We start from the raw sequence: 55,113 nt of genomic DNA on the forward strand, positions 1-55,113 counted from the left end.
ATGATGAGCGTATTCGGTTGTTGTTTGCAGAAGCCGTCGATCTTAAATTAGAAATCTTGCATAACAGCGACATGACGATCGAAGTCGCCTATATCGCTCCTCTATGCGAAGAAAATAAAATAAACGATTTCATTATCGTCCCGTTTACGAAAGATTTCTACCCTTTTGAAAGCCAGCTGAAAACGAATCCTGAATATCGCGTAATCGATGATGTCGCCAAATGGCAGGAGTTAATGCTAAGAGGCTATGTGCTGATTGAATCAAATGGAATCATTTACTCATTCAATGCCTCCCGCATCATAAGCATTGAGAATCCGCAAACGCAGGTGGAGAGCGCCATTCAGGGACCTCAGCTTGCTTTAAGCGAAGATCTAAACATTTCTCTTAACTTGATTCGCAGCATGTATCCCTCTCCGGACCTGTCCGTTGAAGAGCATACCATCGGTTCATTATCCAAAACGCCTGTATTCGCTTTGTATGATCAGCGCCGTGTTGATCCTACCGTACTCGATAACGTCCGTACGAAATTAACGAACATCAATGTAGAAATGCTGCATGCCGCAGGCGAGCTTGAGAAGCTGCTCGTCGGGAAACGCAAGCATTTGTTTCCGACGGTCTTGATTACAGAGCGGCCCGATCGAATAACCAAAGCGATTTCCCAAGGGAAAATTATCGTTCTCTTGAAAGGCAATATGTTTGCTATTATTTTGCCTGCTACCTTCTTCGATTTCATGCATGCGGTGGAGGATGATTATGAAGCGTATTGGATGACCCGTTTTCTCATCTTTCTCCGGTACACATCCATCGTGCTTACGATTACCCTGCCTGCACTCTATATTTCAGTCGTCTCCTATAACCCAGAGCTGTTCCGCGTGCAGCTGGCCTTCTCAATTGCGGGAAGCCGCTCCGCTGTTCCTTACCCGTCGTTCATCGAAGTGTTTATTATGCTCTTTATGATCGAGACGCTAATTGAAGCGAGTATTCGCTTGCCCCGTTACATTGGATCTACAGCAACAACCGTAGGGGGTCTTATCCTCGGACAAGCTGCCCAGCAAGCAGGGCTTGTGAGCAGCATTATGATCATCGTTACTTCCGTTGTGGCGATATCGAATTTTGTTATTCCGGTTAACTCGCTTTCCTTTGCGGTCCGTTTTTTGAAATATCCGCTTATCGGCATTTCGATTTTCTTCGGTATCTCCGGAGTCGCGGTTGGCTTGTTTATTTACATCACCTATCTTTGCAACCTTAGAAGCTTTGGTAAACCGTATATGCGAATTTTCGGAAAATTAAGGCCGTTAGAAGGCGATGTAGGGCAGGTGAAAATCAAGTGAACCGCTATGTTTTCTATAACTTCATACTCGTCAGCTTCATCAACCTCATGCTCTATGTTCCGCATATTTTAATCAAATTCCGATATAAGGGTGCTGTATCGTCCATGCTTATCGGCATTGTCATAGGCACGGTACTTGTGTACATGTATACAAGCGCAATGGCCCGTTTTCCCGGCAAGGGGCTGCCTGAAATTTTAAAGCTCTATTGTCCGAAGTGGCTTGTATCGATCAACATGATTTTATTTGCAATTATGTGGTGGTTCGCGACGACGGTTGTTGTGGTTGCCTATGCCGTGCTCATCAATCGTTTCTTTAATCCCGATGCGAACTCGATCATCATCTTATTGATGCTTGTCCTCGCCTGCGGATACGCAGCCACACGCTCCACGCTGTCAGTCATGTTCGTCGTAGAGATCGGCCTGATCGTCAATGCGCCGATTATTTTATTTGTATTGTTCAAAGCGGTGCGAAGCACGCAGCTCAATTGGGATGCCATTCATGTCGTAGCCAATTATGTAACAGCGATGCCTACGCTAACCTGCATTGCGGCAGCATCCTTTGTTTTCACAGGTTATATCAATCTCTCGTTATTCAACCGGCTGTTTCCGCCGAACTTTCGTTTCAAATTCCGTTTTTTTTATCCTGTATTCGGTGCAATTATTATGCTGATTACATTTTTTGTTCCCATCGGTTTCCATGGGACAGAGGGCGTCAATCAATACATATACATATGGAGTTTAACCGCTGATTCCCTGCTCATGCAGTATGGGTTCATTGAACGCGTATTGTTTCTTTTTCTAATCGTTTATTTGAATTTAACACTCGTCTATACAATGTCCGGATGGCATCAGGCGATGGAGTTTATCAAGAGCTGTTTTCCCAGCAGCAAGCCAGAAATCGACAGCCCAAAAACACCGGTATCCAACTATGTCATTGTCGGCATTTTTGCATTGCTGACGATAATCTACCTCGTCATGACCAATGAGAAATTGAACATGCTCTTTACTTCTTATTGGCTTGTTGTTCGGTTATTCGTTGAGTTATATGTTGTCATATGGGTTTTTGTGTTAAGCAGGAGGAGGTCGAAAGCCGCATGAGACTCATCATCCGAATCTTTCTGACGATCACGGCCATTTGCATGCTGGGCGGGTGCGGCTTCAAGGATATCGATAAGCGATTCTTTGTCGTTGCATTAGGGATAGACTTGTCGGATAACGAGAAAAAACCTTATCGGCTTACGCTCCAGCTTGCCGTGCCTTCTCCAAAGATCGAGCCGGGCGCATCCAAAGTGCAAATTGAAACGATTGATACCGCAAGCGTTGCTGAGGGTGTCCGCATGCTGAAGGCCTATGTCGACAAAGAGCTTGATTTCGGGCATTGCAAGGTTTTTTTAATCGGAGAGAAGCTGGCGCGCCAAGACTATCAAAATTTACTGCAATGGATGTCAAGAAGAAGAGATATTCAAAGCGTAGCCGATATTGCGATTGGCAAGCCTGATGCCGAGACCCTGCTTCAGGTTATGCCCGTCTCTGAGCGTTACCCAGGTAATACTTTGTTTCTAAGCTTTGGAGCAGATGGTACAGAATCGTCCTATACCTATGTGGAATCAGTGTCCGACTTTGCAAGGCGAGCTTCAGAACAAGGACTTGATCCCTTGATGCCCGTTATTCAAAAGGACAGCAAGGAGAGCTACATCATCAATCGAACGGCTCTTCTCAATAAAAAACGAGTGAAGCTCGTTTTATCCCCTTCGGAATCCCAGCTGTACAACCAGCTTGCCAAAAAATTCACCAAATCCTCCATGCATGGAATGTTCGAAGGAATGGATCTTGTCGTCGCGATTACTGAATTGCATTCTAAATATCAAATTGGCAAGGTCGACGGAGAAGATACGATTACTATGCATGTCAAGATGAAGGTTGTATTTGAGGAAGCGCCAAGAGGGCTGTACGAGACAAACTGGGCTTCCATTGAACGAGCTTTAAATCAGGAATATGCTAAAACCTGCGTTGCACTGCTAAAGAAAATTCAGAAGGCTAAAGTTGATCCAATCGGTTTTGGACTGCGTTACCGCGCTACCCATCCGGGAAATGGCGCTTGGAAGCAGTGGCAGTCTATTTATCCCACGATTAAATTTAAAGTCCTTGCCGACATCAAAATTGAAGGTACCGGGCTTATCAAATAAACCGTGGAGCAAAAAGAGGTGCATCAGATTTATTGCTTCTGATACACCTCTTTTTTTTCTTTGCCAACTCTTATTTAAGCAGCAGCCGATTCGTTTGTCTTAGTTCGCTTACGGAGCCCGCTCCAATGCCGAACATCGCTGTGCGCAGCTCGAACTCAATCCGTTCGAACTGCTGCAGCAATTGCTCCTGCGATGCGACATTGCTGCCTTTCGCTGCCTGCGGAAGCAGAACGCGTCCGAAGCCAGCCAAGTTCGCGCCGAGCGCAATGGCTTTCGCAGCATCGACGCCTGTACGCAAGCCGCCGCTCGCAATAATATTCGCTTGCGGAAGCCGCTCCCGAATCTCCACTACGCTCTCTGCAGTCGGTATTCCCCAATCGGCGAATGCTTCAGCTGCCTGTCTCCGCATTTCGTCACTGGATCTGAATTTCTCTACTTGGCTCCAAGAGGTTCCGCCTGCACCAGCCGCATCAATAAAGGACACGCCAACACCGGCAAGCGCTGCAGCCGTATCCGCATCGATACCCCAGCCCACCTCTTTTACGCCAACGGGTACGTTTAATGCCTTGCAAACTTGTTCAATCGCGGAAAGCAGGTGACGGAAATCTGTGTCCCCCTCTGGCTGGAATACCTCCTGCATGCTGTTCAAATGCAGGACGAGCGCATCCGCTTCCGCAATTTCCACCGCTCTGCGGCAGGATTCTATCCCAAAGCCGTAGTTAAATTGAACCGCACCGATATTAGCAATGACAGGAACTGTCGGCGCATCGCTGCGGATGGAGAAAGAGCTGGCCAGGTCTTCGTTCTCTATCGCGGCCCGCATCGAGCCGAGCCCAATCGCCCAGCCCCGCTCCTGCGCGACAACGGCCAAGCGGCGATTGATAGCGCCCGCTTCATCCGTTCCTCCAGTCATGGAGCTCACGAGCAGCGGAGCGCCAAGCTTTTTGTCAAACCATTCTGTACCCAGTCTAACCTCGCTAAAGGAAAGCTCAGGAAGCGCATTATGCTTAAAGCGATACCTCTCCAGCCCCGTTTCGATGCCCACGCTGTTCACTTGCTCCTGCAGGCAAATGCGAATATGCTCTCCCTTGCGCTTCGCGGTTGCTGCTTGCTGATCTACTGACATGCTCGTACCTCCCAAGCCAAAACGGGCAGCGTCTTCTATGGCGGCGCAGCTCACGTTTCGCTTCTCTATCAATTTATATCTTATACTGTTTGATAAGCTCCTCAGCTACAAGCTGACCACAAAGCGCAACGATTGGCGTTCCGCCTGTAAACCACAGTCCCTGAATATCGATTGAACGATTGCCAGGGCGAAAAAAAGTTTGCCTAGCTCCATTCGATGATATGCCGTAAATAGAACCGCGATGCGCTGACATGTCCCGCTCCAGCTGCTCCGGCGTTTATGTAATGGTTACGTCCGCTTGTTCCAAGTAATCTATACCAAATCCGGCAAGACGACTACATACTAGCATAGCATAATTTTCTGTTTCTCGCTCCCAGCTCCATGACTTTGACAAACAAGGCGCATTCACGAGTAGAAATAGACTGCTTGCTCCCTCGGGCGCAGCGATTTTATCCGAAATCGCTGCGTTGCAAATAGAAATGGCCTCCTATTAAGGTCAGCACAGAAGGCTCCCGCACCGCACCGTTTATCGCCTTTTAATTTGGACATAACTTAGAATGGAAAACAACTAAATAAATGATAAAGTGGGTTATCGTATTGCGTTTATCCAACTCGCAGTTCTTCTGGCTGTTAGCAACGATTGAAGTTTCGATGACGATCTGGCTTACGATTATGCCTACCATCACCCAAGCGGGGCAAGATGCATGGATTGCCATTTTCATTGGCGGATTAATCGGGATTGCGGCTACCTTTTTATACTACCGTATCAGCTGCATGTATCCCGGCCTCACTCTGATTGCAATAAACAACCGAATTTTTGGAAAAGGGCTAGGAAAACTTGTTTCGCTGTGTTATTTGCTAGGCTGGTTTAGCGTTACGGTCGTTATCCTGCGGACGATGGCAGAATTTATCCAGCTTGTCCTCTTTTTCCATACCTCCATCCTGATCATTTCACTTATTATGGTTCTCATCATAATGTATATTGTTTACTATGGGGGGATTACGGCCATTGCCCGGTTCAGCCAAATTGTAGGCCCAGTCTTTTTTCTCGTTCTGCTGATTACGTTCCTGCTAAATCTCACCAATATCAAGTTAGCTCTAATAGCGCCCGTTTATGTGGATCATGGGTTCGCTACGATTGCGAAAGCTTCCGTCATACACGGCTCGTTTTTATCCGAATCCGTGCTTATCATGATGATCCTTCCCTTTCTCCACAAGCCGCAGAAAGCCGGCGGCAGCGCATTAAGCGCGGTTGCGGTATCATCCCTTATAGTCGTCATTGCTACCGCGCTGGTTATTATGACATTCGGACCGGTTTTGTCCGGCAAATTCATCAATCCCTATTTTAATATGGTACGGTTCATCTCCGCCCTCGATTTCATTCAAAATATGGATGTGTGGGTCATATTCGTTTGGTTGTTTTGCGTTTTCGTCAAATTGTCGCTCTATCTTTCCATAACAAGCCAAGGGATTGCCGAGTGGCTCCATCTCAAGGATGCGAAAAAGGTTATTATTGTGTTGGGGGTCCTTTATTTGGGTATATCCTTGTTGCCGCCGAATATCACATATATCTTAACCAACTACAACGAAAAAATATGGCTCATTTATATTTTCGGATTGAATATGATTCTATTACCAATCATCATGTTTATGATCGCTCTGTTCAAAACCCGAAAATACAAAGGCGGATAATCTTTTTTAAGTCCGCTTCCCTGTTGCTCCGATCCTTTTGATTTTCAAGTTAACATCTACCGTAACCTTGATTTCCGGAAAAATACGGAGCCAATCACGCTTCATTATTTTCCATTGGCGGGGATGCTGCCGATGAACGGCATCCCCGAAACCGAAAATGTCCGTACCGTACTTTTGTTGAACGTCTTGTATCGTCTTTCGCGTTTCATCCTCCAGATGCCTCTCCAAAGCTTTCTGAGCAAAGCTAACGTCATCAGGCTGCATCATATCAAGATTGGTCCGGTTTTCTTTAACGTTTCCTTTACCGGACAACACGATGTGAACGGAAACTTGGTTCTTTTCGACACGGGTAATCAGCTTTCTGCTTAAGTTCGTTTCAATTAACGATAAATACCCTTTCCCTTCCGGCACGTACCCCGTTATGTAATACTGTCTTAAGTTGCCTAAAATCCATAGCGTCGCAAACGATTCGCTTTCATTTAGAGTGCCTACCATTTTAGTTTCCCGATTGAACACGGCTAAATGCTTAATATCGAAAATTTGGTCTTTTTCTTCATCATCCTTGGTGTTGAGTTTAATCGCCGAGAGGACTGGACAGGTGGTTTCGCTTTCCTTCGCAACAATAAAATCTCTGAACGCTTTGTCTCCTATCTTGCTGTTTTTGTCTTGGTCAACCGCCGCATTTGCGGAAAAAGGATCAAATGGGCTGTTGATCTTCAATATTTTTTCCGGATCATCGCCGAGGATGACGAAAGCGCTCGTTCGCAGTGTCGTATCCATATTCCGCGTATACATGTCAAACGAATCCCACACGCCTGATCTGGCCAGTTTCTCCCCGATAAACATAGCTCTCCGATGACCGATGAACAGCCTTCTAGGCAGCTTATCCTGGATCCTCTGACAGGTGTCGATCAACGTTTTCCCGATGGCGCTAATGACAATATTCCCTCTCTCGCCTGGGGATTGTTTGTTGCCGGAAAATCCGATTCTTGAAGGAATCGCAATCTGCGCGCTTACCTTCACGTTACCGTTGTCTGCTTGATCCAGCAGTGTTCCCATCCAAAACGCATACTGATTGATTTCCGTCCGGTCCCAGCAGCCCGAGAGGAAGAGCACGAGACAAAACCAAACGGCTGCCGTGATCGATAGGTTGCGCATAGGTTCACCTCTTAAGATTTATTGGGACGTGGTCTGCGATAAAGCGTATCTCCAATGCCTTTCAGCTTGAAAGGAGAAATTGGCGACAAATAAGGTACTCCAAATGATTCCAGCATGCACATATGCGCAAGAATGACGATTGTGCCTGTTGCAATGCCGTAAAAGCCTAAAGATCCGGCAAGACCGAGCAGCGGGAAGCGAAGTACGCGAAACGGCAAACTTAGGCTGTATCTGGGAACCGCGAACGATGCGATTCCCGTGCTTGCTACGATGATTACGATAGGCGCGGATATAAAACCGGCTTGTACCGCCGCCTCGCCGATAACGAGTGCTCCGACGATGCTGACAGCCGAGCCTACCGCCCGGGGCATGCGGAGACCGGCCTCCCGGAGCCCTTCGAACATGACCTCCAGGAGAAACGTCTCCATCACAGTCGGAAAAGGAATCCCTTCTCTGGCAGCTGCAATACTGATCAATAAACTGGCAGGAATCATTTGCGGATGAAAGGTCGTTAAGGCTACGAACACGGACGGAAGCAGGAGCGACATGACAAACAATGAGATCCGGATGGAGCGCACCGCCGACACATATAAAAACCTTTCGTAATGGTCCTCGGCCGCCTGGAAGCCTGACCAGAACGTCATGGGAACGATCAGGGCGTTAGGCGAGCCGTCAACGAGTATGCCGACCTTCCCCTCCATCAAACTGGCTGCGACCGTGTCCGGCCGTTCGGTGTTCTGGACTTGGGGAAACAGCGAATAAGGCGTATCTTCAATTTGTTCTTCGACATAACTGGAATCGAAAATGCTTTTGCTTTTGATGCGCCCTATTCGTTCTTGGACAAGCCGAAGCACGCCAGCGTCTACTTGATCCTCCAAATAGGTGATCACAACCCGCGTGCGTGTCGTAATCCCAAGCTCCACGGCTTCGAATTTAAGCATCGGGCTATTTATTTTCCGCCTAATCATGCTCGTATTTGTTCTTAATACTTCAGTAAAGCCTTCCCGCGGCCCACGGACGGAAGTTTCGATTGTCGGCTCCTCTATGGACCGCTGGTGAAAGTCAATGAGACCGACGATAATCGCCTCATGCTCATTTTGGACGAATATCGCCGTGCTTCCGTATAAAATATGCTGAACTGCAGCATCCATGTCGGTCAGCTTTTCCAGACTGGCCACTGCTATAAGCCGGCTCTCCAAAATGTCATGAACAGGCTGATCAGCCCTTTGGAGCAATGGCCGGATGACCATCTTCTCCAGCTCTTTCGTATCCGCCAGGCCGTCCAAATACACGAGTAAAATATCATTTTCTCCCGGGGATTGAAGCTTCCGGAAAACAATATCCGAGCATTTATGAAAGGTTTCCCTTAGCCGGGTCTCATTAAGCTGCAGGTCTTGGCTAATATTCTGATCCGGCAATTGAATCACCTCTTCGTTGCATTTGGATGAAAGTATTATTATTGGGAGTCATGGCTATTTTATTCGTCTTGCTTCCTGCAGTCCAATTCCGTAAAAAAACGGCGGGATACCCCTTACAGGGGTATCCCGCCGTTTTCCATTTATCATTTAGCAAAGAAAGATTTCGCTGCATCCTGGGACTGTTTCAGTAGAACTTCATTTAGATCCTCATTGAGCCGAATCAATGTTTTGCCGTGAAAACAACAGCATCCTTACGAATAAAGTAATGATCAATCATTAATAATAGTGTAATTAAATTCTTTGTCCAACCCCTCAATCCTCTGGTTTTATTAAAATAAAATAGGAAAATATTCATTTGACAAGCGATAAGATAAAACGTATATTCTTGATATGTTATATCGTCGATTTATATTATCGACATTATAATCATAACCATACACTTAAAGGAGATAAAAAACATGGAACGTATTCTTATCATTAACGCTCATCCAAAAGTTGATTCGCCCACCTCATATAGCCTGCAAGTTTTAAAACATTTTTTGGAGGCATATAAGGAGCAAAATCCGTCAGCTGCCATCGAACAAATCAATCTTTATGAAGACCATGTTCCGGCAATCGATCAAACCGTCCTGACTGCCTGGGAGAAGCTAGCTCAAGAGAAAGAACTAACCGATGAAGAGAATAAGGTTACAAATCGCATGTCTGAGATCCTCCAGCAATTCAAAAAAGCGACCAAATATGTCATCGCTCTGCCCCTGCATAACTTCAACGTACCGTCGAAGCTGAAGGATTACGTGGATAATGTTTTAATTGCCAAGGAAACTTTTAAATATACGGAGAACGGCTCAGTCGGATTATTAAAAGATGGGCGAAGCTTGCTGGTCATACAAGGAAGCGGCGGCGTATATACAAATAACGATTGGTATACGGAGGTCGAATATTCTCATAAGTACTTGAAATCCATATTTAATTTTATCGGCATCGAAGACTACCAGATTATTAGAGCCCAAGGGACTGCTTTCTTAGATCGGGATGACGTGCTGGGCGATGCCTACAAACAAGCGGAAAAAGCCGCTGCTCATTTTGCAAAGGGCAATGAAATAGCTGGTGCTAGCAGAACGTAAAGTATACGGAATAACGCATAAGCATAACTAAGAGGGGGCCGAAGACCCCCTCTTAGTTATGCTTATGCTCCTTTTAGGCAAGAAATCAGCAGCTCAATTCCCGCTACCTTCAAATGGGCTAGCCTATAGCAAGCTCATTAAATTGAGCTTCCATATATTCGGTTCGTCATATGAAATAACTCCAACACCACTATCTGATGTGCTTACATGTCATGAAGCGAGCGTCCTGCCGCATGGAATAGTTCCTCCAGTAAATGAGGCATCATAAGGAAGGTCGTTCCTCGATCAAATGTATAATAGCCCAGTTTCAAAGCAGAAGTTCTTCCGCCGACATAAGACTGCTTCTTTTTCTCTAGTCCAAAACTTCATCTCATAATATACAAATGTTATTCATACACGAATAAAAACTGTAAATAGAAAGACAAGCCTATTCATTAAATGTTCTAATCTTTTATCCTATTAGCGATATGGCAGGAAGTTGTCCAATGAATAAATGATTGTAAAAATCATATATTTGATTTTTACAATCATTTTATATTGTTAATCCGTCGAAACTCATATAAAATAAAGCTAACGAATTCATCAAGGGGGCATACGCATGGAAATGATCATGTTTGATACGCAGCAGGAATTGGACGCATATGCAGCACAACTTTTTATAAATATCGTAAACGAAAAACCAAACGCCGTGCTTGGTCTTGCAACAGGATCGACACCTATTGGGATTTATGACAAAATAGTAGAGTCGTACAAGGAAAAAAAGGTTAGCTTCAAAGAAGTTACGACGTTTAATCTCGATGAGTATGTCGGCATCACGCCTGAAAATGACCAAAGCTACGCTTATTATATGAACAAGCATTTGTTTTCACATATTGATATCACGGCAAAGCAAACGCATCTGCCTAACGGAATGGCTCCCGACATGGAAGAGGAGTCCGCCCGCTATGATGCCATGCTTGAGGCTCAGCCCGTCGATATCCAGCTGCTTGGTCTAGGCCACAACGGTCATATCGGCTTTAATGAACCGGATGTCAACCTATCCGGCGGTACTCATGCCGTTAAGCTAAAAGAGGAAACACGTGAAGCCAATGCACGATTCTTCGCTTCTATGGATGAGGTTCCTGAATATGCGATTACAATGGGCGTCGGGTCGATTTTGAAAGCAAACACAATCTTATTAGTCGTCCGCGGTTCAGACAAAGCGGAGATTGTAAAGGAAGCATTGACGGGTCCGATCACGACAAGCGTGCCTGCTTCATTGCTTCAAACACATGCCCGCGTTATCGTTCTCCTTGATCGCGAGGCTGGAAGGATGTTAGTTTAAATGACTATAAGCTGTTCTAATTGGATCATTCATAACGTCAATATTGTCCTTGAAGACCGGGTCGAAAACGGCAGTGTCATCGTTCAAAACGGTAAAATATCGCAGATTATTACTGGAGATGCTGCTGAACTAGTTGCTTCAGCAGCAGAGGATCTTCCTCTCATTGATGGTCAAGGTGGCTACCTGCTTCCAGGCTTTATTGATGTGCATGTGCACGGCGGCTTCGGTGCTGATTTTATGGATGCCAGCAGAGAAAGCTTTAATACCATAACTAAATTTCATGCTTCGCAAGGCACGACAGGAATGCTGGCTACAACGATGACCGCCTCTAAGGAAGCTATCGAAGCTGTACTGCAAGCCGTTTCCGAGTACCGCGGCAGCGAGATGCCTTTTGCAGCTTTGTACGGCGTGCATTTGGAAGGGCCTTTCATAAGCGAGAAATGGCCCGGCGCTCAAAATCCCGCTCATATCCAAACACCGCAGCTGGAATGGATGCAGCTTTGTCATTCGAAATGGCCTGATCTCATTCGGCAGCTTACGCTTGCACCCGAGAAAAACGGCTCTATCGAAACCATTTCTTGGCTGGCTGAGCAAGGCATCAACACCGCTTGCGGGCATACGGATGCCGTTTATGATGAAATCATCGCCGCCGCTGATGCAGGTTTGTCGCAAGCGGTTCATACGTATAACGCGATGCGGGGACTCCATCACCGCGAGCCGGGAACGCTCGGCGCCGTGCTGACCGATGACCGTATTGCCGCAGAGCTTATTGCGGACGGCATCCATGTTCATCCTGCCGCGATCCAGCTGGTGCTTGCCGCGAAGCCATCGGACAAAGTCATTCTGATTACAGATGCGATGGCGGCTGCCGGCATGCCTGATGGTGAATACAGCCTCGGCGGCTTAGCCGTTATCGTTAAAGACGGCGAAGCTCGTCTGCGCGAGGGAAATGCATTGGCAGGCAGCTGCTTAACGATGATCAATGCGATTCGATTCATGCTTGAGCACACCAACCTGTCCCTGGAGCAGCTTAGCCGATTAGCAAGCGGTAATGCAGCGAAACAGCTCGGCATTAGCGACCGTACAGGGTCCATTGCAAGCGGCAAGCAAGCCGATCTGGTTTGGACCGATGCACAGCTCCGGATCAAGCAAACTTGGGTCCAAGGCCGTTCCGTTTTTGAAGCTCGCTAAGGATAAAATAAAATCGAAACAAAAAAGAAAGCACGGACGCTAATCATGCCTCCCGTGCTTTCTTTTTATGAACGGCTATGTAATTAGAAATACGTTGCTGTCTTAGCATGCCGATGAAACAAAATATTCCAACCTAACGTCTTAAAGATATAGACTCATTATTTAGGGGGATTTGATGTGCGAATAGGATCTTCTTTTACCCTCTTGCTGTTAGGCTTGCTGCTTCTGATAGGCTGCTCAAACACGCTAGCCGAGCATCAACCTTTAAACGCTGTTCGTGAAGCGGCATGGAACAGTCTTTCCTCGGATGAAAGAAGGTTAACTCTCGCGGATTGGCAAAAAGCAGAAGTAGAAAAGATCAATTTCGATGATATGATAAATCAATTCTCTATTCCTAAGGGCGTGGAACCACAAAGTAAAAAACATTTGTACAAAGTGACCTTTGATCCAAAACTTATCATCTATGTGAACGGTGATACGAATGAGGTCGTCGGAACGCTGAACTTAATTTAATCATCCCGCAAGGGCAGCGATAGCATCCGCTTCAACGCATGAAATATTCGCAGAACCGCTCATGCTTTGAGCTTTACGGTACAGAAAAAAGACGTCAAATCCATTCAGCAGGATTTGACGTCTTCCAAAACAAGGGGTTAACCCGTTACATGTACAGAAATACCTTGCTGCTTCATCACTTCCGCCAGCTCCTCTGTGAGCGGGAGATCTGTAATGACACCGCGCAGTTCCGCCAGAGCAGCGATAGAGAATAACGAGGTGCGATCTGTTTTGGTATGGTCGAACACGGCGTAGGCCGCTTGCGAACGTTTAATAAGTGCTTTGGCAATTTGCGCTTCTTGCTCTGAATATGTCGTAATACCGCCAGCAGCAGAAATACCGTCGACGCCAATAAACATTTTTCCGATATGCAGATGGGCTACCATGCCCTCCCCGAGCGGGCCGCACAGCTCAAAGCTGTTATGCCGCATGATGCCGCCGGTTACGACAACTTGAATATCGCTGCCTGCAAGCTCCATGGCGATGTTAACGGCATTCGTTACGACCGTTATTCCCTTCCGGGACTTTAAGGTCTTCGCAATAAGAAAATTGGTCGTGCCTCCCGACAAACCAATCACGTCGCCTTCCATGATTAAAGAGGCAGCAAGCTCGGCTATGTGCTCCTTCTCCAGAATCGAAAGGCCTTCCTTCTCCGCAAACGGCATATCCCTTACCGAATTCATGCCATCGTACATCGCCCCGCCAATGGTGCGGATCACGGGATATTCGGCTTCCATCTGCTCCAAATCCCGGCGAGCCGTCGCTTCCGAACAGCCAAAGCGTTCAACCATTTCCGGTATCGTAACTCTTCCTTGCTGTTTTAGCAGCTGCAGAACGGCCTCACGGCGCCGCTGCCCCTTGTTGCCGTTTGCTTCAGCCATTGTCAGCGCTCCACCCAGGCTTTGGCGGACATCCGCTGCTCAACGACGCTCCACTCCGGCAAAGCTTCCCAGTCCCCGCGCATCTGCACGACTAATGAACCGTTAATGCTTGCAAGGCGTACCGCTTCTACTGGAGACAAGCCTTTCATAATGCCTGCCAAGAAACCCGCACAGAAGCCGTCTCCCGCACCGACCGTATCAACGACCTGCTCGGCTGGATAAAACGGCAAGCTCTCCTCTTGCCCATTATTCAATACGACCGTTGTATCGCCTCTGCCTTTAATAATGGACACTGCTTTTAGCTCGGTCAGCTGACCTTTGATATGCTCATAGTCATCTGTGTCATACAATAGTTTAAGCTCGTCCCATCCAGGCAAAAAGTAATCCGCCTCTGCGGCAAGCGGCAAAAGAATCTCCCTGGCCTGCTCAATGGACCACAGCTTAAGACGCAGGTTCGGATCAAAGCTGACCAAAACGCCCGCTTCCTTCGCGATATCAACCGCACGGCGGAGGGTTCTTCGGCAATCCTCGCTCAGCGCGGCCGTGATACCGGTTACATGAAGCAGCTTAGCGCCACGAATATAATTCTCGTCCAAGTGCTCAGGCAGCATCCGACTGGCAGCCGAATGCTTTCTGAAATAGTGGACAGCCATTCTGCCGGCTACATGCTCGCGGAACATCATCCCTGTCGGTGCTTCGGTGCTGACCTGCGCGCGTGATACGTCAACGCCTTCGCCTCTCAGCGTTTTTAATATTATCTTGCCGAACGGATCATCGCCCAGCGCGCCGAACCATCCGACGGAGGTACCTAGACGTGCAAGCCCAATTGCGACATTGCTTTCCGCTCCGCCGAAGCTTTGTTCAAGCGTCGCGGCACGTTCAATCGACTTATGCTCCTGCGGCATAAATAGAGCCATGGATTCGCCAAACGTTACAATTTGCGGTGATGATTCATGCACGTTAAAATCCCCCTACCACGTTTTATAATTAAGTATAAAGAATTAAACTTCCAGCATTGGAAACTTCATAAAGTAAATGATCGCGATGTAAAGCACCAACACGATGATACTCATAACACGTGCTTTGCTAATATGCGCTGTTGCGCTCTTGCCTTCTTGAATGGAAGCTACGACCAGCTTAAGCGGCTTGGAAATGATACCGCCCAGCGCGGCTACTCCAAGGAAAAGCACGACTACGATTACCATCCAAGCTACCGTGTAATCAGCCTGGGACATCAAATAACCGCCAGTAAGCAGCTGCAAAATCAGAAAGTACTGAGCGATGCGATTCGCCGAAAGCAAACCCTCCGCTAGACCTCCTTGTCCAACGCCGGCTAGCTTGGACGCTCTGCCTATCATGATTGGCAGCACGATATAAAACCCCATTCCGACTGCACCTAATACATGCAAAAACAACATTGCCTTATCCATTTTTACTCCTCCTGTTTTGGTAAAGCGTAATCAACGACCCACTCCTGCCAAAATTGTGTATATCGAATAGTTTATCAGAAACGAGATTTTTTTCAAATGACTACGCTCCCAATCCGGGCCTTTATACATGCATTTAGGATACAAATCCTGAATCGTTCCCGAAATTTTCACACCTGGGCGCCAATGTCTTCAAATGAATAAATGATCTCCCTCTTTATCCTTTAAAACCATATTTACTCATAACCCCATGAATTGCAAAATAAGTAACTTCCTCGGGCAATGCATCCTTAATCGGCCGCAGCTTCTCCGTACCTTGCTCGCCTATGGCATCCACGATCAATTGCTCGTATTCTGCGGGAATAATCCGGCTCCAGTCTACTTCCTCGCCTTCATCCGCACAGCGGATAATATGGCCTTCTATCGTCACTTTGCTTAAACCGCGATCCTTCGCTATCTCGTCCGGTTCTTGTCCCGCTGAAAAAAGCGCAAGCGTCGTCAGATGGCTTGGCTGCTCATCGTCACTCGTACTTTTAACAAACTCTCTTGGGACTGCAGAAATTTTCACAGCTGTCCTGCCTTCGCCATCAAAAGCTTGAATAATGGCGAGCAAATCCTCACCGTATTTTTCCGCTTTCGCCGCGCCGATCCCCTTCACGCCTAACAGCTGGTCAACCGATTGCGGCTGCGCATTGGCAATTTCCCGGAGCGTTGCGTCGAAGAAAAGCATAAACGGCGGTACCCCTTCCACAGCGGCTTTTTCTTTGCGCCACTGCTTTAGCGCATCGAACAAAGGCGATGCATTAGCACTATCGGCAGATGCGGCTTGCCTTACTGTGGCTCTTACTCTTTGCATGATCGATTCGCGGCCTTCCAACACCGGAAGCGCGTTTGCGGTTAAAGAGACGACCGGGTATTGCCCATCGCTGAGCTTTAAATAGCCTTCTGAAACGAGCCAATAAAGCCAATCCGCAATTTCCTTCTCGGGCAAATGACGCATCAAGCCGTAGGTGGACAATCGATCAAGCCCGAACTCAAGCAGCCGCTTATCCCTTGATCCCTTCAGTACTTTAGCGGCCATCGTCACTCCAAAGCGACCTTTCATCCGGCCAACGCAAGAGAGCGCCATCTTTGCTTCCTCTGTCCGATTGACTGGCTCGCTTTTATCAAGGCAGCTGCTGCATTTGCCGCAAGCTTCGACACCGGTCTCACCAAAATAATCGACGATAAATTGCTGCAGGCAGCGCTGAGTACGACTGAAATTCATCATCGTATTAAGCTTGGACAATTGAATAGACTTACGGTCAGAATCTCCGGTGCCCTGTTCGATCAGGAAGCGCTGCACTTGCATGTCGGCAGGTTCGAATAAAAGAATACATTCACTCTCTTCGCCGTCACGTCCCGCACGGCCAGCTTCTTGATAATAGGATTCGATGTCACTGGTCATCTGCCAATGAAGCACGTAACGTACATTTGGCTTGTCGATCCCCATACCAAAAGCATTCGTCGCGACCATTACGCGAATATCATCAAATCGGAATTTCTCCTGCGTATCGGCCCGTTCCGCATCCGATAAGCCGCCATGGTATTTTCCAGCTTGAATGCCTCGGCGTGTCAGCTGCTCATAAACATTCTCGACTTCTTTGCGGGTTGCCGCATAGATGATGCCGGACTGTTCCTTCCGTCCGGACACAAAACTCTCAAGAAACTTCTTCTTATCCACTCCCGTAACGACGGATAGCGACAGATTGGGTCTGGCAAACCCGGTAACAAATACGCTCGGGTCACGAAGCTTCAGCATTTCCGAAATGTCTGCCGCAACCTCAGTCGTTGCCGTCGCAGTAAATGCAGCTACGAGCGGCCGATCCTTCATACGAGCAATCCAGCCTGCAAGCTGGCGGTAGCTTGGACGGAAATCATGTCCCCATTGCGATACGCAGTGCGCCTCGTCAATCGCGATGAGCGGAATGGACAGCTGCTCCGACAACGATTGGAACATCGGCGCGTCAAGTCGTTCCGGCGCAACGTACAGCAGCTTATATTCGCCCTGCATGGCATTCCGCATGACATCGCGATATTCCGCAGCTCCTAATGAGCTGTTAAGAAACGCCGCGGACACGCCTACCCGGCGCAGTGCATCCACCTGATCCTTCATTAATGAAATAAGCGGCGATATAACTAGTGACGTACCCGGCATAAGCATCGATGGAATTTGGTAGCATATCGATTTCCCGCCTCCGGTTGGCAATATTGCCAATGTATCGCGCCCCTGCAATATTCCCGAAATAATATCCTCTTGTCCCTTTCGGAAGGAATCGTAACCGTATACCCGTTTCAGCGCTTCTCTGGCTTGTTCGATCAATCTGACCCCTCCTCCTCAACCAAAACTCTTACGCTCTAAAAAATAAACAGGGAGGACCCTGGCAGCATTCTGTCAGGGTCCTCCCAAACGCATTCATTTATTTCATCTGCGAGCAGTTCGTAAATTAGCCAGTTACGACTTGAATAACATTGCGAACAGATTGAGCAGATTTATCAAGCGCAGCTTTTTCTTCAACAGTCAAATCAAGCTCAAGCACTTTCTCAATGCCGTCGCCGCCAATGATTGTCGGAACGCCCATGAACAAATTATCGTAACCGTATTCGCCTTCTAGCAAGGCGATTACCGGAATAATGCGTTTTTTATCTTTAAGAATGGCTTCTGTCATTTGCACTAGGGATGCTGCAGGTGCGTAGTACGCACTGCCGTTGCCAAGCAAGTTAACGATTTCGCCGCCGCCGACGCGAGCGCGTTGCACGATTGCTTCAATACGTTCTGCTGGAATTAATTTTTCGATTGGAATACCACCAACGTTCGAATAACGAACGAGTGGAACCATATCATCGCCGTGTCCGCCAAGCACGAAGCCGCGAACGTCTTCAACGGATACATTCAATTCTTGGGCGATAAATGTGCAGTAACGAGCAGTATCAAGTACGCCAGATTGACCGATTACGCGGTTCTTCGGAAAACCAAGGGTTTGGAATGCCGCATAAGTCATCGCATCAACCGGGTTGCTTAGGATGATCACGTAAGCGTTAGGGCTAGTAGCTTTGATGTTTTCGCATACCGATTTCACGATGCCTGCGTTTGTGCTAACAAGATCATCGCGGCTCATGCCTGGTTTGCGGGCGATACCCGCAGTAATGATGACAACATCAGAATCCTTCGTGTCGTCATAGCTTGCAGTACCAATGATGTTAGCGTCTACGCCTAGTACCGGAGTAGCTTCAAGCATATCAAGCGCTTTACCCTTAGTTGGGTTTTCAAGCGGTGCGATATCGACCAGAACAATATCGCCTAGTTCTTTTTGAGCAAGCATAAGTGCTGTAGTCGCGCCTGTGAAGCCAGCTCCTACAACTGTGATTTTTTTACGTTTTATCGCCATCTTGTGTAAATCCTCCCGTAACATAGCTTATTTTGAAGGGGAGAGGGGGGACCCCTTTGACTCCCATTTTTTCATTTACGATCCTTAATGCTTTTCGAACCCACCTAAATCCTCCCTTCCAAGGGAGGACTCCGAGGCGCTGCGCCCTCTGGACACCTGCCAATTGGACGAACGCGGGAGTTTGACCTGCGCACATTTGCAACTGTTGAGCTTGGCTCGCTTTCGTCCCTGCAGGACACGCTTTACGCTTCTGGAGGAATGTGTCCCTTACGGGACGCCATTCCTAGAGCGAAGAGCGGGAATTGTCCCTGAGGGACGCCATTCCTAAAGCGAAAAGCAGAAATGTGTCCCTTGCGGGACGCCATTCCAAGAGCGAAAAGCGGGAGTGTGTCCCTTGCGGGACGCCATTCCTAGAGAGAAGAGCGGGAATTTGTCCCCTGCGGGACGTCATTCCTAGAGCGAAGAGCGGGTATTGCCCCTCCGTCCGGGACGCCATTCTTAGAGCGAAGAGATTAGGGATGCAATTGAAAAGATATGGGAGATTCCCCTTATTATTTAAGCTAAAGAATGGACTACATGTTTTTGATGATTTCGTCTGCGAATGCAGAACATTTTACTTCTGTTGCGCCTTCCATCAAACGTGCGAAGTCGTAAGTTACTGTTTTGTTGTTGATTGATGCTTCCATACCTTTATAGATAAGGTCAGCCGCTTCCTGCCAGCCTAGGTGCTCAAGAAGCATTACGCCGGAAAGGATTACTGAACCTGGGTTTACTACGTCAAGGTCAGCATATTTAGGCGCTGTGCCGTGAGTTGCTTCGAAGATAGCGTGTCCAGTCAAGTAGTTGATATTCGCGCCTGGAGCAATACCGATACCGCCAACTTGAGCAGCAAGAGCATCGGACAGGTAATCGCCGTTAAGGTTCAATGTTGCGATAACATCGAAATCAGTTGGACGAGTTAGAACTTGTTGCAAAGCAATGTCCGCGATAGCGTCTTTAACGATTAGCTTGCCAGCAGCTTCTGCTTCTTTTTGTGCTTTGTTAGCAGCGTCAGCGCCTTCTGCTTCTTTAATGCGGTCGTATTGACCCCATGTGAAAGTTTCGTTAGCGAATTCTTGCTCAGCCACTTCGTAGCCCCAGTTTTTGAACGCGCCTTCTGTATATTTCATGATGTTGCCTTTGTGTACGAGTGTTACGGATTTTTTGCCGTGTTTGATTGCATACTCGATCGCTGCGCGAACAAGACGTTGTGAACCTTCTCTCGATACTGGCTTGATGCCGATACCGGAAGTTTCAGGGAAGCGGATTTTGTTAGCTCCCATTTCGTTTTGCAAGAACGCGATTACTTTTTTCACTTCTGCGGAACCTTCTTGGTACTCGATACCCGCGTAGATGTCCTCTGTGTTTTCACGGAAGATAACCATGTCAACAAGCTCAGGACGTTTTACTGGGGATGGTACGCCAGTGAAGTAACGAACCGGACGCAAGCAAGTGTAAAGATCAAGCTCTTGACGAAGAGCAACGTTCAAAGAACGGATACCGCCGCCGATAGGCGTTGTCAAAGGTCCTTTAATCGCTACGATATATTCGCGGATTGCAGTAAGCGTATCAGCCGGCAACCACTCGCCGTACTCGTTGAATGCTTTTTCGCCTGCAAAAACTTCGTACCAAGCGATTTTTTTCTCGCCGTTATAAGCTTTTTCTACCGCTGCATCAAGAGCCCGTTTCGAAGCCTTCCAAATGTCTCGGCCTGTGCCGTCGCCTTCGATGAAAGGAATAATCGGGTTGTTAGGAACTTGAAGAATACCGTTGTCAATTGTAATTTGCTCGCCTTCTGTTGGAAGTGCGAATTTTTCGAACTGGGCCATGAATGAAATCCTCCTTAGAATGGTACCTGCCGCTGAGGCAGGTAAATGTTAATATTATTTCATGTAGGTATATAATCTTTTATATGTATAGCCTTATAAAGGATTATATTTTGAATGAGAGAACGAACGGCTTGTTCGCCCTCCAATTCAATTATATCCTACATTTGCGATTAGCGCTTCTCGATCGGGATGTACTTAGCATTAACAGGTCCAACGTAATCTGCACGAGGACGGATCAAACGGTTATCTTGGTATTGCTCAAGAATATGAGCGCTCCAACCGGATACGCGGCTGATCGCGAAAATTGGCGTGAACAGGTCGCGCGGAATTTCAAGCGTGGTGTAAACGGAAGCGGAGTAGAAGTCAACATTCGGCTTCAAGCCCTTTTGTCCTGTTACAAGCTCTTCAATTTTAACAGACATTTCATAAAGCTCCATATTGCCTGTCAGTTTGCCAAGCTCGCGCGACATTTTTTGCAAATGCTTCGCACGCGGATCGCCGTTTTTGTATACGCGGTGACCAAAGCCCATGATTTTGTGCTTATTCGCAAGCGCGTTGTTAATAAAGCTCTCAACGTTAGCTGCAGAACCGATTTCTTCAAGCATTACCATAACAGCTTCGTTTGCGCCGCCGTGAAGAGGACCCTTCAAAGCGCCGATTGCAGATGTTACGCCCGAATAAATGTCAGACAAAGTAGCAACCGTAACGCGAGCCGCGAATGTCGAAGCGTTCAATTCGTGGTCAGCATGAAGAACGAGTGCTTGATCAAGTGCCTTAACAGCAACTTCAGCTGGCTCGTTTCCAGTTAGCATATATAGGAAGTTATATGCAATTGACACGCCTTGTTTTGGAGCTACCGGCTCTTGTCCTTGACGGATGCGAGCAAATGCAGCAATAATCGTTGGCAGCTGTGCCTGCAATTTAATTGCTTTCAGTTGGTTCGCTTCTGGGGACATGTCGTTAGCGGAAGCATCATACAATGCTAGACTGGATACCGCTGTCCGAAGAGCAGCCATCGAATTTGTATCTTTTGGATATAGCTTGATTTGATCGATAACGCCTTGCGGAACTGCTGCATATTGATCCAGTTGCTTTTGCAGCCCGTCAAGTTCAGAACGGGTAGGTAATTTTCCGTACCATAGCAAATATGCGACCTCTTCAAATGATGCATTTTCCGCGAGATCATCAATATCGATACCACGGTATGTCAGTACGCCATCAATAATCGAGCTGATGGAGGACGCCGCGGCTACAATGCCTTCCAAACCTTTAGTTGCTGTCATCGTTCTCTCTCCTTTAACATGGGTATCGTTAACAATAAAAGGGATTCATTTTTGTACCGTCGCCTTTAATCATAAATGATTTCGGCACTGAAGTGAACAAATACGGACATAAAAATGCTTTATCAGCATCATTAATATTTTTTTCGCTTATTATTTCACCACAACGTGTCGTATGCTCCAGCTGCATTTTTCCCTATTCGCACCATTTTTAGCCGCATTATAAACTATTTTTACAGAATCGAATATAGTGGTAAAATGTCAGATAGATAACATAACGAGCAAAATTCGCTGTATTGGAGGCGCTATATGACAGGACAACGTATCGGAATTATTGACATAGGCTCCAACTCAGTCCGTCTCGTCGTATATGAGAGGACAGCAAATGGTGCTCATCGCGTGGCGGATAGCAGCAAACGGCCTGCCAGATTAAGCGAACGTATTGATGATGACGGCTGTCTTCCAGGTACAGCGATCGACGAGCTTGTCGACACGCTGACTCATTTTACCATGATTTGCACACATAATCATACAAGCAATATTCGAGCTGTCGCTACGGCGGCCATTCGTAATGCCAAGAATCGATCTGAAATCCTTGGGCGGATAAAAGCCGAAACCGGCTTGACGATTGAATTGCTTTCCGGCGAGGATGAAGCCTCCTACGGTTTTCTAGGGATGATCAACTCGCTGAATATCCGGGATGGCCTTCTGATTGATATCGGAGGCGGAAGCACCGAGCTTTCTTTGTTTCGTAACCGCTCTCTCGTTCGCTCCGTGTCTTTTCCGTTTGGCTGCGTCAGCCTCAATAAACGTTTCGGAACGAAAGGCATGCTCGGCGACGACGAGCTCAAGGCGCTTGAAGCACTTGTCCAAGAAGCAGTACGTAACGAGAGTTGGATCGGTGACACACCGGGATTGCCGCTTGTAGGAGTAGGAGGCACCGTTCGTGCATTAGGTAAAATGCATCAAGCCGCATATAAATATCCCTTCCCGCAAACGCATAACTATCCGGTTACCAGCGAGCAGGTCGATGTGCTGTTCCATCAAATGCGCAAGCTCCCGCTCGACAAAAGACGCAAGCTGCCGGGCTTGTCCAAAGATCGCGCCGATGTCGTCGTGCCGGGCGTCGCCATTCTGAGAGTTTTGTTCCGGGCAACCAAAGCTTCCTATTACCGTATTTGCGGAGCTGGGCTTCGTGATGGCTTGTTCCATGCGACACGGTTTCCCAATCATCCCAAGCTGAACGACGTGCTGAAATACAGCCTAACGAATTTGAGCGCCTTGCATCCGGAAGCGCCGAAGCAGCATGTGCTTCAGGTCAATCGCATCTCGCTTGAGATTTATGATGTGCTCAATTCTAACCATCCGCTGCCGATGCAAACTCGAGTACTGCTTGATACAGCATCGCAACTGTTTCGAATAGGCGCATCTATCGATTATTATGAGTATGCGAGACATTCCTTCTACCTCATCATCAACTCTCAGTTAAATGGGCTTACCCATCGGGAGATGATCATGACAGCAGCAATCGCCTCGTACAAAAGCAAGGGCCGGGCCCGCCAGCACATTTCTGAATATAAAGAACTGCTGAACGAATCCGACCTTGATGTGATTTATAAGCTTGGCGCGCTGCTGCAGCTGTCAGCTGCTCTTGACCGCGGGGAAACGCAGGCCATTGCGCAGCTCAATGTCCACTTGTCAGGCAATCAACTGCTGCTGCGACCGATTCAGCCGCGCGGGACGCTGGCCGTTGAGCGACGCGAGGTTGAAGAGCTGGGAACCGAATTCAAAAAGCTGTGGGGGGTAACGCCGAGCCTCGACTATTCGGCTACGCACGTCCCTTCCACGACGATATAATCTTCGCTTCGAACTGACTGCGGAACGGCTGCTTATCGACATTAACAATGTGTTCATAAGTACCGTTCGACTGCAGCTCGCGAGCCTTCACATTGTCATTGATATTAAGATGAAGCATTTTGATCAAAATTTGTCTGAGCGTGGAATCGAATACCGGACACATAAGCTCGATCCGTCTAGTCAGGTTTCGCGTCATCCAATCCGCGCTCGACAAATAAACCTCTTCCTCCCCGCCATTATAGAAATACATTATTCTTGCATGCTCCAGGAAACGGTCAACGATGCTGATAACCTGAATGTTCTCGCTTCGTCCTGGCACGCCCGGCCGCAAGCAGCAAACCCCGCGGACAATGAGCACTATTTTCACACCGGCTTGAGAAGCCTCGTAAAGTTTATCGATCATTTCCTGATTGGACAGCGAGTTCATCTTCGCGATAATGCGCGCCGGTTTCCCAGCAATTGCGTTCAATCTTTCCCGATCAATTAGCCGGTATAGCTTTTCCTTCAAATCCGACGGCGCAACACCGAAGGCTTTCCACTCATATGGAGAAGAGTAGCCGGTTACCTCATTAAATAAGGCCGATGCGTCTCCGCCGATAATCGGGTGCGAAGTAAACAGCCCGATGTCAGTATACAAGGTAGCCGTACTATCATTGTAGTTGCCGGTGCCTACATGGACATAACGGCGCAGCGTGCCATGCTCCCGTCTAACGACAAGCAATATTTTCGCATGCGTCTTTAACCCAACTAGACCATATACGACGTGACAGCCCGCCTTCTCCAGTTGACGCGCCCAGGCAATGTTCCGTTCCTCGTCAAACCTCGCCTTTAGCTCTACAACAACCGTCACCTGCTTCCCAGCTTCACCAGCCTTCGCAAGCGCTTGAACGAGCGCAGACTGGCCGCTGACGCGGTATAAGGTCATTTTGATCGCCAACACGTTCGGATCATATGCGGCTTGCATAACAAAATCATTTACGGCTTCAAACGACTCGTAAGGATGGTACATGAGCACATCACGTTGACGAATGACTTCAAACATGTCGTCGGTATCATCGAATTCCCGCGGGTAGACCGGCTCCAGCTTCTCATAACGTAAATTATCATTGCCCGGAACAGCACTGGCGAACTTCATCAAGAAGCTTAAATCAAGCGGTCCGTCGATTTCGAATAAATTATCTTCGATTTCCAGCTCTTCCGTAAGCATTTCGAGTGCATAGGGATGCATGCCCTTACCCACCTCAAGCCTTACCGGAATTCCCCAGCGGCGACGGCGAAGCTCCTTCTCGATTTCCTCGAGCAGATCCTCCGCATCTTCTTCGTTCAGCGTAATGTCGGCATCCCTTGTGAGGCGGAACGGATTAACGGAGAAAGGAATGTAACCGTTGAATAACGTATCAATGAATTGTTCGATTAAATCCTCAAGCAGCACAAATTCAGTCTTCTTGCTGTTGATTCTTCCGGGAACGGGAACGAACCTTGGCAGGATAGACGGTACCTGTACAATCGCAAACAAAGGCTCCTCCTCAGAAGCATCTCCCTCTTGTCTTAAAAGCACTGCCAAATATAACTCTTTGGTATGAACGAGTGGGAACGGTCTGCTCTGATCGACAGCCATCGGCGTGAGTACAGGAAATACAATTTCATGAAAATAGTCCGAGACCGCCTTCGTCTGCGATATGTTGAGCTCCTCGAGCGAACGAATAAATATTCCTTCACGGCTGAGGCCGCGAAATACTTCTCTATATGTACGGTATTGATCGTTAACCATTTGCGTTGCGCGTTTAATGAGCCTTTTCCAGAGACCGGACGGCGTATATCCGGTAAAATCCATTTTCGACAATCCGGCTCTCATCTGCATTTGTATGCCTGCGACTCTTACGCTCATGAATTCATCCAAATTGCTTGTCACGATTGCCAAAAACTTAGCTCTCTCCAGCAGCGGATTGCTGGGATCCTGAGCCTCTTGGAGAACTCTTCGGTTGAATTCGATCCAACTTAGGTCACGATTTACATAGTTGGACAAAAGCTTGGTCATTTCTCACGCCTCCTGAGTAATTTTACGAATTTAACCTGCTTTTTAAGCATACGCTTCAAAATGCATTTCAAGAATGCTGCAGGAAACGTCATCTACCCATATCATTATGAAGGATAACTATTATTCCCATGTTAACCTTTTGTAAATGTGGCGTAAACATTAGAACCTTCCGATCTTAAAATTACCGTTTCGCATCCTATCCTCGATCCACTGCAGCATCAGCCGCCTATAGAAAGTCCGCGTCACCGGGAAAAGAAGTGTTATACCCAAGATATCGGACAAAAATCCTGGCATTAACAGAAAAATGCCTCCTACAAGCACACAAAGCCCATCCAGCATGGTTTGTCCGGGAATTTGCCCAGCTTGCATTTGACGCTGCGCCTCTCCCCAAACTTTGCGGCCCTCTGCCCGCGCTAAATAGGCTCCGGCCAATCCCATTACGATTAGAATAAAAAATGTATTCCAGCCGCCGATCCAACTGCCCATTTGTAAAATACCCCACAGCTCGATTACGGGTACGATAATAAAAACTCCCAACAGCCATTTGTACATGGTTGGACCTCCTCAAAAGTTTGCGAAGCAAACTTACTCCGTAAGCATAAGCTTGGTCTGCGAAGCAAACTTACTTCGTATGCAGAAGCTTGGTTTGCGAAGTGAACTTACTTCGAAAGCAGAAGATTGTATAAATCAGGCATTACTTTGTTTAAGCGTGCCGGCTGCCATTCGGTATTTACCCAAACATGCTTAGTTCCGCCCTCGACTAGCAGCTCACCTGGCAGCTGCTCGTCAGCCGCGATTTCTGATGCATGAAAATCTGAAGCATCAACCCTTCTGACCTGCGATTCAAAGGTAACGCGTACGGGTGTGCACGCAGCTATACGCGTGCAAACAAGAATCGTATCATCATATCGTGCAGGAAGAACGTAGCGGCATTGCAAATCAACAACAGGAAGCAGCAGGCCTTGCTCCTCGATTGCATTATAGGTATAGCCCGCATTTCTTATCCATTCTGTACGTCCAATTTCGAACCAAGTTACATAATTTCCATGAAAGACAACACCCATTTGATCGGTTTCTTGATATCGGACACGAATCGGATGCGTAAACCACCTGGCAGCTGTCAGCATAAATGATCTTCCCCCAAGAGCTTTTTTATAGAAAGCTTATTTACCATATGACGGATTAACAAAAAGCGACGGTGAGATCACCATCGCTTTCGTTTTGTGCTTATATATAGTTGTTATAAAAGTACCTCTGTAATTAAAGTACTTTCGATTGGCCGTGATAGATAACGCCTGTTTCGCCGTAAATGGTTACTTCCATACCATCTTGAAGCACTTCGGTCGCATTTGCAATGCCGAGAATAACAGGGATCCCAAGGTTAAGACCGACTACTGCAGCATGGCTCGTAATTCCACCTTGCTCCGTAATAACCGCTCCAGCTTTCTCAAACGCAGGCATATATTCTTTGTCCGTCGAGATCGTAACCAAGATAGAGCCTTGAGTCGTTTTAGCGATCGCTTCCTCCGGTGTACGGGCTACAACGATTTTACCGATTGCCGTTTGGCTTCCGATACCTTGTCCTTGTGCCAAAAGCTCACCAATGTGGTGAATTTTGATAAGGTTTGTAGTACCAGCGCGGCCAACAGGAACGCCAGCTGTAATTACTACAGTATCGCCAAGGTTAAGGAAACCTGTGCTCATACCGCCTTTTACAGCATTTTCAAACATTTCGTCTGTTGTATCAGCATCTGGACCAAGTACTGCGAATACGCCCCAAATGAGAGATAGGCGACGCAATACCTTCTCATCTGTAGTTACTGCAATGATCGGAGCCTTAGGCTTATACTTCGACACCATGCGAGCAGTAAAGCCGCTTTGCGTCGATGTAATGATCGCTTTTGCTCTTAGGTCAAGAGCAGAGTTAGCAACAGCCTGCGAAATAGCCTCAGTAACTGATGTTTGTTGTGCATTTGCTTGTTTTGTAAACATTTCACGGTATTCCAAAGCTGCTTCAGCGCGCTCGGCAATACGTGCCATTGTTTGTACGGATTCTGTCGGGTAACGTCCCGCAGCTGTTTCGCCGGACAACATAATCGCATCTGTACCGTCAAAAATCGCATTTGCAACGTCACTCGCTTCAGCGCGAGTAGGACGAGGGTTGCGCTGCATGGAATCCAGCATTTGTGTAGCTGTGATAACCGGTTTACCTACGCGGTTACCTTTTTTGATCATGTTTTTTTGCACGAGCGGCACTTCTTCTGCCGGTATTTCAACGCCGAGGTCGCCACGCGCTACCATCAAGCCGTCAGAAACCTCAAGAATTTCATCAAGATTGTCTACGCCTTCTTGGTTTTCGATTTTGGAGATGATTTGAATATGTCCTGCATTATGACGCTCAAGAAGCTCGCGGATTTCAAGCACGTCGCTTGCTTTACGCACGAAAGAAGCTGCAATGAAATCTACGCCTTGCTCGATTCCGAATACGATATCATTCGCATCCTTCTCGGTAATACCAGGCAAAGAGATCTTCACTCCAGGTACGTTAACGCCTTTTTTACTTTTAATTGGACCGCTGTTAACGATACGGCATACGATTTCAGTTCCTTGAACCTCTTCTACCGTCAACCCGATCAAGCCGTCGTCAATCAAAATAGTCGAGCCRATGGTTACATCGTTAGGCAGGTTGTTGTAAGTAATAGGGACACGATTGCGATCACCCAGAATTTCTTCTGTAGTAAGCGTAACGGTATCGCCTTGGTTTAATTCAATAGGCTCTTCCTTTAGCTTGCCGAGACGAATCTCAGGACCCTTAGTATCAAGCAAAACCGCTACCGAAGTACCAAGCTCAGCGTTTGCAATGCGGATATTTTTGATACGGTTGCCGTGCTCTTCGAAATCTCCGTGGGAGAAGTTAAGACGGGCAACGTTCATGCCTGCTTTGATTAGTTTCTTTGTGTTTTCCAGTGATTCGCTGGATGGACCGATTGTACAAACGATTTTCGTTTTGCGCATGTTATATTTCCTCCGTAAATTGCCTGATATTCTTTTTTATACTGACATGACATCCCACTGCTTGTACAGTGAAATAATCAATTTTACATATAATTTACTGAACGGTCGGTGTCGCTTCTTCCGTCTGTTCAGATGTTTGTACCTTACCGTCAGCTGCTTGAACGCTGTTCGCGTCTGCTGCCGGCGTGTTTGGCACTTCAATCGGCTTCTCCACAATTTTGAATTGGCCGACCTTTCGGAACTTCTTATAACGGTCCTCGATCAGCTGCTCCGCACTCAAAGGAAGAAGCTCCTGAAGATGCTTCCACAGCTTATCTTTTATTTGTTCTGCTTGAAAAGCTAAATCCTTATGCGCTCCGCCCTGCGGCTCGATAACGATATCTTCTATAATGCCAAATTCAAGCAAATCCTTGGCCGTAATTTTCATCGCTTCAGCAGCTTGATCCGCTTTGGAAGCATCCTTCCACAAAATAGAAGCGGCTCCATTCGGGGAGATCGCGCTGTAAATCGCATTTTCCAGCATTAGCACACGATTTCCCACGCCTAATGCAAGCGCTCCACCGCTCCCGCCTTCACCGATAACGATACAAATGATAGGCACGCCGAAGCCGGCCATTTCTCTCAGGTTGCGCGCAATCGCTTCTGATTGTCCGCGTTCCTCAGCAGTTTTGCCCGGATAAGCACCCTTCGTATCGATAAAAGTAATGATTGGTCGTTTGAACTTATTCGCTTGCTCCATAAGCCTAAGCGCTTTACGGAAGCCCTCGGGATGAGGACTGCCGAAAAAGCGCGCAATATTCTCACGGGTATCCTTACCGCGCTGATGTCCGATTACCGTTACTGGTACTCCGTTCAGCTTGGCAAGGCCGCCAACGATCGCAAGATCGTCCGCGAACAAACGATCCCCGTGCAGCTCCATATAATCCGTAAACACCGTTTGAATATAGTCAAGCGACGTCGGACGCTGATGATGGCGCGCCATATGCATTTTTTGAGCCGGAGACAGCTCGCTGTACAGTTCTTCTTCCAGCTGTTTGCACTTTTGCTCAAGACCCAAAATTTCTTCCGTGAAGTCAATTCCCTTCTCCACGCTTAGAGTCTTCAGCTCCGTAACCTTCTGCCGCAAATCAATTAACGGTTTCTCAAAAGGCAGCTCACCCGCCATAGGATGTTTCCCCCCTTACGCAATGCATATCAAGCAGCTTGGCTAACGTCGGCTTCATATCTTTGCGGTGTACGACTTTATCCAATTGGCCGTGCTGTAAATTAAACTCGGCCGTTTGAAAGTCGTCAGGCAGCTTTTGGCGAATCGTTTGCTCGATAACAATTCGTCCGGCAAAACCGATCAATGCGCCAGGCTCGGCCAAATTGTAATCGCCCAAGCTTGCAAAGCTTGCCGAAACCCCGCCCGTAGTAGGATCGGTAAAAATTGAAATAAACAAACCGCCTGCGCCTTGAAATTTCGAAAGCGCTGCGCTTGTTTTGGCCATTTGCATCAAGCTTAGAATACTTTCCTGCATCCGGGCGCCGCCCGAGGTGGAGAAAATAAGAAGCGGCAGCTGTTTGGCATGAGCCGCTTCAATCGCTCTCGTTATCTTCTCACCAACGACTGATCCCATACTGCCCGTAAAGAAATCAAAGCTCATAACGGCTACGACAACCGGAAAACCGCCGATCGTACCTTCTCCTGTGATGACAGCATCGCGAAGATTAGACTTATTCTTCTGCTGCTCAAGCTTGCTTGCGTACCCAGGGAAGTTAAGAGGATCGACGGATTCCATATCCGCATCGTATTCTAGCAAATGCCCCTCATCGAGCGTTAAAGCAATACGCTCCCAAGCGCTAAGACGATAATGATGGCCGCAAGAGGAGCATACCTTCAAGTTTTTTTCCAATTCTTTGCTATACTGAATGGTGCCGCATTTCGAGCACTTATTCATCAAGCCCTCAGGAACCTCACGCTTGCGGGGCTCCGATGGTATTGTCGCATATTTCTTCTTCGTAAATAAATCCTTTATTTGCACGTGTGACACCTCTCAAGGCGCAATAGTATAGAGCTATCCATCATAGTGGCCGCATAATGGAGTTAAATACTTCTTGTACTTCCTCCAACTCGCCAGATGGGACTAGTATCTCGTATTGCTGTTTGGACAGATTGACAGAGCGGATTTTCACCAAAAATCCTTCCTCCGTTAGCCGCTTCTTGATGTTATCTGCGATTTTTGCTGTTGGTGCGATATAAATGACCGTCCACATCATGGTACCTCCTGAAAACTTTGCTTCCGCAAAGCTCACTTACTAAGCATAGCTATCCCGGTAACAGGCCATATGATCTCATAATGATACCATAGTCATGGCGAATCCGGCAAATCATATCGGATCGCTTTCGGGTCTTGATGCGCAATTCTCGCCGATGCAGCAGCGGCTAAACCAGCAACCAAGTCGTCCAGAAACACATGAATGCGTTCGCCTTTCACATTCAATTGACGAATAATACCGGGTTTTACTTTATCCAAATATCCGAAGCTCGTCAATCCAATCATGCCATAAACACTCGTTATGCCGAGCGCCAGCGTCTCATCGACACCATAAAGCGATTCATCGGATTCCATGATCGATTGCAAGGGCTCAGGCAGTAATTTACGCTCCGCTAACTCATCTAAAGCAATCCCTGTATACATGACATATTGAACCTCGCGCTTATCGAGTACCGCCCTAACGCTTTCCTCACAATCTTCCATCGTCAAATCACCATTGTAGGGACGCTGCAGCGAATATACGATTTCGGTTACGTCGTCGATCGATACCCCTCGTTTTAAGAGCCATTTCTCGATTCCTGTCATCGGACTCATCCCTCCCGTAACTGCTTGTACGTCTATCTTGGAAACAATAGCGTGATCAGATGACACTGTCCTTAACATGCAGCTCCCCAATCGGAAGCTCCATTGCCATCGTCGCTTGTATCTCTAAACATATGCGCGTACAAGCCCTGACGTGCATACGAAATACTTTTGTTTACAGGATATTTAGGAAGGGTAGAAATGTCCTTGCTTATTTGACCACGATCGCGCCTTCGCCGAGCAGCTGCTCAACTGCAGCAAGCAGCTGCTCGGACGGTTTAACGCGATAACTATCGCTAAGCGCAATCGACTTTTGTCCTTGCACGTAAAACAACACGGTAGCAAGCTGACCGGAATGTTCCGAGAGTATCGCTTTAAGCTGCTCAAGTATAACGGGCTGCTCATTTTCTGAAATTATTTTGATATAAACCCGCTGCGGCTTACGCTCATCCGAAGGTGATCGCCCTTGCTCATTTCCGCTTTTTCTATCTGCCTGTGAGTTGTTTTTGAAGGCTCCTTGATTCCCAGCAGCAGGCCGATCAGCTTGAGTGGCTAGTGCGGCAGGTCCCGGCGTGGCAGCTCTGCCTGGAGCGGAAGTGCCGCCGACCGTGCGTGCCGCACGCGATTTTGCCTGTTTTTGGAGCCGTCCTACATGAACAGCAAGATCCATATTCTCATGCTCAATCGGGACGCAATCCTCGACGATCAGCTTATAATCATCATCCTGCTGTTGAACCGTAGCTTGTATGATTGCGAGACCGCCCTTCTCAAGCTTGCTGCCTATCCGCTTCCAGATCGTTGGGAAAACGACCGCTTCTACTCGCATAATGCGATCCTCCAGCTCGATGAAGCCCATGGAGAGACCTTTTTTATTCGTGTAAGGCTTAACCGACACAACCATAACGCCCACGATGGCGATCACGCCGTCCTTTGCATCACTTAGTTCGAGCAGCCGGTCAAGTCCTAACGGCGCAAGCTGCTGCTCGGCTGCATCCAGCGGATGCCCCGATAAGTAAAGACCTAGCAGCTCTCGCTCAAAATCCAGCTGCTGCCCCGTCGTATAGGGACGAATATCCGGAAGCTCGACATCCCAATTCTGAATTTCGTCGAGACCGAACATTTCGATTTGCAGCTCTTCGCGCTCCTTACGCCATTTCACTGCGGTTTCTACCGTTTCCTCTAGAGCGGCAAGCAGCTGAGCACGATGCCCCGGCAGCGAATCGAACGCTCCCGCTTGAATGAGAGACTCCAGCACCCGTTTGTTCACAACCCGCAAATCCACTCGCTTGCAAAGATCTAGAAGGCTTTCAAAAGGCCGCTCGCCGCGCTCCTTCAAGAGCGCTTCAATAGCCTGCGTTCCAACGTTTTTGATTGCCGCAAGACCGAAGCGGACGGCTTGATTCGTCGGTGTAAAGGAAACGCTGCTTTCGTTTACATCCGGCGGCAAAACTGCAATGCCCATCCGACGGCATTCATCCACGTATTCTGCCGTCTTCCGCTGGTTCCCGGTTACAGAGGCCAGCATCGAAGCCATAAAGGGAACGGGATAATTGGCTTTGAGCCAAGCCGTCTGGAAGGCAAGCACGCCGTAAGCCGCAGCATGCGCGCGCGGAAAGCCATAATCGGCAAACCGTACGATCATATCGTAGACATGATTGGCATCGGAATCGGAATAACCCTCGGCCAAGCTGCCTTTTACAAAATGCGCCCGCTCCTCGTCAAGCACTTCGCGCTTCTTCTTGGAGACAGCGCGGCGCAGTAAATCCGCTTCGCCAAGCGAGAAACCTGCCATTAAGGACGCAATTTGCATGATTTGCTCCTGGTATACGATGATACCGTAGGTATCCGCAAGAATCGGTTCAAGTGAAGGATGCGGATATTCAACGTTGACAAGCCCGTGCTTGCCTTGAATGTATTTCGGAATAAACTCCATCGGTCCTGGACGATACAAAGCGAGAACAGAGACGATATCCTCAAACTCCGTCGGTTTCATTTCCTTCAGAACACGCCGGACACCTGCGGACTCGAGCTGAAAAATACCTGTTGTATCCCCGCGGCTGAGCATCGCATACGTTGCCGGATCATCGTCGCTGATCGTATGGAAATCGATCACTTTGCCGTGCTGCTCCTTTACGGCCTGAAGCGCGCGCTCAAGGATCGAGAGCGTGCGCAAGCCGAGAAAGTCCATTTTTAGAAGGCCGATTGCTTCTAAATGCTCCATCGAATATTGCGTAAGAGGAATCTGCTCGCTACCTGCCTGCACAGGGGTATAGTGCGTAAGAGGTTCTTGAGAGATGACGACGCCCGCAGCATGCGTAGAGGCATGGCGCGGCATCCCCTCAACCTTCAATGCCATCTTCAGCATGCTTGCCGTCTTCGGCTGACGCTCGCTCGCTTCGCGAAGCTCGGTGCTAATTCTCAGCGCCTCATCTAGCGTGATGCCAAGCTGATTTGGAATGAGCTTAGCCGCGCGGTCCACCTCTTGAAACGGCACGTTCATCGCCCGCCCTACATCCCGAACAGCAGCCTTTGCGGCCATCGTTCCGAACGTAATAATCTGCGCAACATGCTCATCCCCGTATTTGGCAGCCACGTAAGCAATAACCTCATCACGGCGCTCATCATTGAAATCAATATCGATATCGGGCATGGAGATCCGTTCCGGATTCAAAAACCGTTCGAACAACAGCTTATATTTCAGCGGATCCACGTCGGTTATCCGCAGCGTATAAGCAACCAAGCTTCCCGCGGACGAGCCGCGTCCCGGACCGGTTCTTATGCCTCTTTCATGGGCGAACCGAACGAAATCCCATACGATGAGAAAATAGTCACTGAATCCCATTTTATCTATGACGGAAAGCTCGTACTCTAACCGCTGCTCTGCCTTTTGCCTAAAATCAACGTCAGCCGCCCACTCGGGCATTCCCGCATATCGGGCCATCAAGCCATCACGGCATAACGTAATTAAATATTCAGATGAGCTCATCCCTGCAGGTACTGGCCGAAATATAGGAAGGGCAGCCCGGCCAAGCGTCAGCTCCAGCTCGCATTTACCCGCAATTTCCATCGTATTCGCAAGCGCTTCCGGCACATGCTGGTACAACAGGGCCATTTCTTCCGCGGTTTTCAAATACATCTGATCCGTCAGCATGCGCAAGCGATCGGCGTCCTCAATCGTTTTACCCGTTCCGATACAAATCAGTACATCCTGCATAGCAGCATCCTCTGCGCGCAGATAATGCACATCATTTGTTGCCGCAAGTTTAATGCCCGTATCGGCAGCGAGCTTGATCATTTCAGCGACTACCTTTTTCTGTTCCAAAAGGCCGTGATCCTGAAGCTCCAAATAAAAATCTTCTCCAAAAATATCTTTGTATCGCAGGGCGCTGCTTCGCGCTTCTTCAATCCGATCATGCAGCAAATGCTGCGATACTTCCCCCCCGAGACATGCGCTAAGGCAAATGAGTCCATCCGAATGCTTTCGCAGCATCTCGATATCCACACGGGGCTTGTAGTGGAAGCCTTCCAAATGCCCGATTGAGCTAAGCTTCATCAGATTCCGGTAACCTGCTTCGTTTTTGGCAAGCACGATCAAATGATAAGTCGGATTATCCTTGCGCGAACCTTTCTCAAATCGAGATCCTGTCGTCATGTAAAGCTCGCACCCGATAATCGGTTTTATTCCTTGCGCCCGGCATGCCCGGTAAAATGGAATCGCACCGTACATCACCCCGTGATCGGTCAGCGCCAGCGCCTTCATTCCAAGCTCTGCTGCTCTTGCAGTAAGGTCACGGATTCTGGCTGCGCCGTCAAGCAGGCTGTATTCGCTGTGAACGTGCAAATGCACGAAAGATTGTTCGTTCTGGCCGCTCATCGCATCCGATCCTTTCTGCTTCGTCCAAATAAGTTAACTCTATTTTATCATAATCGCAGTGGACACGCCCATAGAATGGTAGAAGAGCATACGGCATGGAGCGTTGTGATGCATCACTATTTTTTTGGAGGGATATCGATGAGCTACTTTTTGTCCAAAGCGGGACTTGATTTCTTTATTGCGTTCGGCGTTGTCTTAGGGGGCTCTACACTTGCGGGGATCGGGTCGGTGTTTATGCTGCTGCCGCCTGCGACGACTATGCTTGACACAGCCGCAAGGCTGAAAATATGGGCGATCGTAGCAGCGATTGGAGGCTCCATCGATCCTGTTCGCGTCATTGAAAGCAATATCATGCAGGGGCAATTATCGCCTGCCGCGCAGCAGATTTGTTTTATTATCATCGCTTTTCTTGGCGCACATTTAGGTACGGAACTGGTTCGTCTCATCTGCAAGGGAGCCGCATAAGCGATGCGTCTGCCGCCGTTTGACCGTTTCGTGAGAGGACTACAAATGGTAGGGGTATTAACACTCGGGATGATCATTGGGGCAATTGTGTACAATTCCATTTTTCTGGCGCGGTTCGAGGCTTTAATTACATTGAAGAGCGAGCTTGAGGTACAACTCGAGCAGTACGAGACGGATATAAAGAACTTAAACCAATTCAAAAATCAGCATACGGTTATAAAAAGCGTGCTCCCTCGCATCGAGAAGGAAGCCGGGCAAGATACCAAACGGCCTCGACTAGATCAAGTCACCGAAGCCGAGCTGATCAAACGTATCAAAGAGGATCTTAAGAGTTTCCTAGGAAGGAGCATCTACGAGATCGATTCCGACGCCCGTTTCGCAAGGAAGCTGCTTGAAAGGAAAGTTTATATGGATGTGCATAACAAGGACTATACGATTGAAGTGAATACGATTCTAGTCGTCGATAATATCCTTCAAGTATGGGTGGAGGTCCGGGACTACGTAAAGCCTCCCTCCTAAGCACGCGCCTGTGATTCGTGATACAATAGAGCCTGTCTAATCGCGAGTTGCTGTTGTACCTACATAACTTAAAGGAGCTGCTTTTTCTTGGATCAACTTCTACAATGGCTGCTCGTTCCGGGCATCCTTATTTCACTCGTGCTTTCTGCTGTTTTCAGCTTTAAATCGCGCCGTTCCTCCGATGCGAGGACTAGATCTCTTTTCTCGGCCAGAATGAACATTAGCATGGGGGTCATGCTGCTGTTTATTGCTCTGGTACAGCTGTTTTTGTCTGGGGAATCTACCCTTCGCATCGTCATAGGCGCGATTTTTTTAGTCATCGGCGTGTTCAACCTTTTTGCCGGACTTCGTAGCCTCAGCCTATACAGCACGCCTAAAAATTAACCTGCGATTAGTAGGGATCAATCATTTGGGCCGTCATCATCGCTTTGGCGGCCAAGCCCTGCGCATCCTTAACCTCGATTTCAAGCTTCGTAAACTTCCGGCTCAGCTCCAGTGCCCTTGGTATAATCGTCACTTCGCTATCAATTTGTACGGGCCTTACAAAATAAGTCGTCATGCTCTCCAGCAGATAATCACGCTTGGCGGTCTCCCGAATCATTCTGCGCGCAGCTTGCGTCATTAACGTAGCCAGCAAACCTTCCGACACCATCCCAAGCGCTCCCGACATTTGCGGTGTAATCGTCCCTTTATACGCTAAGCCAAGCTCGTCCTGCCCGGCTGCACTGACATTTGCCGTTGCCATAAAACCTGCCCACATCAGATCCTCAAAAGTCTCTCCGGATTCCGGCTGCTTGCCTGCAAATCGCATGGCATCAAGAACCTCTTGCCTTGTTACAACTCCAAGCAGCTTGCGGTGCCTGTCTACGATCGGCAGCAAATCAATGCCTTCTGCGGCCATGGTATGGGCAGCAGACGTAACGGTAATATTCGGAGCAGCCGTAATCGGATGTTTTGTCATCACCCGATCGACCGTACCCTCCTCCTGCGAACCAACCGCATCCTTGGCCGTCATCATTCCAACTACCTTGCTTCTCTCGTCTACCACGGGAAAACGGGAATAGCCGGTTTCGCGGGAAAGCTTATGGAAGTCTTGAACAGACTGTCCGATTCGAAGCACATCCGCCGGTTTACTGAAGGTTACGATATCTTCAATCAACATGATTTTACGTTTAATCAGACGATCATACATTGCTCTATTGATCATAGAGGCAACCGTGAAGGTGTCATGCCTAGACGAGAGAATCGGCAGTGCCCGCTCGTCTGCCAGCTTGATCACTTCCGCGCTTGGCTCGAAGCCGCCGGTAATCAGTACGCCGGCTCCTTCCTCTAGTGCGCAGCGATGCGCACCGGTCCGGTTACCGACGATTAGAAGACTGCCTTCGTCGATGTACCGCAGCATCGCATCCAGCTCCATTGCTCCTATAACGAACTTATGCAGCGTTTTATCGAGTCCGGCCGCGCTGCCAAACAGTCTTCCTTCTACGATTTCAGCCACTTCTCCAAAGGTCAACTGATCGAGTGCCTCACGGCGCTTACGGTCGATTCGTACCGTTCCGATCCGTTCCTTCGTACTGACGAGCCCTGAGCTCTCCGCTTCTTTAAATGCCTTATAAGCCGTGCCTTCGCTAACGCTAAGCGCCTTGGCTATTGCCCGAACTGAAATTTTCGTTCCGATCTTGAGGCTTTGGATATAATTCAAAATCTGTTCATGCTTCGTGCTGGTCTCGTTACCCGGTCCGATTGGTGCCACTTCGTGTCCTCCGTCCAACTTGCAAACCTATTCCCTTATTATAAGTGAAAGAGAAGGACAAGTCATGCCCGCCCCGATTATGTCCTGTCTAAAGCTGCCACTGCAGCAGCACCTGCTCGACCTTTAGTTTTCCGTCCACCAGCTGTTCATCCGTACTCTTGAATCTCCATTTTTTGAATAGCTGCTGTATCGATTGCATATGGATTGCATCCTCCGCGCCGGACATCACAAAGGCCTGCCAATCGTATTCAATCGGAAGCGGGTAACGCAGCGATTGAATGGGAAATTGATTCATTTCAATAAATTGCGCCGGAATTTCTTCATATATACTGGAGAACAAAAAAGAGCTATGTTCGCTATATGGTCTGGAAATAGAGTCTGATTTCAGATCAAGCACATATTCAACGATTTGGGTATGCGGATTAACGCGACAGCTAAACGTACCTCTTGCCGTAACAGCCTTATCGACACGATGAGACAAGCGGTAGGTGAACTGTACAAGGAAGGGAACATTGTTATAATATGCACGAACTTTTCTGAAGAAATCGAATTCGTCAACCACTTTTCCATCCTCCTCGCGTCAATATTTTTGACCTCTATTATCCTACCATCAATCTTTCAATTGGTAAATTGATCCTTAATAGGTAATCATAATATTAGAATGATACTTTTTTACACAATTATAGTAAAGAGCCCAGCTCTTAGTCAATGACTATAGTCGTTTTTTTTAATATGCTCTATAGGACGTTGTTGACGGAATGCTAAAGTTTTATCGTTAGGCTGAGGTGACAAAATGAGTGAAATTGCGGGGCTTGTTGGTGAAAATATCCGTCAGCTGCGAAAAAAAAGAGGGCTAAGCCAGGAGCAGCTTGCTTTGCGCGCTGACATAAACGCATCCTATATGGGACAGGTTGAGCGCGGCGAAAAAAATCCCACAATTGATGTGCTCAGCAAAATCGCGCATGCGCTCCAAACGCCGCTGGAGAAAATCGTGAACGTCATATCCATTGCAGATGACGCAGATTCACCTGAGGAAGAAGGCTACGCGACCAAGGTTGTTCATCAAATGAACGGCTTAAGCTTGAAGGAGCAGGAAGCCGTTTATCGATTCGTCAAACAGCTCGTTCAATTTAAAGAAATTCAATAAGCGAACCTCAGATCGATAAGTTTATATACATGCGTAAACGGCTGACGCCGTCCTTGGCGGCGAAAGCTCGTTCCGCGGTAAAATCTAAGCATCGTATAAGGTTAAAATTTCAAAAAAAAAGACCCGCTGTCCATTGGACCGGCGGGTCTTCTTTTTTTTCAGCAGCTCACTCACAATTCCTCTCAATCGTAAGCTAGCCACGCGCTCTTTTGGAAGCAGAAGCTTTCTGCAAAAGTTTCTGTTCCCAAAGCTGCGCCTTTGCCTTCTTAATGCGAGCCAGCTCTCTTCGTTTCTCCTCACTCATAATCAACACATTGACATTCGCGATGACAATCAATGAAGCAAACGCGAGCCACACTAGTCCAAATACACTCATTAAGCTCCACGGCGCGCTCAGTTCCAGACGCGGAAGCGCATATACGAGCATCGCAATCGCTATAAGCAAATACAATACATGACGGCCTTTTCCGGAAAACATACCTTCAGCTCCTTCACAGAGTCATAAGCGGCCAATCATCTTGTCCGCATTACCATTCTATGAAGCAGGGACAGGTTATATGTCTTTTATCTTTTTACCGCCAAAGGACGGCGACAGCCGTTTACGCTTAATCTACGATAGATTTCAATACATCAGAAATAATGCGGTTAACATCCTCGAACACGACCGCAAAGCGGCGCTCTGCATCGAGCAGCTTGCCGATCTGCGGATTTTGCGAGATGACCTCGTAGAGCTTATTCATCTTATCCATGTCCTCGGCAGATGGCTCTTCACCAGCCATCATTTTTTGCTGCAGGAAGGTTTGGCGCTCGCGAAAATCATCCAGCATGCTCTTGGCCTCGGGATTGGCTTCCGCTTCCTCCTTGGCGAGCTTCAGCAGCTTTGCTTCCTCGCTCTCCTTAAGCGCTTTGGCTAATTCATAAGCTTTGTCATATACATTCATCCGTATCTCTCCCATTCATTTAAGTTCTTATTTATTATTCTATTGGTTCAATCATAACCCCTCATCGAAAGAAGAGCCAAGTCCTTTATGGAAAAGCTAACGAAAACTACACAAGCATACGGCCCGTTTCGGATTCACAAAGGGATAGATGTCCTCATATGATGAAGTAATTCGTGTAAAACACCTATAGGCCGCTTACCACTTATCGTCATCCTCCTGCTTGGAAGGAGATTTATGATGCTCAAATCGAAAGTAGCCGTACAGGTGATCAGCTCCGGCATGCTTCCGGAAGATACGCTTATGCTTGGCGAAAAACTTGTAAGGCAGTGGAAAATCCCTCAAGGCCAGCACATCATTTTGAAGTTTGGTGCTTTTCGGCAGCATGTGAAGATCATTCCTGTTGCAAAGTACGATGGAATGAGAATGAGCCAAAGCTTAGCCAGACTAATGGGGTTATCAAACGGCACAGCCATTCGACTGCAATATAAAGCCAGCACAGCTACACTTGTTATGGGACCGTTAATCGGCGTTCTAGTCAGCCGGGATTACCCGCATATGCCGGATAAACCCTTTGGTTCCATTACCATGTTTTGCAGGGAGCTTGTAGAAGCCTGTACGGCGCAAGGCGCATACGTTTATTTTTTCACACCGAACCAGATCGGCACAAGTCTCGACAATGTTGATGGTTGGATCTATGCAGACGGCTGGCGCAAGGCCACTATGCCTGTTCCCGATGTCGTCAATAACCGTCTAACCTCACGGAAATTGGAGAATAGACCCAGCGTACAACATTTCATGAAAGAAGTAAAACTGCAGCATCAGACGACCGTTTTCAACGAAAAGTTTTTGGATAAAACCGAGGTTTTCGACGCGCTGAAGAAGGATGAGACCTTAGTCCGCTATTTGCCGGAATCGCATTTGCTTCGAAACTACACGACACTGAAGTCGATGTGTTCCCGGTACAACAGCGTATTTCTCAAACCGGTTCGCGGCAGCTTAGGCAAAGGAATCATTCGGATAACACGTCTCGACGCGGGCAATTATCAAGCCATGTACGCAACCGCGGCAGGCACTCGCAGACAGCAGCATACCAGTTTGCTTCAGCTTTTCTCATCCATTTCCGTCAAGATGAAAACGGTGCGGTATCAAATTCAGCAGGGGCTGCAGCTGATTGAGATTCAGAAGCGGCCGGTCGACTTTAGAGCACTCGTCCAAAAAAACGCCAGCGGTAAATGGACGATTACGTCCATTGTGGCCCGAACGGCCGGAAACCATCATTTTGTCTCAAATTTGGCACGCGGCGGTACGCTCAGCACGGTTGGCGAAGCCGTTGCAAAGTCTAACCTGCAGGCCGGGGTCAGCAAGCAGAACGCGGTGTATCGGCTCCAACAGGCTGCTCTTAATATCGCAAAAGGCGTGGACACCCAAATTCCGGCGCATTTCGGGGAACTTGGCATCGACCTTGCAATGGATACGAGCGGTCGCGTATGGCTGCTCGAGGTGAATTCAAAGCCTTCCAAAAACGATAATACGCCGCTGAATGACAATAAGATTCGCCCGTCTGTCCGCATGATGATTCAATATTCCCGATTCTTATCGGGCTTTTAAAGGAGGCTCCCATGCAGGCTCAAATGGTCATACTCGGTATTGTCGTCGCCTCGATTACCCTGGATCGCGAATCAAAGCCCATTTTGCCTGAGCCCTCCTTCTACAGAGCGCTCAGCCAAGCAGGCAAGCAGCTTGGTATCGATGTTTATGTATTTGCCGCGGAAGGTTTTCCGATGCATTCGAAGCAGCTCTTTGGCTACCGCTGGGAGCAAAATCGCTTTACACGTCAGCCCGTACCGCTGCCCGATATCGTATACGATCGATGTTTTTTTACCGATGCGGGCCAAAGGTTAGGCTGCCGCCGCATGCTGAGCAAGCTGACTCAAATCAAGCCCCATCGGCTGCTAAACGGAACGCTTCCTGCAAAACTTGCGGTATATGAGGCACTTAAAGGGCAGAGCTTACTAGATAAGCATTTGCCCCACACGCTGCCGTTCATATCAGCAAAGCAGCTGCTGCGGCTAGCTGAACAGCATAGCGGCGGTATGATACTAAAGCCCTCTTCAGGCATGCAGGGCAGAGGCATCGTCCATGTGACGCGCTGCCTGCTTGAGCGGTCTACGCTCGTAACAGGCCGCAGCCGCCAGAACACTTCCTTTACGATCGCTTTTACGGAGGATCAAGCTTTTGAAAAATGGATCACGCGTTTCGTTAAGCATTCCTCCTATTTAATACAGCCTTATTTAGAGCTTAGCGGGGAAGATAACAAGCCGTTTGACGTAAGGGCACTCATCCAAAAGGATGAAAAAAGCAGCTGGTCAATCTCAGGGGTTGCAGTGCGTACAGGTCAAGTGGGATCCTTGACGTCCAATCTGCACGGAGGCGGAGGGGCTCGTGCAGCCGCTCAGCTGCTTTCTGCCAAATTTGGCAAGTCAAAAGCCGAACGTTTGCTAGAGCAGATCCATACAATAAGCAAGCAAACAGCAGAACGACTGGAAAATAAATTCGGCAGACTTGCCGAGCTTGGATTAGATTATGGTATTGATAAGAGCGGCCGGCTATGGCTGCTCGAAGCGAACTCCAAGCCTGGTCGCTCTTCCTTTCAAATCATAGGCGACCATGAGGCCGAGCGGCTTTCGATTGAAAGACCGCTTTTATATGCACGCACTCTGACAAGGCGCTTATCACCGTCCTTTGTAGCCAATGAATTCGCAAACGGCCGTCTTCATCATTCAAGCACCGACAACCTATTACGGCCTTTCAACGTTCAGGAGGTTCATCGATGAGTTTGACAACTTGTAACGTACATTTCTCACAGCAATCAAATAAAATCGTATATCTGTCCAGCCCGCTGTTAAAGCATCTAAAGCTCTCCGGCAAAAAATCGGTTCACCTCAAGCTTGGCAATGAGGTGATCGTCGCTGAAATTAAGCAGCTGAAACGGCCCGGAAATCATTTGTATTTATCAGCAGGCGTCCGCCAATCGATTAGAGTTCCGAAATCAGGCAACGTTTATGTGCTTAATTCCGGTGAAAATGAGGTTCAGCTCGGACCGTTAGTCGGCATACTGAGTGATAACCCCATACGATCCGAAAGCAATCCCTTCGGTCCCCGCACCGGGTTTATTAAGCAGGTCATCCAAACCGGCGAGTCAAAAGCTTACCTCTTCGGTTTTACGCCGAGCGACATCAACTGGCAGCAGGAAACAGTCAACGGCTACTTCCTGAATTCGCAGGGCGGCTGGTACCGTAAAATCGTGCCGCTGCCGGATGTCGTATACAATCGGCTGCCGAGCCGGAAAGCGGAAACGTCCGCTTCCATTAACTCGCTGCGGGAGCGCTTCGTCCGCCGAAAAATCCCGTTTTTCAACTGGAGCTTCTTCAACAAAGCCGATGTTTATAAGCTTCTCGATAATGATCCGGAAGCTTTGAATTATCTGCCCGAATCCGTTTCTGGTCCTTCTGCCGAAAAAATAAAGGAAATGCTCGAGAGGCATCAGTTTCTTTATTTCAAACCTACCGCAGGAAGTCTCGGCGTCGGCATTTATCGTCTGACCTATCATCCGAAGCGCGGTTATTTCGCCCGTTACCGCAAGGGCAGCGAAAATGTACTTCTGCGGTTCAATAATTTTAGCAGCCTTATGCGGATGCTTCAGGCAAAGCACGGCAGCAGCTTGAATCATTATGTCGTTCAGCAGGGGATCCGCCTCGTCGAAATAGACAGCTGCCCGCTCGATTTCCGATTCCATATGCATAAGAACGGAAATAACGAATGGATTCCCGCCGGCATTGGAGCCAAGAAAGCAGGACGCGGCAGCGTCACGACACATGTCAAAAACGGCGGTTCACTCATGACGCCTGAGCAAGCCCTCAGCAAGACGTTCGGAACGGAAGCCGATGCCGTGCTTGAAAAAGCGAAGCTCGCCTCCATCAAGCTCTCCGAAGCGATCGAACGCAACTATCCGCACCGCCTTGGTGAGCTGGGACTGGATCTTGGCATTGATAAGGACGGAGAAGTGTGGATGTTCGAGGCCAATGCCAAACCTGGCCGTTCGATCTTCAAGCATCCGGCGCTGCGTTCCGAAGGGCGGGCTTCACTGTCTTATATCTTAGAGCACTGCCTGTACCTCAGCCGCTTCCAAGGCCAGGGAGGTAATAACTGATGGACAGCTTACTTCCCGGAGACTCAGATTCCAGAGAGCAGCGCGCCGGCAGAACCGTTCTCGCCATTTTGACAATTGAGGATAATATACAGCTCTTTCGCGGCAACCGCAGCAACTTTGTTGATATTATCCGAACCGGCCAATCCATGGGCTTTATCGTCTATGTTCTGACCGTCAAAAACCTGCTGCTCACAAGAAGCACGCTCAAGGGCTTCGTTTACAACGAGCACGAGGATAGCTGGCAGCAGCGCCTGCTGCCTTTTCCCGACATTATCTACAATCGAATTCCCCTGCGGGAGGATGAGATTCAGCCCGCGGTCAAGCAAAAAATCAATGCCTGCCAAAAGCATCCGCGAGTGACCCTGTTTAATCCGGCTTTCTTCAACAAATGGGATCTCTTCGAATGGCTCCGTTTATCGAAGACGACCAAACCCTATATTCCTACGACCCGCAAGCTGATAACGATAACAGGCCTGGGCCGGATGATGCAAAAGCATTCCTATCTCTATTTAAAACCCGAGAGCGGAAAAGCCGGAAAAGGCATAATGACGATTAAGGTTTATGCCGAGAAGCAGCTCCCCTACCGGCTGAAAATTCAAGAAAACAAAAAAAGCGCCACCTACAACTGCTCTACGATCTATAAGCTCTGGAGCCGTATCCAGAAGCAAAGCGGCGGAGAAGCCTATATTGCGCAGCAGGGGATCAGGCTTGCTTCTTTCAATGAGAGAAGTTTCGACCTGCGTGCGCTTGTTCAAAAAAACCAGCGCGGACAATGGGATATTACCGGAATTGGCGCGCGGATCGCCGGCGTTTCCAGTATTACAACCCATGTTCCGCGCGGCGGGATGATTGATGATCCCGAAAAGCTGCTCGTTAATTCATTTAATGAAGAGCAGGGGCGTAAACTGCTTATAAAAGCTAAAAACACCGCCGTTCTGATTGCCAAACAGATTGAACGTGCTTCCGGTCAACTGCTTGGCGAGATGTCAATGGATTTAGGGGTGGACAGCGACGGCAACATGTGGTTTTTTGAAGCGAATTCTAAGCCAATGAAATTCGATGAGCCGCATATTCGCAAAAAATCGCTGGAACGTATTTTTCATTACGGAGCTTATTTAGCAAGGCTAAAAACAGAAAAAGCGGGAGGCGCATAACATGGAACTAGAGCTGCTTACACCGGAATCATGGTTAGCGGAACAAAAAAGACTCATAGGCTTTTCCATACGATTCGGGGATAAGCGGCTTGCCGTATCGACCATCCATGCGCTTCGCAAGCTTGACCCCGCTTTACTTGAAGAAGGATTGAACCGTCAATGCGGGGCGGTGGCTGTCATTGCAAAACATGGCAGCCGCATCGTCGGCTTCGGCTTTGCCGAGGCAGGCGGTGAAGCCGCCTGCATGGTCGTCGTTCATCCGGAAGCAAGAAGCCTCGGGATCGGCAGCTCCCTCGTTCAGGCTATGATTCAGCGCTTAGGCAAGCTCAGCTGCAATGTTTCTACGGATAACACCGCTAGCATGGCGCTGTGCTTTCGCTTAGGCATGACTGCCGTATCCATGCATAGAGGCCCAACCGGCAAACCGACGCTTCGTTTTGAAAGGGGAATCACGAATGACACAGCCCATCCTAGGCATCCTGACTTTGTACCTCAATGAAGCAGGCTTGCTGGAGGAGCGATCCATTTATCAAAAAATGACTTCCGCCGGACGAAAGCTAGGACTTAGCGTCTTCGTTTTTACCCCGAAGGATGTCAATTATACGGGAAATAAAATTCATGCATGGTTCTACGATCCAGACTCTAAGACTTGGTCGCGCAGGTGGACCTCATTTCCGAATATGATCTATGATCGATGCCGCATCCAGCGCTCCTACCGCTTCGAGCAGCTTAAGAAATTCCGCAAAACCTACGGTCATCTTACCTTTCTTAACCGCATGCTGCGAAACAAATGGATCGTTCACCGCACCCTGTCAAAGGATGTCCGCTTTAAAGAGTATCTGCCGGCAACCAAATATATCGAAGACAGTCACGTCGTTTCTGACATGCTTAGGAAATATCCGCTCGTCTATCTAAAGCCAATTAACGGCACGGGCGGAAGAGGTATTTTACGAATTGAGAAGCGGAAGGAAGGACAGCTTCATATCCAAGGCCGCGACCAAGAAAGACGGATTATCCGGCCGCAACATATTTCAGCAGCAGAACTAAGCAGCTATTTGGCGCCATGGAATTTAGAAAGCAACCGTTATATTGCCCAGCAGGGCATTCATATAAAACTTACCAGCGGGCGCGTACACGATTATCGCATGCTCGTCCAAAAAAACGGCGAAGGCGCATGGGAAGTAACGGGGTGCGCGGGCAGAATTGGCGCCGCCGGCAGCATCACGTCTAATTTACATGGCGGCGGAAGTGCTGCAACGATGAGTGCATTGCTGAAGGAATGGCTTGGCGATGAGTCCAAGGCTGAGCAGGTAAAGCAGGAGGCCGAAGAACTCGGCGTAGCGATTGCAGCTTATTTAGAGCTCAGCTACGGCAGGCTTTGTGAGCTTGCACTCGATTTGGCCATTGATCGCAAAGGCGGCATTTGGCTGCTTGAGGTTAATCCCAAGCCCGCACGGGAGGTATTTGCACAGGCTGGCGAGAAAGAGGTTTACCGCAAAGCCATTATTCGTCCGCTCGAGTATGCACTATGGCTCTATAATCAGAAGAAAAGCAAGAAAGCCAAGGAAAAGCCGGCAGCCGTTTCTGACGTTAAAGCGGGCTTTAAGCGTGATTGAATGAATAGGAATCTATTCTAAAAATAAAAACACCTGTTAGGGGCCTGCGCCAAACCGCAGCCTCTTAACAGGTGTTTTTATTTCATGTTACTTCAGCTCATAGCCGTTCATTTGCAAATGGGCCTTGAACATCTCTTTTGTCGATGGCAACTCCTCTGCTCCGGGCCATGTCTGTGTATCCCATACGCTTGACTGCTTAAGGGCACGCGGACAATGGATGAAGCATTCCTGAACCTCTACGATAACAGCAAGCTCAGCTGTTTTACCGCTCCATTCCATCTTTTCGATAAGCTCCGCATTCCGTGTAATCGATGCGCGTCCATTAATGCGCAGCACCTCCTGCATGCCAGGGATAATGAACAGCATCCCGATTTGCGGATTTTGCAGTATATTCAGCAAGGAGTCGATCCGGCGGTTTCCCGGCCGTTCCGGATAGATAAGCCGGTGATCATCCAGCGCCTTCACGAAGCCGGCTTCATCACCGCGCGGCGACGAATCGCATCGTCCCGCCGCATCCGAAGTCGATAAGAAAAACAAGGGGGATAAGGATAAGAAGTGCCGAATATGGTCCTCCATTTGAGAAACGCTTTTCTTAACAACCGCTTCATGCGGGGTACCGATAATCTCTTTTAACTGATCAGCGGTCACGATTATATCATTATTCAAGCTTGCTTCAGCCACTATTGCGCTCCCTCCGCCCGTCGCTCTAATCGGCTGACTAACCGGATTTCACGGAGTATTCAGACGTTAGAGCCGAGGCTAGTTCTTTTATTTCTCCAGCAGCCCAGTAAGCTCGCGGAAATCGGAAATCAATACATCTGCGCCGTCTAGCTCCGCGGCACGTCCATAAGTCGCGTAGGCACAGCCTATGGTTTGTAATCCGTTTCCTTTGCCCGCTTCCACATCGGAGGAACGGTCGCCGACCATCCAAGCGGATTGAATACCATGATCATGAAGCAGGCGCGCCACTAGATCAACCTTGCTCGAAGTCGCGTATTCACCTGCGCTGTAAAGACCGTCAAACAGCCCATCAATTCCTTTATAACGGGCAACGCCCTTCACATAGTCTTCCAGACCATTGCTTGCGACAAACAGCTTAACTCCGCGTGACTTGAGCTCGCGCAGCGTCTCCTCCACATGAGGATAAAGTTCGCCCTCTCCCCCTGCCAAGCCCTCCAACTCATACTGGAGCAGTAAATCATCAGCCCGTTTCCGAGCAGCCTCCGTGCTGTCTGGCATGACTTGACGCCAAATGTCTTCCAGAAGCATACCTAAGCAGCTAAGCAAACGCTCTACTGGCGGTGTTTCTTGCATGTACAGCCTTTCCTCCCGAAGCGTCTCAAACACGCGGTGATGAACAGGCACAAGCAGTGTATCGGTCTCAAACAGCGTGCCATCCATATCGAATATTACAGCCTCCGGCAATCGAAGCTTAAGCTCACTCATGGTTAAATCCTCCTTCAAAGTCTGCTCTTATCATACTGGAATTCGGGAATTAATCGCAAGCTTGCAGCTAGTCTTTTCGATGGTATACAAATGCCTTTAAGCTTTAGCCTGCTGACATTACACCACGCAGCAATGCACACAATTTGTGTGTTTGGCACGGAATTAATGCTAATGGCAGACAAGCAGCAACCTGCGTATGCTGACAGCAACGGGAAGGAGTTGTTAGATTTATGGTAAAAAACAATATCGTCATTACGCTGCTTGGGAGCGGCGGAGGTGTAGGCAAAGCAGTGCTGGCCCTTTTGGAACGAGTCATTCAAGATGTGAATGCTCCGCTCCATAAGGAATTAACAGGCAGCAAGATACACTGTGTAGATGTAAAGCTTCAGAATCACGATGAAATCTCAGCCTATTACCCTCAGCTTGCCAATCTGCTTGTGCTTCACCAAATCGACCTGCAGGATGTGAACAAATTCAAGCATCATCTGATTCAAACGTCTACTTCTCTAGTGATCGACGCATCCTGGGCAGATACGTTAAACATGCTTGAATGCTGCAATGAGCTGGCTGTCGCATACGTGAATACTGCTCTAGAGAACGCGGAGGTGGATGAGCTTAACGAGCTTGAAGGCTTTACGCTCATTGAACGTTATGTAAGGTTAAAAGAACACAAAAGCAAATACGCCGAGCTGCAAGCTATTATTGGGTCAGGAATGAACCCTGGCGTCGTGCAGTGGATGGCTATCTCACTCATGCAGGAGCAGCCAGACAAGATGCCGCTGGCCTGTTATATTGTGGAAACAGACAACAGCTTTTATGCCGATCGAACGCTGCTTAAACCAAAAACGATTTACAGTACATGGTCACCCGAATGTTATTTGGATGAAGCGATTCTGAATTATCCCATGTTCGTCAGCCGTCATCGCGCTTTATTTTTGTATGATCCCGTTTATGCGCAGACCTTCTTCGTTCGACTTGGCGAACAAAGCTTCGAAGGCTGCCTAATGCCACACGAGGAAGTACTTTCACTAGGTGAGCGTTATCCATTCGAGATCGGTTTTCTTTATAAGGTGAATGAGGTTACGACTTCAATCCTTCATAAGCGTTTAGAAAATTCGGATGAGCTCTGGGATTGGAACCATCAGCTGCTTGATCCGCGCGATGCAGAGCTTGAAGGCTCCGATCTGGTCGGCGTTCTTCTCGTATACGAGGATCATGAGCGCTATTTATACAACGTAATGCACAATAAGGAGATTTATGATTCTTATGGAACGAACGCAACCTATTTTCAAGTGGCATGCGGTATTTACGGAGGCGTATGCTCATTACTGCTTGAAGCTGTACCAAAAGGGGTTCACTGGGTAGACGAGCTAGCGGACGCGGAACTAAACGCCTACGGCAATTATGTTCCGTACTTTATGAAGCCGTTCGTACGAGGCACGAATGCAGGCACGGACGGCTTGCTGCTCCAGCGTATGCGAGTATGGGAGTAATCGAATAATGAAACGGGGCTTGCTGCAGCAACCCTGCACCACAATGAAGGGGCTATCCGCTGATCCAAACAATCGGCACGGATAGCTCCTTATTTCGAGTTAGGCATGTAAACCGGCAGCATGGCGATTCTCGCGAGCGCATAGGGACCCAGATAGGCGCCGCTAATTAGAAAGACTGGATTTTTAAGGACCCGATGCACTTCCGTCATAAATACGGTGTCATGCACGAGTGTCTCCGCAACGGCATCCGCTGCAGTTACAAAAAATAAAAAAACTGCCGCTACCGCTATTCCGTCAAAAATACGGCTGGCCAGTCTGCTCATGTGACTAATCCATACGATTAAGACGGTTCCGACTGCTAAGGCTGCGCCTATCATGATCATCATAATTACCTTCACCTCTAATGACAGGTTCGGTTATTTAAACCAGCCTTAAACCTGGATTCTGCTTTGCTTGCAACATAACGTGAATAAAAAATGAAGTGATTGTTTACATATGATACATGAGCCTCATGTGAAAAATGAATCGAAGGAGGGATCGACAATGAAAAACAGCTTTCGATGGTTAAATCTCATTGGATTCGCCGCGATGCTTGTCATTAACGGATTGGCGCAATGGCTCCCTATTAACGGAAAAACAACGGGGGAATTATCGGCTAAACACCCTGTGCTGATTACCCCTGCTCCTTATGCGTTCTCAATATGGTCTGTGATCTATTTTCTGTTGATCGGCTATGTCGCTTATCAGATGCGCCCGCTGGCAGCAAGCAGTAAAATCATACACAGCATTGGTCCTTGGTTTCTAATCAGCTGCCTGCTTAACATCGCTTGGATTCTCGTTTGGCATTACGAAAAACTTGGCAGCAGCGTATTCATCATGCTTGCCCTGCTCCTGTCTCTCGTTTTCATATATAAAGCCGTTAGAAAAGACAATCAATCGCAGGCGCCTGGCGAGCGTTATCTCGTTAGGCTTCCGTTCAGTATTTATCTAGGCTGGATTAGCACGGCGACCATCGTAAACATTACGGTCGCATTATCCGCAACGGATTGGAACGGCTTTGGTTTATCCGATGTCATCTGGACCGTTACTCTGCTTGTTGGAGCCACCCTGCTCGCACTTGCTATTGGCTTTACGTATCGCGATCCTGCCATTATCCTTGTTTTCATCTGGTCCTTTATCGCTATTGCTATCAAAGAAGGCCAGCAAACCGATGTCAGCGTTGCAGCATTCATCCTCGCGGCTCTTTTAGCAGCCTCAGCCGTCTATGTTTTCATCATTACAAGTAAAAGGAAAGCAGTTTCATATTGAAAAATAGAATCGGATATGTCACACTGTGTGGTGGGTGCCAGGACTAATTGCCCCTTGCAGGAAAGGACGTGACGGTTCACGTATGATAAAATGGCTGCTTCGTTCCATGACAGAATTAAGCTCGCGCAAATGGATATCCCGCATTACCGGCAAATTTGCCCAATCTGCTGCCAGCCGTCGGTTTATATCCAGGTTCGCATCGACATACGGCATTAAAATAGAGGAAGCAGAAAAACCTCTTTCCCAATATAAAACGTTAAATGAGTTTTTCACCCGGCGGCTAAAGCCTGGGCTTCGGGATATCCATGAAGCCGAAGACTCGCTGGTCAGCCCTGTTGATGCCCTTATTACGGGCGCTGGCTCCATAAACAGCGGTACAATTGTCAATGTAAAAGGACAGGACTATACGATTGACGAGCTGCTTAACCGTTCTCCAAGAACGGCTAATTACATGAACGGTTATTATATCGTTCTCTATTTAAGTCCTACCGATTACCATCGTATCCACACCCCGGTTAGCGGACGCGTAGTGGAGCGCGAGCATATAGCGGGCAGAGTGTATCCGGTTAATGACTTTGGCCTTCGCCATATGCGCAGAGTGCTCAGCCGCAACGAGAGGCTTATTACCTACATGCAGCATCAAACAGGAGAAACGGCAGTCGTTAAGGTTGGCGCGATGAACGTCAGCAGCATTCAATATGTGCAGCCTCTTAAGACCGAAATGCTCAAGGGTGAGGAGCTTGCCTACTTCGAGTTCGGATCCACCGTCGTGCTGCTGCTGGAGGATGGAAATTTCACGCCGCGCGCTAACGGCTTGCTCGGCATGAAGGTACGCATGGGCGAGCGTCTTGGCACTCTGCAAGACAGCTAGAGCATGTGGATGTCATTTTCGTACGGCAAAAAACCCGCATCCCCCCATTGCTGAGGGGATGCGGGTTTTTTATCTTATCTCCGATGGACTGCGTCCCGTATACTGCTTAAACTGACGGCTGAAGAAGAAGATATCGCGATAACCTAGAGCATCGGCTACCTCCGTAACATTCATGCCCGCATGCATAAGTAAATGCTGTGCCCGCTCAATTCTTGTGCGTATCATATAGGTTTGCACCGACATGCCGATCAGCTCTTTGAATTTCATCGAAAAATACCGTGGCGACAGCTGGGCGCGCATAGCCAAATCTTCAACGCGGTGAGCGATGCTCGGATTTTGGCGCACAAAGTTTGCCACCTCGTGAATCGCCTCCGTCAGCTGGTTGCTCGCCTTCTTCTCGACGGGCAGCTGCTTGTCCTCTCTCAGCAGATGAATCATCAGCTGCTTCAGAACGAGCTGCGCCTCCTCCTCCGCCGCATAGGTTTGAACAAGAAAAAGCCTGACGTAACGCGAGAGCATGTATTCAAAATCAACGGTGTCCTGCAATTGCCTATACCGGTTCGGCACCGCGTCTATCGTTTCATTAATGGCAAAATGAATATATGATAATACCAGCGGCCGCTGAGGGTTATGTGTAGCGCTTGTGTAATCACCGGGTCGAAACAGAAAACAGCTGCCAGGACCTACCTCATACGGGGTACCGTTAACTTCAACCTCCCCTTCACCGCTCCACACATAAAATAAGTCGAAATTGGCCATGGGCTTCTCCCGCCTCGCCCATCTCCAGCCCGGCTCGCATACGATTTTGGCAAAGGCAGGCAAAAGAACGAACGAATCCGGCGAAATGTGCAGCATAATGCAACCTCCTGTACAAATCTATGCCGTCATCATACAACAGTGGCAAACTTTTGTGCAAGCCGACTAAAATTACGAAAAAATTTGCTTTGAGAATGGTTTGCAGCTTAGAAAAAATGTTATAATAGCACCCGACAAGCGAAAACGGCTCACGCCTGATAATACTCAATTCAAATGAATGATTTCGGAAGGATGGAATAAAGTCCATGAACCCACTTGCTCAGCAGTTAAACGAGACGTTGAAATCGGAGAGTCCGAACGTCTATGCGATGTTGTCAACCTTAGGCAAAGCGATTTATTTCCCGAAGGAGGGCATACTCAGTCAGTCCGCCGAAGCGAAAACAAAAGCAACTAAATTTAACGCTACTATCGGAATTGCAACAGAAGGCGGACAGCCAATGCATCTCAAGGTAATCCAAGAGACCCTCTCTGCTTACAATCCGAAAGATATATATGAATATGCACCTCCCGGCGGGAAGCCCGAGCTTCGTGCTGCTTGGCGTACCAAGATGATTAAAGACAATCCTTCCCTTGAGTCAAAGGGCTACGGAACGCCGATCGTGACGAATGCCTTGACCCACGGCCTTAGCATCGTAGCCGATTTATTTGCAGATGCCGGTGATGCGGTTGTTATCCCGAATAAGAACTGGGAAAATTACGAACTGACTTTCGGTATCAGGCGCGGTGCCGAAATCGTGGAATATCCGCTTTACAATGATCAAACCCGCTTTAACAGTGCCGGTCTACGCGAGGCTTTGCTTGCTCAGAAGGAAAAAGGGAAAGCGATTGTTGTGCTTAACTTCCCGAACAACCCGACAGGCTACACGCCAGGCCCTGAGGAAGGCGAAGAAATTGTCGCTGCGATTCGCGATGCCGCCGAAGCCGGAATCAATGTAGTTGTCGTAACCGACGATGCTTATTTCGGTTTGTTTTTCGAGGATTCATTGCACGAATCTCTGTTCGCTAAGCTTTCTGACCTTCACCCTCGCGTCCTTGCGATCAAGGTGGACGGCGCAACGAAGGAAGAGTACGTTTGGGGCTTCCGCGTAGGTTTTATTACTTACGCATCGCGTTCGGCTGCTGTTCTTGCCGCACTTGAGCAAAAAACAACCGGCATTATTCGCGCAACCATTTCCAGCGGCCCTCATCCTTCGCAAACATTCGTATTGCGCGCTTTGACTTCTCCTGAGTTTGAAGCTCAAAAAGCGGAGAAATACGAAATCATGAAAGGCCGTGCAAACCGGGTCAAAGAACTGCTCGACAGCGGCCGCTACGGTGACGTTTGGGGTTACTATCCGTTTAACTCCGGCTATTTTATGTGCTTGAAGCTAAGCGGCGTTACAGCTGAAGCCGTTCGCGTTCAATTGCTTAACCAGTATGGCATCGGAACGATTGCACTGGGAGAAACCGATCTGCGCGTTGCCTTCTCCTGCATTGAGGAAGAGAATCTTGAAGAGCTGTTCGATACGATTTTCAAAGCGGTTAATGAATTAATCGCACAATAAGCATATTTAAAAAGCAAAAAAAACCGTGATTGCGGCTTGTCTCGAAGACAACGGCTGCGATCACGGTTTTTTTAGATGATGGATTGTCAAGCTAAGTGCGACAGTTCGTCCATGAAGGATTCGGATGCAGACTTCCAGCCCAGACATTTACGAGGGCGATGGTTGATGAGGCGGACGGCATCTGCCAGTTCCTCGTCAGAAACCGTTGCAAGGTCATGACC

Annotated in this window: 51 protein-coding genes and 1 pseudogene; 23 read left to right on the plus strand and 29 right to left on the minus strand. The window is 48.3% G+C overall.

What is annotated here, in order from left to right:
• The 3 genes from AC1DLI_RS30875 to AC1DLI_RS30885 form a co-directional block, all read left to right on the plus strand.
• A partial coding sequence (locus AC1DLI_RS30875) for a spore germination protein (RefSeq protein ID WP_477608989.1) occupies positions 1-1,331 on the plus strand: 1,331 nt, incomplete at its 5' end.
• Positions 1,328-2,428, plus strand: coding sequence for a GerAB/ArcD/ProY family transporter (locus tag AC1DLI_RS30880; protein ID WP_477608991.1), 1,101 nt, complete (start codon positions 1,328-1,330; stop codon positions 2,426-2,428). The genes AC1DLI_RS30875 and AC1DLI_RS30880, both read left to right, overlap by 4 nt.
• A complete protein-coding gene (locus AC1DLI_RS30885; protein ID WP_477608993.1) occupies positions 2,425-3,516 on the plus strand; it encodes a Ger(x)C family spore germination protein in 1,092 nt (363 codons plus the stop codon). The genes AC1DLI_RS30880 and AC1DLI_RS30885 overlap by 4 nt, the downstream gene beginning before the upstream one ends.
• A 70-nt stretch (positions 3,517-3,586) precedes the next feature.
• On the opposite strand, the gene fni is transcribed toward AC1DLI_RS30885, so the two are convergent.
• On the minus strand, positions 3,587-4,642 hold the full coding sequence (gene fni / locus AC1DLI_RS30890) for a type 2 isopentenyl-diphosphate Delta-isomerase (protein WP_477608995.1): 1,056 nt from the start codon (positions 4,640-4,642) through the stop codon (positions 3,587-3,589).
• A gap of 73 nt (positions 4,643-4,715) precedes the next feature.
• Complete coding sequence (locus AC1DLI_RS30895; RefSeq protein WP_477608997.1) at positions 4,716-4,895, minus strand: hypothetical protein; 180 nt, start codon at positions 4,893-4,895, stop codon at positions 4,716-4,718.
• A 323-nt stretch (positions 4,896-5,218) separates the two neighbouring features.
• On the opposite strand from AC1DLI_RS30895, the gene AC1DLI_RS30900 reads away from it, so the two are divergent.
• Positions 5,219-6,334 carry a GerAB/ArcD/ProY family transporter gene (locus AC1DLI_RS30900; protein WP_477608999.1) on the plus strand — a complete coding sequence of 372 codons (1,116 nt, stop codon included), beginning with the start codon at positions 5,219-5,221 and terminating at the stop codon, positions 6,332-6,334.
• A gap of 6 nt (positions 6,335-6,340) precedes the next feature.
• On the opposite strand, the gene AC1DLI_RS30905 is transcribed toward AC1DLI_RS30900, so the two are convergent.
• Together AC1DLI_RS30905 and AC1DLI_RS30910 are read right to left on the minus strand one after the other, a co-directional pair.
• Positions 6,341-7,492 carry a Ger(x)C family spore germination protein gene (locus AC1DLI_RS30905; protein WP_477609001.1) on the minus strand — a complete coding sequence of 384 codons (1,152 nt, stop codon included), beginning with the start codon at positions 7,490-7,492 and terminating at the stop codon, positions 6,341-6,343.
• An 11-nt stretch (positions 7,493-7,503) separates the two neighbouring features.
• Positions 7,504-8,910: a spore germination protein gene (locus AC1DLI_RS30910; RefSeq protein ID WP_477609003.1), complete on the minus strand. Its 1,407-nt coding sequence runs from the start codon at positions 8,908-8,910 to the stop codon at positions 7,504-7,506.
• A 458-nt stretch (positions 8,911-9,368) separates the two neighbouring features.
• Between AC1DLI_RS30910 and AC1DLI_RS30915 the strand changes: the two genes are divergently transcribed.
• The 4 genes from AC1DLI_RS30915 (at position 9,369) to AC1DLI_RS30930 (ending at position 13,062) form a co-directional block, all read left to right on the plus strand.
• Complete coding sequence (locus tag AC1DLI_RS30915; protein WP_477609005.1) at positions 9,369-10,034, plus strand: FMN-dependent NADH-azoreductase; 666 nt, start codon at positions 9,369-9,371, stop codon at positions 10,032-10,034.
• A 598-nt stretch (positions 10,035-10,632) separates the two neighbouring features.
• Positions 10,633-11,358, plus strand: coding sequence for a glucosamine-6-phosphate deaminase (gene nagB / locus AC1DLI_RS30920; RefSeq protein ID WP_477609007.1), 726 nt, complete (start codon positions 10,633-10,635; stop codon positions 11,356-11,358).
• Positions 11,359-12,549 (plus strand): N-acetylglucosamine-6-phosphate deacetylase, encoded by a 1,191-nt coding sequence (nagA, locus tag AC1DLI_RS30925; protein ID WP_477609009.1) that lies wholly within the window; start codon positions 11,359-11,361, stop codon positions 12,547-12,549.
• Positions 12,550-12,726: 177 nt separating this feature from the next.
• On the plus strand, positions 12,727-13,062 hold the full coding sequence (locus AC1DLI_RS30930) for a hypothetical protein (protein ID WP_477609011.1): 336 nt from the start codon (positions 12,727-12,729) through the stop codon (positions 13,060-13,062).
• Between the two features lie 137 nt (positions 13,063-13,199).
• Here the strand turns inward: AC1DLI_RS30930 and AC1DLI_RS30935 are convergent, their stop codons facing one another.
• The 7 genes from AC1DLI_RS30935 to citZ all read right to left on the minus strand — a co-directional run bounded on the left by AC1DLI_RS30935 (position 13,200) and on the right by citZ (position 21,988).
• Positions 13,200-13,982: a DeoR/GlpR family DNA-binding transcription regulator gene (locus tag AC1DLI_RS30935; protein ID WP_308999627.1), complete on the minus strand. Its 783-nt coding sequence runs from the start codon at positions 13,980-13,982 to the stop codon at positions 13,200-13,202.
• Between the two features lie 2 nt (positions 13,983-13,984).
• Positions 13,985-14,941 carry a sugar kinase gene (locus AC1DLI_RS30940; RefSeq protein ID WP_477609013.1) on the minus strand — a complete coding sequence of 319 codons (957 nt, stop codon included), beginning with the start codon at positions 14,939-14,941 and terminating at the stop codon, positions 13,985-13,987.
• 42 nt (positions 14,942-14,983) lie between these two features.
• Positions 14,984-15,412 carry a hypothetical protein gene (locus AC1DLI_RS30945; RefSeq protein ID WP_477609015.1) on the minus strand — a complete coding sequence of 143 codons (429 nt, stop codon included), beginning with the start codon at positions 15,410-15,412 and terminating at the stop codon, positions 14,984-14,986.
• Between the two features lie 214 nt (positions 15,413-15,626).
• Positions 15,627-17,771, minus strand: coding sequence for a DNA helicase RecQ (gene recQ, locus AC1DLI_RS30950; protein WP_477609017.1), 2,145 nt, complete (start codon positions 17,769-17,771; stop codon positions 15,627-15,629).
• 124 nt (positions 17,772-17,895) lie between these two features.
• Positions 17,896-18,837 (minus strand): malate dehydrogenase, encoded by a 942-nt coding sequence (gene mdh, locus AC1DLI_RS30955; RefSeq protein WP_477609019.1) that lies wholly within the window; start codon positions 18,835-18,837, stop codon positions 17,896-17,898.
• 572 nt (positions 18,838-19,409) lie between these two features.
• Positions 19,410-20,705, minus strand: coding sequence for an NADP-dependent isocitrate dehydrogenase (icd, locus tag AC1DLI_RS30960; RefSeq protein WP_477609021.1), 1,296 nt, complete (start codon positions 20,703-20,705; stop codon positions 19,410-19,412).
• Between the two features lie 170 nt (positions 20,706-20,875).
• Positions 20,876-21,988 carry a citrate synthase gene (citZ, locus tag AC1DLI_RS30965; protein ID WP_477609023.1) on the minus strand — a complete coding sequence of 371 codons (1,113 nt, stop codon included), beginning with the start codon at positions 21,986-21,988 and terminating at the stop codon, positions 20,876-20,878.
• Positions 21,989-22,294: 306 nt separating this feature from the next.
• On the opposite strand from citZ, the gene AC1DLI_RS30970 reads away from it, so the two are divergent.
• Positions 22,295-23,842 carry a Ppx/GppA phosphatase family protein gene (locus tag AC1DLI_RS30970; RefSeq protein WP_477609025.1) on the plus strand — a complete coding sequence of 516 codons (1,548 nt, stop codon included), beginning with the start codon at positions 22,295-22,297 and terminating at the stop codon, positions 23,840-23,842.
• Here AC1DLI_RS30970 and ppk1 read toward each other — a convergent pair.
• The 9 genes from ppk1 to AC1DLI_RS31015 all read right to left on the minus strand — a co-directional run bounded on the left by ppk1 (position 23,814) and on the right by AC1DLI_RS31015 (position 35,609).
• Entirely contained in the window at positions 23,814-25,880 is a 2,067-nt protein-coding gene (gene ppk1, locus AC1DLI_RS30975) for a polyphosphate kinase 1 (RefSeq protein WP_477609027.1), read from the minus strand. The genes AC1DLI_RS30970 and ppk1 overlap by 29 nt on opposite strands.
• 159 nt (positions 25,881-26,039) lie before the next feature.
• A complete protein-coding gene (locus AC1DLI_RS30980; RefSeq protein WP_477609029.1) occupies positions 26,040-26,432 on the minus strand; it encodes an FxsA family protein in 393 nt (130 codons plus the stop codon).
• 107 nt (positions 26,433-26,539) lie between these two features.
• Positions 26,540-27,007, minus strand: coding sequence for an acyl-CoA thioesterase (locus tag AC1DLI_RS30985; protein ID WP_477609031.1), 468 nt, complete (start codon positions 27,005-27,007; stop codon positions 26,540-26,542).
• 133 nt (positions 27,008-27,140) lie between these two features.
• The gene (gene pyk / locus AC1DLI_RS30990; RefSeq protein WP_477609033.1) at positions 27,141-28,895 is read right to left on the minus strand and encodes a pyruvate kinase; all 1,755 of its coding nucleotides are present in this window, start codon (positions 28,893-28,895) and stop codon (positions 27,141-27,143) included.
• 94 nt (positions 28,896-28,989) lie between these two features.
• Positions 28,990-30,060, minus strand: coding sequence for an acetyl-CoA carboxylase carboxyltransferase subunit alpha (locus AC1DLI_RS30995; RefSeq protein ID WP_477609035.1), 1,071 nt, complete (start codon positions 30,058-30,060; stop codon positions 28,990-28,992).
• Positions 30,050-30,919 carry an acetyl-CoA carboxylase, carboxyltransferase subunit beta gene (gene accD / locus AC1DLI_RS31000; protein WP_308999614.1) on the minus strand — a complete coding sequence of 290 codons (870 nt, stop codon included), beginning with the start codon at positions 30,917-30,919 and terminating at the stop codon, positions 30,050-30,052. Before accD ends, AC1DLI_RS30995 begins: the two co-directional genes overlap by 11 nt.
• 40 nt (positions 30,920-30,959) lie before the next feature.
• On the minus strand, positions 30,960-31,151 hold the full coding sequence (locus AC1DLI_RS31005) for a hypothetical protein (RefSeq protein WP_053374720.1): 192 nt from the start codon (positions 31,149-31,151) through the stop codon (positions 30,960-30,962).
• 95 nt (positions 31,152-31,246) lie between these two features.
• Positions 31,247-31,738 (minus strand): phosphatidylglycerophosphatase A family protein, encoded by a 492-nt coding sequence (locus tag AC1DLI_RS31010; protein WP_477609038.1) that lies wholly within the window; start codon positions 31,736-31,738, stop codon positions 31,247-31,249.
• A gap of 208 nt (positions 31,739-31,946) precedes the next feature.
• Positions 31,947-35,609, minus strand: coding sequence for a DNA polymerase III subunit alpha (locus AC1DLI_RS31015; RefSeq protein WP_477609040.1), 3,663 nt, complete (start codon positions 35,607-35,609; stop codon positions 31,947-31,949).
• A gap of 138 nt (positions 35,610-35,747) precedes the next feature.
• On the opposite strand from AC1DLI_RS31015, the gene AC1DLI_RS31020 reads away from it, so the two are divergent.
• The 3 genes from AC1DLI_RS31020 to AC1DLI_RS31030 all read left to right on the plus strand — a co-directional run bounded on the left by AC1DLI_RS31020 (position 35,748) and on the right by AC1DLI_RS31030 (position 36,977).
• Entirely contained in the window at positions 35,748-36,074 is a 327-nt protein-coding gene (locus AC1DLI_RS31020) for a YtrH family sporulation protein (protein ID WP_308999611.1), read from the plus strand.
• A gap of 3 nt (positions 36,075-36,077) precedes the next feature.
• Entirely contained in the window at positions 36,078-36,593 is a 516-nt protein-coding gene (locus AC1DLI_RS31025; protein ID WP_477609042.1) for a sporulation membrane protein YtrI, read from the plus strand.
• 87 nt (positions 36,594-36,680) lie between these two features.
• Entirely contained in the window at positions 36,681-36,977 is a 297-nt protein-coding gene (locus AC1DLI_RS31030; protein WP_477609044.1) for a YtpI family protein, read from the plus strand.
• A gap of 7 nt (positions 36,978-36,984) precedes the next feature.
• Here AC1DLI_RS31030 and AC1DLI_RS31035 read toward each other — a convergent pair whose 3' ends face one another.
• Both AC1DLI_RS31035 and AC1DLI_RS31040 read right to left on the minus strand, forming a co-directional pair.
• A complete protein-coding gene (locus AC1DLI_RS31035) occupies positions 36,985-38,346 on the minus strand; it encodes a DRTGG domain-containing protein (RefSeq protein WP_477609046.1) in 1,362 nt (453 codons plus the stop codon).
• A gap of 88 nt (positions 38,347-38,434) precedes the next feature.
• Positions 38,435-38,908, minus strand: coding sequence for a hypothetical protein (locus tag AC1DLI_RS31040; protein ID WP_477609048.1), 474 nt, complete (start codon positions 38,906-38,908; stop codon positions 38,435-38,437).
• Positions 38,909-39,139: 231 nt separating this feature from the next.
• Between AC1DLI_RS31040 and AC1DLI_RS31045 the strand changes: the two genes are divergently transcribed.
• Positions 39,140-39,493, plus strand: coding sequence for a helix-turn-helix domain-containing protein (locus AC1DLI_RS31045; protein ID WP_477609050.1), 354 nt, complete (start codon positions 39,140-39,142; stop codon positions 39,491-39,493).
• Positions 39,494-39,686: 193 nt separating this feature from the next.
• Here the strand turns inward: AC1DLI_RS31045 and AC1DLI_RS31050 are convergent, their stop codons facing one another.
• Together AC1DLI_RS31050 and AC1DLI_RS31055 are read right to left on the minus strand one after the other, a co-directional pair.
• Positions 39,687-39,971: a hypothetical protein gene (locus AC1DLI_RS31050; protein ID WP_477609052.1), complete on the minus strand. Its 285-nt coding sequence runs from the start codon at positions 39,969-39,971 to the stop codon at positions 39,687-39,689.
• 127 nt (positions 39,972-40,098) lie between these two features.
• Positions 40,099-40,434 (minus strand): YlbF/YmcA family competence regulator, encoded by a 336-nt coding sequence (locus AC1DLI_RS31055; RefSeq protein WP_477609054.1) that lies wholly within the window; start codon positions 40,432-40,434, stop codon positions 40,099-40,101.
• 237 nt (positions 40,435-40,671) lie between these two features.
• On the opposite strand from AC1DLI_RS31055, the gene AC1DLI_RS31060 reads away from it, so the two are divergent.
• From AC1DLI_RS31060 to AC1DLI_RS31085, 6 genes are read left to right on the plus strand one after another with little or no spacing between them, the layout of a single operon-like run.
• Positions 40,672-42,042: a YheC/YheD family endospore coat-associated protein gene (locus tag AC1DLI_RS31060; RefSeq protein ID WP_477609056.1), complete on the plus strand. Its 1,371-nt coding sequence runs from the start codon at positions 40,672-40,674 to the stop codon at positions 42,040-42,042.
• Between the two features lie 11 nt (positions 42,043-42,053).
• Positions 42,054-43,268, plus strand: a complete 1,215-nt coding sequence (locus AC1DLI_RS31065) for a YheC/YheD family endospore coat-associated protein (protein ID WP_477609058.1) — start codon at positions 42,054-42,056, stop codon at positions 43,266-43,268.
• Positions 43,265-44,644 carry a YheC/YheD family endospore coat-associated protein gene (locus AC1DLI_RS31070; protein WP_477609060.1) on the plus strand — a complete coding sequence of 460 codons (1,380 nt, stop codon included), beginning with the start codon at positions 43,265-43,267 and terminating at the stop codon, positions 44,642-44,644. The genes AC1DLI_RS31065 and AC1DLI_RS31070 overlap by 4 nt, the downstream gene beginning before the upstream one ends.
• The gene (locus AC1DLI_RS31075) at positions 44,644-45,798 is read left to right on the plus strand and encodes a YheC/YheD family endospore coat-associated protein (RefSeq protein ID WP_477609062.1); all 1,155 of its coding nucleotides are present in this window, start codon (positions 44,644-44,646) and stop codon (positions 45,796-45,798) included. Before AC1DLI_RS31070 ends, AC1DLI_RS31075 begins: the two co-directional genes overlap by 1 nt.
• Position 45,799: 1 nt before the next feature.
• Positions 45,800-46,297, plus strand: a complete 498-nt coding sequence (locus AC1DLI_RS31080) for a GNAT family N-acetyltransferase (RefSeq protein WP_477609064.1) — start codon at positions 45,800-45,802, stop codon at positions 46,295-46,297.
• Positions 46,254-47,414 carry a YheC/YheD family endospore coat-associated protein gene (locus tag AC1DLI_RS31085; protein ID WP_477609066.1) on the plus strand — a complete coding sequence of 387 codons (1,161 nt, stop codon included), beginning with the start codon at positions 46,254-46,256 and terminating at the stop codon, positions 47,412-47,414. Before AC1DLI_RS31080 ends, AC1DLI_RS31085 begins: the two co-directional genes overlap by 44 nt.
• An 87-nt stretch (positions 47,415-47,501) precedes the next feature.
• Here AC1DLI_RS31085 and AC1DLI_RS31090 read toward each other — a convergent pair whose 3' ends face one another.
• Together AC1DLI_RS31090 and AC1DLI_RS31095 are read right to left on the minus strand one after the other, a co-directional pair.
• On the minus strand, positions 47,502-48,095 hold the full coding sequence (locus AC1DLI_RS31090) for an MSMEG_1061 family FMN-dependent PPOX-type flavoprotein (protein ID WP_477609068.1): 594 nt from the start codon (positions 48,093-48,095) through the stop codon (positions 47,502-47,504).
• Between the two features lie 87 nt (positions 48,096-48,182).
• Positions 48,183-48,860, minus strand: coding sequence for an HAD family hydrolase (locus tag AC1DLI_RS31095; RefSeq protein ID WP_477609070.1), 678 nt, complete (start codon positions 48,858-48,860; stop codon positions 48,183-48,185).
• 230 nt (positions 48,861-49,090) lie between these two features.
• On the opposite strand from AC1DLI_RS31095, the gene AC1DLI_RS31100 reads away from it, so the two are divergent.
• Positions 49,091-50,353, plus strand: a complete 1,263-nt coding sequence (locus AC1DLI_RS31100) for a Rossmann-fold NAD(P)-binding domain-containing protein (RefSeq protein WP_477609072.1) — start codon at positions 49,091-49,093, stop codon at positions 50,351-50,353.
• Positions 50,354-50,442: 89 nt separating this feature from the next.
• On the opposite strand, the gene AC1DLI_RS31105 is transcribed toward AC1DLI_RS31100, so the two are convergent.
• Entirely contained in the window at positions 50,443-50,739 is a 297-nt protein-coding gene (locus AC1DLI_RS31105; protein ID WP_477609073.1) for a hypothetical protein, read from the minus strand.
• A 157-nt stretch (positions 50,740-50,896) separates the two neighbouring features.
• Between AC1DLI_RS31105 and AC1DLI_RS31110 the strand changes: the two genes are divergently transcribed.
• Entirely contained in the window at positions 50,897-51,661 is a 765-nt protein-coding gene (locus tag AC1DLI_RS31110; protein WP_477609075.1) for a TspO/MBR family protein, read from the plus strand.
• 82 nt (positions 51,662-51,743) lie between these two features.
• Complete coding sequence (gene asd / locus AC1DLI_RS31115; protein WP_477609077.1) at positions 51,744-52,532, plus strand: archaetidylserine decarboxylase; 789 nt, start codon at positions 51,744-51,746, stop codon at positions 52,530-52,532.
• A 69-nt stretch (positions 52,533-52,601) separates the two neighbouring features.
• On the opposite strand, the gene AC1DLI_RS31120 is transcribed toward asd, so the two are convergent.
• On the minus strand, positions 52,602-53,387 hold the full coding sequence (locus tag AC1DLI_RS31120) for a helix-turn-helix domain-containing protein (protein ID WP_477609079.1): 786 nt from the start codon (positions 53,385-53,387) through the stop codon (positions 52,602-52,604).
• A gap of 206 nt (positions 53,388-53,593) precedes the next feature.
• Here AC1DLI_RS31120 and AC1DLI_RS31125 point away from each other — a divergent pair, with 206 nt between their 5' ends.
• Positions 53,594-54,892 carry an aminotransferase class I/II-fold pyridoxal phosphate-dependent enzyme gene (locus tag AC1DLI_RS31125; protein WP_477609081.1) on the plus strand — a complete coding sequence of 433 codons (1,299 nt, stop codon included), beginning with the start codon at positions 53,594-53,596 and terminating at the stop codon, positions 54,890-54,892.
• 86 nt (positions 54,893-54,978) lie between these two features.
• Here AC1DLI_RS31125 and AC1DLI_RS31130 read toward each other — a convergent pair.
• Positions 54,979-55,113: pseudogene (locus tag AC1DLI_RS31130) on the minus strand (IS30 family transposase); the annotation flags it as partial.

The sequence above is a fragment of the Paenibacillus sp. 01T443 genome (assembly GCF_056398325.1).

What these genes read in the sequence shown, in the direction of transcription:
- AC1DLI_RS31005 (WP_053374720.1), bottom strand. Translation starts at nt 31,151, where the DNA reads ATGTGGACGGTCATTTATATCGCACCAACAGCAAAAATCGCAGATAAC.
- AC1DLI_RS31085 (WP_477609066.1), top strand. Translation starts at nt 46,254, where the DNA reads ATGACACAGCCCATCCTAGGCATCCTGACTTTGTACCTCAATGAAGCA.
- AC1DLI_RS31050 (WP_477609052.1), bottom strand. Translation starts at nt 39,971, where the DNA reads ATGTTTTCCGGAAAAGGCCGTCATGTATTGTATTTGCTTATAGCGATT.
- AC1DLI_RS30885 (WP_477608993.1), top strand. Translation starts at nt 2,425, where the DNA reads ATGAGACTCATCATCCGAATCTTTCTGACGATCACGGCCATTTGCATG.
- AC1DLI_RS30915 (WP_477609005.1), top strand. Translation starts at nt 9,369, where the DNA reads ATGGAACGTATTCTTATCATTAACGCTCATCCAAAAGTTGATTCGCCC.
- AC1DLI_RS30900 (WP_477608999.1), top strand. Translation starts at nt 5,219, where the DNA reads ATGATAAAGTGGGTTATCGTATTGCGTTTATCCAACTCGCAGTTCTTC.
- AC1DLI_RS31015 (WP_477609040.1), bottom strand. Translation starts at nt 35,609, where the DNA reads ATGAGCGGCCAGAACGAACAATCTTTCGTGCATTTGCACGTTCACAGC.
- AC1DLI_RS30985 (WP_477609031.1), bottom strand. Translation starts at nt 27,007, where the DNA reads ATGCTGACAGCTGCCAGGTGGTTTACGCATCCGATTCGTGTCCGATAT.
- fni (WP_477608995.1), bottom strand. Translation starts at nt 4,642, where the DNA reads ATGTCAGTAGATCAGCAAGCAGCAACCGCGAAGCGCAAGGGAGAGCAT.
- AC1DLI_RS30895 (WP_477608997.1), bottom strand. Translation starts at nt 4,895, where the DNA reads ATGTCAGCGCATCGCGGTTCTATTTACGGCATATCATCGAATGGAGCT.
- citZ (WP_477609023.1), bottom strand. Translation starts at nt 21,988, where the DNA reads ATGACAGCAACTAAAGGTTTGGAAGGCATTGTAGCCGCGGCGTCCTCC.
- AC1DLI_RS31025 (WP_477609042.1), top strand. Translation starts at nt 36,078, where the DNA reads ATGCGTCTGCCGCCGTTTGACCGTTTCGTGAGAGGACTACAAATGGTA.
- AC1DLI_RS31095 (WP_477609070.1), bottom strand. Translation starts at nt 48,860, where the DNA reads ATGAGTGAGCTTAAGCTTCGATTGCCGGAGGCTGTAATATTCGATATG.
- AC1DLI_RS31110 (WP_477609075.1), top strand. Translation starts at nt 50,897, where the DNA reads ATGAAAAACAGCTTTCGATGGTTAAATCTCATTGGATTCGCCGCGATG.
- AC1DLI_RS30905 (WP_477609001.1), bottom strand. Translation starts at nt 7,492, where the DNA reads ATGCGCAACCTATCGATCACGGCAGCCGTTTGGTTTTGTCTCGTGCTC.
- AC1DLI_RS31055 (WP_477609054.1), bottom strand. Translation starts at nt 40,434, where the DNA reads ATGAATGTATATGACAAAGCTTATGAATTAGCCAAAGCGCTTAAGGAG.
- AC1DLI_RS30995 (WP_477609035.1), bottom strand. Translation starts at nt 30,060, where the DNA reads ATGGCGGGTGAGCTGCCTTTTGAGAAACCGTTAATTGATTTGCGGCAG.
- AC1DLI_RS31070 (WP_477609060.1), top strand. Translation starts at nt 43,265, where the DNA reads ATGAGTTTGACAACTTGTAACGTACATTTCTCACAGCAATCAAATAAA.
- AC1DLI_RS30980 (WP_477609029.1), bottom strand. Translation starts at nt 26,432, where the DNA reads ATGTACAAATGGCTGTTGGGAGTTTTTATTATCGTACCCGTAATCGAG.
- AC1DLI_RS30945 (WP_477609015.1), bottom strand. Translation starts at nt 15,412, where the DNA reads ATGGATAAGGCAATGTTGTTTTTGCATGTATTAGGTGCAGTCGGAATG.
- AC1DLI_RS31080 (WP_477609064.1), top strand. Translation starts at nt 45,800, where the DNA reads ATGGAACTAGAGCTGCTTACACCGGAATCATGGTTAGCGGAACAAAAA.
- AC1DLI_RS31125 (WP_477609081.1), top strand. Translation starts at nt 53,594, where the DNA reads ATGAACCCACTTGCTCAGCAGTTAAACGAGACGTTGAAATCGGAGAGT.
- AC1DLI_RS31060 (WP_477609056.1), top strand. Translation starts at nt 40,672, where the DNA reads ATGCTCAAATCGAAAGTAGCCGTACAGGTGATCAGCTCCGGCATGCTT.
- AC1DLI_RS31045 (WP_477609050.1), top strand. Translation starts at nt 39,140, where the DNA reads ATGAGTGAAATTGCGGGGCTTGTTGGTGAAAATATCCGTCAGCTGCGA.
- AC1DLI_RS30970 (WP_477609025.1), top strand. Translation starts at nt 22,295, where the DNA reads ATGACAGGACAACGTATCGGAATTATTGACATAGGCTCCAACTCAGTC.
- nagA (WP_477609009.1), top strand. Translation starts at nt 11,359, where the DNA reads ATGACTATAAGCTGTTCTAATTGGATCATTCATAACGTCAATATTGTC.
- AC1DLI_RS31100 (WP_477609072.1), top strand. Translation starts at nt 49,091, where the DNA reads ATGGTAAAAAACAATATCGTCATTACGCTGCTTGGGAGCGGCGGAGGT.
- icd (WP_477609021.1), bottom strand. Translation starts at nt 20,705, where the DNA reads ATGGCCCAGTTCGAAAAATTCGCACTTCCAACAGAAGGCGAGCAAATT.
- AC1DLI_RS31065 (WP_477609058.1), top strand. Translation starts at nt 42,054, where the DNA reads ATGCAGGCTCAAATGGTCATACTCGGTATTGTCGTCGCCTCGATTACC.
- AC1DLI_RS30935 (WP_308999627.1), bottom strand. Translation starts at nt 13,982, where the DNA reads ATGGCTGAAGCAAACGGCAACAAGGGGCAGCGGCGCCGTGAGGCCGTT.
- ppk1 (WP_477609027.1), bottom strand. Translation starts at nt 25,880, where the DNA reads ATGACCAAGCTTTTGTCCAACTATGTAAATCGTGACCTAAGTTGGATC.
- mdh (WP_477609019.1), bottom strand. Translation starts at nt 18,837, where the DNA reads ATGGCGATAAAACGTAAAAAAATCACAGTTGTAGGAGCTGGCTTCACA.
- AC1DLI_RS31105 (WP_477609073.1), bottom strand. Translation starts at nt 50,739, where the DNA reads ATGATGATCATGATAGGCGCAGCCTTAGCAGTCGGAACCGTCTTAATC.
- AC1DLI_RS31020 (WP_308999611.1), top strand. Translation starts at nt 35,748, where the DNA reads ATGAGCTACTTTTTGTCCAAAGCGGGACTTGATTTCTTTATTGCGTTC.
- asd (WP_477609077.1), top strand. Translation starts at nt 51,744, where the DNA reads ATGATAAAATGGCTGCTTCGTTCCATGACAGAATTAAGCTCGCGCAAA.
- AC1DLI_RS31010 (WP_477609038.1), bottom strand. Translation starts at nt 31,738, where the DNA reads ATGACAGGAATCGAGAAATGGCTCTTAAAACGAGGGGTATCGATCGAC.
- AC1DLI_RS31075 (WP_477609062.1), top strand. Translation starts at nt 44,644, where the DNA reads ATGGACAGCTTACTTCCCGGAGACTCAGATTCCAGAGAGCAGCGCGCC.
- nagB (WP_477609007.1), top strand. Translation starts at nt 10,633, where the DNA reads ATGGAAATGATCATGTTTGATACGCAGCAGGAATTGGACGCATATGCA.
- AC1DLI_RS31120 (WP_477609079.1), bottom strand. Translation starts at nt 53,387, where the DNA reads ATGCTGCACATTTCGCCGGATTCGTTCGTTCTTTTGCCTGCCTTTGCC.